This window comes from Pseudomonas sp. SR18 (genome assembly GCF_023701505.1).
Classification (GTDB): domain Bacteria; phylum Pseudomonadota; class Gammaproteobacteria; order Pseudomonadales; family Pseudomonadaceae; genus Aquipseudomonas; species Aquipseudomonas cyclaminis.
Genome location: NZ_JAMQAU010000011.1, coordinates 57672 through 113090, shown reverse-complemented (window position 1 = coordinate 113090; position 55419 = coordinate 57672). Strand labels below are relative to the sequence as shown.

At 62.3% G+C, this 55419-nt stretch carries 56 protein-coding genes and 2 pseudogenes (2 of these 58 running past the window's edge); 25 read left to right on the top strand and 33 right to left on the bottom strand.

What is annotated here, in order from left to right; genetic code table 11:
* The 4 genes from NDJ82_RS17405 to NDJ82_RS17390 form a co-directional block, all read right to left on the bottom strand.
* A protein-coding gene (locus NDJ82_RS17405) for an ABC transporter substrate-binding protein (protein ID WP_250925946.1) crosses the window boundary here: on the bottom strand, window positions 1–414 show its start. It extends 1197 nt beyond the left edge of the window; 414 of the gene's 1611 nt are visible here — the first part of the coding sequence; it begins with the start codon at window positions 412–414; the stop codon falls past the left edge of the window.
* A 39-nt stretch (window positions 415–453) separates the two neighbouring features.
* Window positions 454–1467, bottom strand: coding sequence for an ABC transporter permease (locus tag NDJ82_RS17400; RefSeq protein ID WP_371929521.1), 1014 nt, complete (start codon window positions 1465–1467; stop codon window positions 454–456).
* Window positions 1468–1512: 45 nt separating this feature from the next.
* Window positions 1513–3123 carry an ABC transporter substrate-binding protein gene (locus NDJ82_RS17395; RefSeq protein ID WP_099584515.1) on the bottom strand — a complete coding sequence of 537 codons (1611 nt, stop codon included), beginning with the start codon at window positions 3121–3123 and terminating at the stop codon, window positions 1513–1515.
* Between the two features lie 72 nt (window positions 3124–3195).
* Window positions 3196–4350, bottom strand: coding sequence for a mandelate racemase family protein (locus NDJ82_RS17390; RefSeq protein ID WP_099584514.1), 1155 nt, complete (start codon window positions 4348–4350; stop codon window positions 3196–3198).
* A 360-nt stretch (window positions 4351–4710) separates the two neighbouring features.
* Between NDJ82_RS17390 and NDJ82_RS17385 the strand changes: the two genes are divergently transcribed.
* Window positions 4711–5436 (top strand): oligogalacturonate-specific porin KdgM family protein, encoded by a 726-nt coding sequence (locus NDJ82_RS17385; RefSeq protein ID WP_099584513.1) that lies wholly within the window; start codon window positions 4711–4713, stop codon window positions 5434–5436.
* Window positions 5437–5522: 86 nt separating this feature from the next.
* The gene (locus NDJ82_RS17380) at window positions 5523–6356 is read left to right on the top strand and encodes an NAD-dependent epimerase/dehydratase family protein (protein ID WP_250925945.1); all 834 of its coding nucleotides are present in this window, start codon (window positions 5523–5525) and stop codon (window positions 6354–6356) included.
* Here the strand turns inward: NDJ82_RS17380 and NDJ82_RS17375 are convergent.
* From NDJ82_RS17375 to NDJ82_RS17365, 3 genes are read right to left on the bottom strand one after another with little or no spacing between them, the layout of a single operon-like run.
* Window positions 6296–7075 (bottom strand): FadR/GntR family transcriptional regulator, encoded by a 780-nt coding sequence (locus NDJ82_RS17375; RefSeq protein ID WP_158878851.1) that lies wholly within the window; start codon window positions 7073–7075, stop codon window positions 6296–6298. The genes NDJ82_RS17380 and NDJ82_RS17375 overlap by 61 nt on opposite strands.
* 36 nt (window positions 7076–7111) lie before the next feature.
* Window positions 7112–8113, bottom strand: a complete 1002-nt coding sequence (locus NDJ82_RS17370) for an NADP-dependent oxidoreductase (RefSeq protein WP_099584510.1) — start codon at window positions 8111–8113, stop codon at window positions 7112–7114.
* Window positions 8114–8158: 45 nt separating this feature from the next.
* Window positions 8159–8944, bottom strand: coding sequence for an SDR family NAD(P)-dependent oxidoreductase (locus NDJ82_RS17365; protein ID WP_099584509.1), 786 nt, complete (start codon window positions 8942–8944; stop codon window positions 8159–8161).
* A 145-nt stretch (window positions 8945–9089) separates the two neighbouring features.
* Here NDJ82_RS17365 and NDJ82_RS17360 point away from each other — a divergent pair, with 145 nt between their 5' ends.
* Window positions 9090–9656 (top strand): TetR/AcrR family transcriptional regulator, encoded by a 567-nt coding sequence (locus NDJ82_RS17360; RefSeq protein ID WP_191948201.1) that lies wholly within the window; start codon window positions 9090–9092, stop codon window positions 9654–9656.
* Here the strand turns inward: NDJ82_RS17360 and hpaR (NDJ82_RS17355) are convergent.
* Window positions 9646–10068 carry a homoprotocatechuate degradation operon regulator HpaR gene (hpaR, locus tag NDJ82_RS17355; protein ID WP_099584508.1) on the bottom strand — a complete coding sequence of 141 codons (423 nt, stop codon included), beginning with the start codon at window positions 10066–10068 and terminating at the stop codon, window positions 9646–9648. The genes NDJ82_RS17360 and hpaR (NDJ82_RS17355) overlap by 11 nt on opposite strands.
* 172 nt (window positions 10069–10240) lie before the next feature.
* A complete protein-coding gene (gene hpaA, locus NDJ82_RS17350) occupies window positions 10241–11146 on the bottom strand; it encodes a 4-hydroxyphenylacetate catabolism regulatory protein HpaA (RefSeq protein WP_112194664.1) in 906 nt (301 codons plus the stop codon).
* Between the two features lie 178 nt (window positions 11147–11324).
* Here hpaA and NDJ82_RS17345 point away from each other — a divergent pair, with 178 nt between their 5' ends.
* The 8 genes from NDJ82_RS17345 (at window position 11325) to hpaI (ending at window position 18596) form a co-directional block, all read left to right on the top strand.
* Window positions 11325–11984: a fumarylacetoacetate hydrolase family protein gene (locus tag NDJ82_RS17345; protein ID WP_158878853.1), complete on the top strand. Its 660-nt coding sequence runs from the start codon at window positions 11325–11327 to the stop codon at window positions 11982–11984.
* Window positions 11985–11996: 12 nt separating this feature from the next.
* Window positions 11997–12767, top strand: coding sequence for a fumarylacetoacetate hydrolase family protein (locus NDJ82_RS17340; RefSeq protein ID WP_112194660.1), 771 nt, complete (start codon window positions 11997–11999; stop codon window positions 12765–12767).
* A gap of 5 nt (window positions 12768–12772) precedes the next feature.
* Window positions 12773–14233 carry a 5-carboxymethyl-2-hydroxymuconate semialdehyde dehydrogenase gene (gene hpaE, locus NDJ82_RS17335; protein ID WP_112194658.1) on the top strand — a complete coding sequence of 487 codons (1461 nt, stop codon included), beginning with the start codon at window positions 12773–12775 and terminating at the stop codon, window positions 14231–14233.
* Between the two features lie 76 nt (window positions 14234–14309).
* Window positions 14310–15167 carry a 3,4-dihydroxyphenylacetate 2,3-dioxygenase gene (hpaD, locus tag NDJ82_RS17330; protein WP_112194656.1) on the top strand — a complete coding sequence of 286 codons (858 nt, stop codon included), beginning with the start codon at window positions 14310–14312 and terminating at the stop codon, window positions 15165–15167.
* A gap of 45 nt (window positions 15168–15212) precedes the next feature.
* Window positions 15213–15605, top strand: a complete 393-nt coding sequence (locus tag NDJ82_RS17325; protein ID WP_099584502.1) for a tautomerase family protein — start codon at window positions 15213–15215, stop codon at window positions 15603–15605.
* 52 nt (window positions 15606–15657) lie between these two features.
* The gene (locus NDJ82_RS17320) at window positions 15658–16962 is read left to right on the top strand and encodes an MFS transporter (RefSeq protein WP_112194654.1); all 1305 of its coding nucleotides are present in this window, start codon (window positions 15658–15660) and stop codon (window positions 16960–16962) included.
* A 12-nt stretch (window positions 16963–16974) separates the two neighbouring features.
* The gene (gene hpaH / locus NDJ82_RS17315; RefSeq protein WP_250925944.1) at window positions 16975–17778 is read left to right on the top strand and encodes a 2-oxo-hept-4-ene-1,7-dioate hydratase; all 804 of its coding nucleotides are present in this window, start codon (window positions 16975–16977) and stop codon (window positions 17776–17778) included.
* 14 nt (window positions 17779–17792) lie between these two features.
* Window positions 17793–18596, top strand: coding sequence for a 4-hydroxy-2-oxoheptanedioate aldolase (hpaI, locus tag NDJ82_RS17310; RefSeq protein WP_112194650.1), 804 nt, complete (start codon window positions 17793–17795; stop codon window positions 18594–18596).
* An 88-nt stretch (window positions 18597–18684) separates the two neighbouring features.
* Here hpaI and hpaR (NDJ82_RS17305) read toward each other — a convergent pair whose 3' ends face one another.
* Entirely contained in the window at window positions 18685–19107 is a 423-nt protein-coding gene (gene hpaR, locus NDJ82_RS17305) for a homoprotocatechuate degradation operon regulator HpaR (protein WP_250925943.1), read from the bottom strand.
* Window positions 19108–19345: 238 nt separating this feature from the next.
* On the opposite strand from hpaR (NDJ82_RS17305), the gene NDJ82_RS17300 reads away from it, so the two are divergent.
* The 6 genes from NDJ82_RS17300 to NDJ82_RS17275 all read left to right on the top strand — a co-directional run bounded on the left by NDJ82_RS17300 (window position 19346) and on the right by NDJ82_RS17275 (window position 24219).
* Window positions 19346–20644, top strand: a complete 1299-nt coding sequence (locus NDJ82_RS17300) for an NAD(P)/FAD-dependent oxidoreductase (protein ID WP_099584497.1) — start codon at window positions 19346–19348, stop codon at window positions 20642–20644.
* A 31-nt stretch (window positions 20645–20675) separates the two neighbouring features.
* Complete coding sequence (locus NDJ82_RS17295; protein ID WP_158878857.1) at window positions 20676–21041, top strand: cupin domain-containing protein; 366 nt, start codon at window positions 20676–20678, stop codon at window positions 21039–21041.
* 56 nt (window positions 21042–21097) lie between these two features.
* A complete protein-coding gene (locus tag NDJ82_RS17290) occupies window positions 21098–21757 on the top strand; it encodes a response regulator transcription factor (RefSeq protein WP_250925942.1) in 660 nt (219 codons plus the stop codon).
* Window positions 21758–21841: 84 nt separating this feature from the next.
* Window positions 21842–22663: a molybdenum cofactor biosynthesis F family protein gene (locus NDJ82_RS17285; protein ID WP_250925941.1), complete on the top strand. Its 822-nt coding sequence runs from the start codon at window positions 21842–21844 to the stop codon at window positions 22661–22663.
* Window positions 22656–23456 (top strand): SDR family NAD(P)-dependent oxidoreductase, encoded by an 801-nt coding sequence (locus NDJ82_RS17280; RefSeq protein ID WP_250925940.1) that lies wholly within the window; start codon window positions 22656–22658, stop codon window positions 23454–23456. Before NDJ82_RS17285 ends, NDJ82_RS17280 begins: the two co-directional genes overlap by 8 nt.
* Window positions 23449–24219 (top strand): SDR family oxidoreductase, encoded by a 771-nt coding sequence (locus NDJ82_RS17275; protein ID WP_191948207.1) that lies wholly within the window; start codon window positions 23449–23451, stop codon window positions 24217–24219. Before NDJ82_RS17280 ends, NDJ82_RS17275 begins: the two co-directional genes overlap by 8 nt.
* Window positions 24220–24271: 52 nt before the next feature.
* Here the strand turns inward: NDJ82_RS17275 and NDJ82_RS17270 are convergent, their stop codons facing one another.
* The 8 genes and pseudogenes from NDJ82_RS17270 to NDJ82_RS17235 all read right to left on the bottom strand — a co-directional run bounded on the left by NDJ82_RS17270 (window position 24272) and on the right by NDJ82_RS17235 (window position 31532).
* Complete coding sequence (locus NDJ82_RS17270; RefSeq protein ID WP_250925939.1) at window positions 24272–24889, bottom strand: TetR/AcrR family transcriptional regulator; 618 nt, start codon at window positions 24887–24889, stop codon at window positions 24272–24274.
* 15 nt (window positions 24890–24904) lie between these two features.
* Window positions 24905–25867: a transcriptional regulator FeaR gene (feaR, locus tag NDJ82_RS17265; protein ID WP_112194634.1), complete on the bottom strand. Its 963-nt coding sequence runs from the start codon at window positions 25865–25867 to the stop codon at window positions 24905–24907.
* Between the two features lie 118 nt (window positions 25868–25985).
* Window positions 25986–26570, bottom strand: a complete 585-nt coding sequence (locus NDJ82_RS17260) for a DUF3156 family protein (RefSeq protein ID WP_191959942.1) — start codon at window positions 26568–26570, stop codon at window positions 25986–25988.
* Window positions 26551–28050 carry an APC family permease gene (locus NDJ82_RS17255; protein ID WP_122308244.1) on the bottom strand — a complete coding sequence of 500 codons (1500 nt, stop codon included), beginning with the start codon at window positions 28048–28050 and terminating at the stop codon, window positions 26551–26553. Before NDJ82_RS17255 ends, NDJ82_RS17260 begins: the two co-directional genes overlap by 20 nt.
* Before the next feature lie 252 nt (window positions 28051–28302).
* Window positions 28303–28572, bottom strand: a pseudogene (locus tag NDJ82_RS27695) (methyl-accepting chemotaxis protein); the annotation flags it as partial.
* Window positions 28573–28599: 27 nt separating this feature from the next.
* Window positions 28600–28842: pseudogene (locus tag NDJ82_RS27690) on the bottom strand (PAS domain-containing protein); the annotation flags it as partial.
* Window positions 28843–29373: 531 nt separating this feature from the next.
* Window positions 29374–30306, bottom strand: a complete 933-nt coding sequence (locus NDJ82_RS17240; RefSeq protein WP_250925938.1) for a p-hydroxyphenylacetate 3-hydroxylase reductase component — start codon at window positions 30304–30306, stop codon at window positions 29374–29376.
* 56 nt (window positions 30307–30362) lie between these two features.
* Window positions 30363–31532: a p-hydroxyphenylacetate 3-hydroxylase oxygenase component gene (locus NDJ82_RS17235; protein ID WP_250925937.1), complete on the bottom strand. Its 1170-nt coding sequence runs from the start codon at window positions 31530–31532 to the stop codon at window positions 30363–30365.
* Between the two features lie 236 nt (window positions 31533–31768).
* Between NDJ82_RS17235 and NDJ82_RS17230 the strand changes: the two genes are divergently transcribed.
* From NDJ82_RS17230 to NDJ82_RS17220, 3 genes are all read left to right on the top strand, one after another.
* The gene (locus NDJ82_RS17230; protein WP_250925936.1) at window positions 31769–33256 is read left to right on the top strand and encodes an aldehyde dehydrogenase family protein; all 1488 of its coding nucleotides are present in this window, start codon (window positions 31769–31771) and stop codon (window positions 33254–33256) included.
* Window positions 33257–33494: 238 nt separating this feature from the next.
* Window positions 33495–34358, top strand: coding sequence for a sensor domain-containing diguanylate cyclase (locus tag NDJ82_RS17225; RefSeq protein ID WP_250925935.1), 864 nt, complete (start codon window positions 33495–33497; stop codon window positions 34356–34358).
* Between the two features lie 238 nt (window positions 34359–34596).
* Window positions 34597–35739, top strand: coding sequence for a pectate lyase family protein (locus NDJ82_RS17220; protein ID WP_191948213.1), 1143 nt, complete (start codon window positions 34597–34599; stop codon window positions 35737–35739).
* Window positions 35740–35801: 62 nt separating this feature from the next.
* Here NDJ82_RS17220 and gspF read toward each other — a convergent pair whose 3' ends face one another.
* The 7 genes from gspF to gspG are packed head-to-tail and all read right to left on the bottom strand — an operon-like array spanning window position 35802 to window position 43764.
* Window positions 35802–37007 (bottom strand): type II secretion system inner membrane protein GspF, encoded by a 1206-nt coding sequence (gene gspF / locus NDJ82_RS17215; RefSeq protein WP_112194621.1) that lies wholly within the window; start codon window positions 37005–37007, stop codon window positions 35802–35804.
* Complete coding sequence (gene gspE / locus NDJ82_RS17210) at window positions 37007–38425, bottom strand: type II secretion system ATPase GspE (protein WP_250925934.1); 1419 nt, start codon at window positions 38423–38425, stop codon at window positions 37007–37009. The genes gspF and gspE overlap by 1 nt, the downstream gene beginning before the upstream one ends.
* 46 nt (window positions 38426–38471) lie before the next feature.
* Window positions 38472–40754, bottom strand: a complete 2283-nt coding sequence (gspD, locus tag NDJ82_RS17205; RefSeq protein ID WP_250925933.1) for a type II secretion system secretin GspD — start codon at window positions 40752–40754, stop codon at window positions 38472–38474.
* Entirely contained in the window at window positions 40751–41260 is a 510-nt protein-coding gene (locus NDJ82_RS17200) for a type II secretion system protein M (RefSeq protein ID WP_250925932.1), read from the bottom strand. Before NDJ82_RS17200 ends, gspD begins: the two co-directional genes overlap by 4 nt.
* On the bottom strand, window positions 41253–42386 hold the full coding sequence (gene gspL, locus NDJ82_RS17195; protein WP_250925931.1) for a type II secretion system protein GspL: 1134 nt from the start codon (window positions 42384–42386) through the stop codon (window positions 41253–41255). The genes NDJ82_RS17200 and gspL overlap by 8 nt, the downstream gene beginning before the upstream one ends.
* The gene (gspK, locus tag NDJ82_RS17190; protein ID WP_191948217.1) at window positions 42383–43306 is read right to left on the bottom strand and encodes a type II secretion system minor pseudopilin GspK; all 924 of its coding nucleotides are present in this window, start codon (window positions 43304–43306) and stop codon (window positions 42383–42385) included. Before gspK ends, gspL begins: the two co-directional genes overlap by 4 nt.
* 8 nt (window positions 43307–43314) lie before the next feature.
* A complete protein-coding gene (gene gspG / locus NDJ82_RS17185; RefSeq protein WP_099585038.1) occupies window positions 43315–43764 on the bottom strand; it encodes a type II secretion system major pseudopilin GspG in 450 nt (149 codons plus the stop codon).
* A 137-nt stretch (window positions 43765–43901) separates the two neighbouring features.
* On the opposite strand from gspG, the gene gspI reads away from it, so the two are divergent.
* The gene (gene gspI / locus NDJ82_RS17180; RefSeq protein ID WP_112194608.1) at window positions 43902–44288 is read left to right on the top strand and encodes a type II secretion system minor pseudopilin GspI; all 387 of its coding nucleotides are present in this window, start codon (window positions 43902–43904) and stop codon (window positions 44286–44288) included.
* 6 nt (window positions 44289–44294) lie between these two features.
* On the opposite strand, the gene NDJ82_RS17175 is transcribed toward gspI, so the two are convergent.
* Complete coding sequence (locus NDJ82_RS17175) at window positions 44295–44726, bottom strand: general secretion pathway protein GspC (protein ID WP_250925930.1); 432 nt, start codon at window positions 44724–44726, stop codon at window positions 44295–44297.
* 68 nt (window positions 44727–44794) lie between these two features.
* Here NDJ82_RS17175 and gspH point away from each other — a divergent pair, with 68 nt between their 5' ends.
* Both gspH and NDJ82_RS17165 read left to right on the top strand, forming a co-directional pair.
* Window positions 44795–45256 (top strand): type II secretion system minor pseudopilin GspH, encoded by a 462-nt coding sequence (gene gspH, locus NDJ82_RS17170; RefSeq protein WP_250925929.1) that lies wholly within the window; start codon window positions 44795–44797, stop codon window positions 45254–45256.
* On the top strand, window positions 45253–45858 hold the full coding sequence (locus NDJ82_RS17165; protein ID WP_250925928.1) for a type II secretion system protein GspJ: 606 nt from the start codon (window positions 45253–45255) through the stop codon (window positions 45856–45858). Before gspH ends, NDJ82_RS17165 begins: the two co-directional genes overlap by 4 nt.
* Window positions 45859–45860: 2 nt before the next feature.
* Here the strand turns inward: NDJ82_RS17165 and NDJ82_RS17160 are convergent, their stop codons facing one another.
* The 4 genes from NDJ82_RS17160 to NDJ82_RS17145 all read right to left on the bottom strand — a co-directional run bounded on the left by NDJ82_RS17160 (window position 45861) and on the right by NDJ82_RS17145 (window position 50592).
* Entirely contained in the window at window positions 45861–47339 is a 1479-nt protein-coding gene (locus NDJ82_RS17160) for an amidase (protein WP_250925927.1), read from the bottom strand.
* Window positions 47340–47355: 16 nt separating this feature from the next.
* Window positions 47356–48588 carry an MFS transporter gene (locus NDJ82_RS17155; RefSeq protein WP_250925926.1) on the bottom strand — a complete coding sequence of 411 codons (1233 nt, stop codon included), beginning with the start codon at window positions 48586–48588 and terminating at the stop codon, window positions 47356–47358.
* A 10-nt stretch (window positions 48589–48598) separates the two neighbouring features.
* Window positions 48599–49531, bottom strand: coding sequence for a SphA family protein (locus NDJ82_RS17150; RefSeq protein WP_502941241.1), 933 nt, complete (start codon window positions 49529–49531; stop codon window positions 48599–48601).
* 68 nt (window positions 49532–49599) lie between these two features.
* Entirely contained in the window at window positions 49600–50592 is a 993-nt protein-coding gene (locus tag NDJ82_RS17145; protein WP_191948225.1) for a helix-turn-helix domain-containing protein, read from the bottom strand.
* Window positions 50593–50858: 266 nt separating this feature from the next.
* Here NDJ82_RS17145 and NDJ82_RS17140 point away from each other — a divergent pair, with 266 nt between their 5' ends.
* A complete protein-coding gene (locus tag NDJ82_RS17140; protein ID WP_112194595.1) occupies window positions 50859–51899 on the top strand; it encodes a Rieske 2Fe-2S domain-containing protein in 1041 nt (346 codons plus the stop codon).
* Window positions 51896–52846 carry a PDR/VanB family oxidoreductase gene (locus NDJ82_RS17135; RefSeq protein ID WP_099585048.1) on the top strand — a complete coding sequence of 317 codons (951 nt, stop codon included), beginning with the start codon at window positions 51896–51898 and terminating at the stop codon, window positions 52844–52846. Before NDJ82_RS17140 ends, NDJ82_RS17135 begins: the two co-directional genes overlap by 4 nt.
* 6 nt (window positions 52847–52852) lie before the next feature.
* Here the strand turns inward: NDJ82_RS17135 and NDJ82_RS17130 are convergent, their stop codons facing one another.
* The 3 genes in view from NDJ82_RS17130 to NDJ82_RS17120 are tightly spaced (at most 55 nt apart) and all read right to left on the bottom strand, a layout consistent with a single transcriptional unit that may run on beyond the window.
* The gene (locus tag NDJ82_RS17130) at window positions 52853–53566 is read right to left on the bottom strand and encodes a GntR family transcriptional regulator (protein ID WP_112194593.1); all 714 of its coding nucleotides are present in this window, start codon (window positions 53564–53566) and stop codon (window positions 52853–52855) included.
* 55 nt (window positions 53567–53621) lie between these two features.
* Complete coding sequence (locus NDJ82_RS17125; RefSeq protein WP_250925925.1) at window positions 53622–55322, bottom strand: acyl-CoA dehydrogenase; 1701 nt, start codon at window positions 55320–55322, stop codon at window positions 53622–53624.
* Between the two features lie 31 nt (window positions 55323–55353).
* On the bottom strand, window positions 55354–55419 hold the end of the coding sequence (locus tag NDJ82_RS17120; protein ID WP_250925924.1) for a thiolase family protein. 1176 nt of this gene lie beyond the right edge of the window; the window shows 66 of its 1242 coding nt (coding positions 1177–1242); its start codon lies off the right edge, out of view; its stop codon occupies window positions 55354–55356.

The following is a 55419-nucleotide window of genomic DNA, read 5'->3' as shown; positions in this document are numbered from 1 at the left end:
GCCGTAGGCTTTCCAGGTGGTCGCCAGGCCGAAGTTGAGCTTCATCACGCGGTACAGCGACCACGCCACATCTTCGGCGGTCAGCGGGTTGCCCGAATGGAATTTCACGTCCTGGCGCAGATGAAACGTCACCTGCTTGCCGTCCTCGCTGATGTCCCAGCGTTCGGCCAGTTGCGGCAGGTGTTTTTCCGGGTTGCCCTGGTCACGCTTGATCAGCGTGTCGTAAAGGTTGGCATTGACGCCGGACGCATCCAGGCCGGGCGCGTTGGCCGGGTCGATGGAGAACAGGTTGACCATGCTCATGCCGACGATCAGTTGATCGGCCGGGGTCTTGGCGCTGGCCAGGGTCATCGGGCCGAGGGCGAGGATGGCGGTCAGCAGGCCGAGGTGCAGTTTCGAAAATACAGTCGTCATTAAAGAATCCTTCTTTTTATAGTTTTTTTGCGTAGCGCCTTAACGAGTGCGCGGATCGAACACCTTGTACAAGGCATCGCTGATCAGGTTGAGCGCGACGAAAATCAGGCCGATCACTAGCACGCAGCCCATCACCGCGTTCATGTCACCGAGCATCAGGCTGCTGGTGAGGTATTGGCCGAACCCCGGCCAGGCGAACACGGTTTCGATCAGCACCGCACCTTCGAGCAGCGAGCCGTAGGCCAGCGCAACCACGGTGAGCAACTGCACGAGGATGTTGCGAAATGCATGCCCCCACACCACTTGGCGCCGGGACAAACCCTTGACCCGTGCCGTGATGATGTACTCCTGGGACAACTGCTCCAGCATGAAACTGCGGGTCATGCGGCTGATGTACGCCACCGAGTTCAGGCCCAGGATCAGCGCCGGTAACACGATATGCCGCAGAGCGCTGGCGAAGGCATCCCAGTCGCGGGCGAGTGAGGTGTCGATCAGCAACAGGCCGGTAACCTCGGGCACCATGCCGTCGTAGGCCAGGTCGATGCGCCCCGCGCCGCCAGCCCAGCCGAGCCAGGCGTAGAACACCAGCAGGCCCATCATGCCCAGCCAGAAAATCGGCGTGGAATAACCGAACAGGGTGATCACCCGCGCCACGTGGTCACCGAGCCGACCTTGATTGCTCGCCGCACACACGCCCAGCGGCAAGCCGATCAGCACGCCGAACAGGATCGCCAACGTGGCCAGTTCGATGGTCGCCGGGAACACGCGCAGGATGTCATCCAGCACTGGGTGGCCGGTGAGCAGCGCATTGCCGAAATCACCGTGGAGCAGGTCATTGAGGTAAAGGCCGAACTGGGTCCAGATCGGCTTGTCGAGGCCCATCGACCGGTACACCTGGTCGTAGGTGGAGCTGTCGGCGTCCGGCCCGACTACCGCCAGCACGGGGTCAAGCGGCATGACCCGGCCGATGATAAAGGTCAGCGCCAACAGGCCGAGCAGCGTCACCAACACGGTGCTGGCGCGCCGTAGGGTATTGGAAGCGCGAGCGCCCATGACAGAGGCAGTCATAACAAACATAGTGAGCTCCTGGTAAATCGATCAGCGCTTTTTGTAGACGTCTTTGTAGCGCGTGGTCGCAGCGGTATGGCCCTGGAAGTCGGCCACGTCGGTGTACACCACCACGGTGTCGGTCATCTGCGAGACCGGCAAAATGGCCCCGACCTGCTGATCGACCTGCGCCTGGATCTCGCGGTACTGCGTCAGCTGTTTGTCGGCATCCGGTTCAACTTCTGCATGCTCAATCAACTGGTTCAGTTCAGGGCTGTAGAACGAGGTGCGCCAGCCCTGGAAGTTGGTCAGTTTGGCTTCGTCGCGGTTATCCGGGTTGTACACCAGGGTGCGCAGGCTGGAATGGGGATGACGCTCCGCCCCGCCACCGCCGCGACCGACGATGATGTCGAAGGTGCGCTCGCGCATGGCGCCGTAGATCTGGTTACCGGTGCCGGTAATGATGCTGGCTTCGATACCGGCCTGGGCCAGGGTCGATTGCAGGTTGGAGGCAATGTTGATGAAGGGCGGTTCGGCCAGCACGCGAATGGTGGTCTTGAAGCCGTTCGGGTAACCGGCTTCAGCCAGCCAGGCCTTGGCCTGCTCGACGTTGAGTTTGTAGCCGGGATCCGGCAGGCGCGCCGCCAGACCCAACGGCATCGGCCGCTGGTTGATCACGCCGTAATGAGGCATGACCGTCTGGTTGATGCCCTGGTAATCGATCAGCGAACGCACGGCCTTGCGCACACGCGCATCGGCGAACATCGGCTGCTTCACACTCAGGGCCACGTAATACAAGGTGCCACGTTGCAGGGTCTGGGTGCGCACCTTGTCACTTTTTTGCAGGGCTTCGATGTCCGGCGCCGACATACCTTTGGCAATGTCCAGGTCGCCGCGCTCGATCATCAGGCGCAACGACTGCGACTCGGTCATGTTGCGCATCACGATGCGCTTGAGCTTGGCCGGGCCGCCCCAGTAACCGTCGAAGCGGGTCATCAGGATGACATCGTTGGCGCGCCAGTCATTGAGCACAAATGCACCGCTGCCGGCCGCGTGGGTCACCAGCCAGGCGGCGCCCATGTCGCTGCCTTTCTGGTGTTCGAGGACTTTTTTGCGGTCGAGGATGAACGCACTCGGCGAGGTCGCCAGGGTGTTGAGCACCAGCAGCGGATCGGTCGGCCGTGGCAGTTCGATCACGAACGTATTGGCATCCGTGGCGCGCATGTAGCGCTCGACGTTTTCGGCGGTGAACCCGTAGGCCTTCCAGGTGGAGGCCAGCGCGAGGTTGAGCTTGAGCACCCGGTGCAGCGACCAGGCGACGTCTTCGGCGCTCAAGTCATTGCCGGACTGGAACTTCACCCCACTGCGCAGGTTGAAGGTCAGGGTCTTGCGGTCTTCACTGACCTGCCAGCGCTCGGCCAGCGCTGGTACCAGGCGATCTGGCTGGGCGACGTCCTGCACCAGCAACATGTCATACAGGTTGGCGTTGATTTCCGACACGTCCAGGCCGGTGGCGGCCGCCGGGTCGAGGGACAGCAGATTGATCATGCTCATGCCGACGATCAGTTGATCGGCCGGGGTTTTGGCAAAGCTTGCAGGTACGGCGGTAACGGCCAGGGCGGCAACGAATACCCGCGCCCACAGCGAAGGGAATATGTTCATAGCGAGAGTGCCTTTTTTATATTTATAGGGCTCTCGGCCAGCTCAACGTATGCCGAACTGACCGTTTACACGTCAGAAGCTCTTGAGCGTATTGGTCTCGATGTAGTTGAAATTGATGTCTTCGCCCAGGCCCGGCGCGTCGGACAGGTGCACAAACCCATCGTTGTCCATCGGGTCCACCAGGCGATTGAGGTAGGCCGGTACTTCGTCGTAGTCCAGGTACGGGTGCAACAGGCCACGCTCATACCAGGTGCAGTTCTTGATCGCGCCGACCACCGCCAGGTTGGCAGCGCCGTTGCCGTGAATTTCGCAATCCATGCCAAACGATTCGGCCAGGTGCGCGACCTTCAGGCACGGCGCAATGCCGCCGACGCCCGCAACACCGGCACGCAAGATATCGCACACATCGTGCTTCACCCAACTGGCGCGGGCCAGGTGTTTGCCGGACAGGGTTTCCGGGCCAAGCACCGGAATATCCAGCTGCCCTGCGAGCCAGGCATAGGACTCGGCGGACTCTTCCATCATCGGTTCTTCGAACCAGGCGAAGTCGAGTTTCTCCAGCTCGCGACCGATGTACAGCGCCTCGGTGCGGCTGTACCAGTGGTAACCGTCGAGCATCAGCGCGATGTCCGGGCCAACCGCTTCACGCACGGCCGCGCAGGCTTTGACGTCGATGCGCGGGCTCGGCGCGAAGGACACCGGCGGCATCCAGGTGTGCAGCTTGATGGCCTTGTAGCCGCGCTGCACCAGGGTCTCGGCGAAGCGCCCGTAATCTTCGGGGGTAGCGAGGCCGCCCGGCAGCTCGTCGCCACACATGGTCGAGCCGTAGGCCGGCACCTTGTCGCGGAAACCACCAATCAACTTGTGCACCGGCACGCCGAGTTTGCGCCCTGCCCAATCCCACAGCGCCTGCTCAACCAGAGCCAAGGCGCGGTCGGTCAGTTGGCTGGCACTGCCACGCTGCCAATGGGCGAGGTCCTGCCAGATCTTTTCGCGATCAAAGGCGTTCTGCCCCACCAGCACTTTGCGCACGAACCCATCCAGCACATACGGGCGGATCAATTCAGGGGCGCCGAACGCAAAACCTTCCTGGCCGTCTTCAGTCTGGATGCGCAGCAAAGCCATCTGCGCCTGGGTGACATCACCGGGGTGGGCATGGCCGGCGCTGTCGACTGCGCGGCGGGTCGGGTAGGAAAACACCTGGACGTTGACTGCTGTGATTCTCATGGACGTCTTAAGCCTTCTTATTGGATTTGAGACAGGAATGTCGTCTGTTGCGACCGATCATAGGTCATCGTACAACACTTGAAAAGACCCAATAACCTGCCCCACCTCAACGTGAATTTCCCGCAAAACACCGTAAAACCCCTATTTTTAAAGACAACCAAGGAATAACAGCGGTTGCTGTAAAGACCTATTCATAGGGCACATATGTTTCAAAGTGTTTCAAAACGACCGATAACCGCTAGACGAGTCATCTTGTCGTACGATAACGTATATCGGCACCTTAGATGAGAGCCACACGCAACAACGCATCGCCGTAGCAACCGTCAAACGACCCTAACAAAAACAAAAAAAGAAGACCGTATGAACACCACCCTACGCACGCTCGTTACTGCCCTGGCCCTCGGCCTGCCGCTGTATGTCAGCGCTGACTCTGCCAGCATCAACTACCGCCACCAGTTCACTGAGGAAGACAGCGCCCACGCTGACCGAATCAAGCTCAACTACCGCCTGGACAGTGGCCTGGGTTTTGAAGCGGAAATGAAATACCGCACGGCCGGGGACCGTGAAGATGTGGCCTACGACAACATGGTCAACAACGGGCATGAGTTCACTGTGAGCTACAACTACAAGCTCAGCCCGCAATCGACGTTGACCCCGGCGTTCCAGATGGACAGCTCGAAGGACTCGACCACCTACAAGCTGGGTCTCAAGTACAACTACAAGATCAACGATGCCTTCTACGCCGCCACGCGCTATCGCCTGGACACCAAGAAACTGGACCGCGACCAGGTCAATGAAGACCTGCCTGACCACATCAAGGATGACCAGACCACCCATCGTTTCGAAGGCTGGCTCGGCTACACGCCGGCCAGTAAGTGGGCGTACGAATATCAGTTCATCTACTTCAAGACTGACTACATCCGCTACGACAACAAGAAGAGCGACTACGAACAGAACCTGATCGTCAAATACAAGCTCACCAAGGAATGGGCCCCATTCATGGAGATTGGTGATGTGAAGGTCAATTCCACCACTGAGGACCGCCAGGCGCGGTGGCGCCTGGGCATCCAATACAACTTCATGTAACGCCCCCTCCCCGCGACTTGCCTGGCGAACGCGCATCGCTCGCCAGGCAACGCCTATGCCTTCAGCGCTCAAAGGAAGACCTGACCATGACCACACAGCCCAAACCCTTCACCCGCATTCTGCTCACCGGCGCCGCCGGCGGCCTGGGGCAGATCCTGCGCGAAACCCTGCAGGCCCACGCCCACATCGTGCGCGCCTCGGACATCAGCGCCATGGCGCCCAGCGCGGGCGCACACGACGAAGTGATCCAGTGCAACCTGGCCGACAAGGCTGCCGTGGCGGCGCTGGTCGATGGCGTTGACGCGATCGTGCACCTGGGCGGGATTTCAGTGGAGCGGCCGTTCGAGGAGATTCTCGACGCCAATATTCGCGGCACCTTCCATATTTACGAGGCGGCGCGGCAACAGGGGGTCAAGCGGATTGTGTTCGCCAGCTCCAACCACGTCACCGGTTTTTACCCCCAGGACGTGGAACTGGATGTGCACGCACAGCGCCGCCCGGATGGTTACTACGCGCTCTCCAAGGCTTACGGCGAAGACCTGGCGGCGTTCTATTTCCATCGCTACGGGATTGAAACCGTGAGCTTGCGCATCGGCTCGTCGTTCCCCGAACCGCGTAACCGACGGATGCTGCACACCTGGCTGAGCTATGCGGACCTCGATCATCTGGTAGCGCGCGCCCTGCTGGCCAAGGACGTAGGGCACAGTGTGGTATATGGCGTTTCAGACAATAAGGAGCGCTGGTGGAGCAATCGGCATGCCGAGCACCTGGGCTTTGCGCCGCAGGACAGCTCGGAGCAGTTTCGCGCCAAGGTCGAGCAGCAACCGCAACCGGCGGCGGATGAACCCGGCGCCGGGCTTCAAGGCGGCGCGTTCACCGCAGCGGGGCCGTTCGACAATTCGGCGGCCGCCGCTTCATAGGCCCGGCGCATACGTTCGCGACTGTTGGACAGATGCAGGCGCATAGCGGCGCGAGCGGCGTCTGCGTCGCGGCGCAAAATGGCTTTGTAGATGTCCTCGTGCTCGCGGCTCAGACGCTCCAGGTAGGGCTCTTTATTGGCGTTGGCCAAGCGCTTTGAGTGCAAGCGTGTACGCGGCAGGATGTTGACCCCGAGGTGCAACATGATGTCGGTGAAATAGCGATTGCCGGTGGCCAACGCGATCTGCTGGTGAAACTGGAAGTCTGCCGTCACCGCGTAATCGGCACTCACCGCCCGCGAATTCAGCGCATCCAGTGAGTCGCGCATCACCTGCAATTGCTGGTCGGTGCGGCCCACACAGGCCAGGCCGGCCGCCTCCACTTCCAGGCAGATGCGCAGCTCCAGCACCGCCAGCACGTCCTGCAGGGTGACGATGGTGTCCGGGTCGATCCGAAACCCGCTGGGGCTGGGAATATCCTTCACAAACGTGCCGACGCCGTGCCGGGTTTCCACCAGGCCAGAAGCTTGCAGACGCGAGATGGCCTCACGCACCACGGTGCGACTCACGCCGTGTTCGGCCATCACTTCGGATTCGGTAGGCAGTTTGGTTGCGCGCGCAAGTTCCCCGGTGCAGATGCGCCGGGAAAGCTCGGTGACCAGTTCTTCAGCCAGGCTGCGGTGCCGGCGGCGAACGGTGGGCTGGACGTTCGGGTTGTCCATCAAGAACGGGTATCTCGGTTGGCGAATGAATGCCCATCATAGCGCATTCAGTTGTACGACAACCTTCCCTTTAGCCCGCCCCGTCTCCACATAGGCCAACGCCTCTGCTGTCGACTCAAACGCGAAGGTGCGGTCCACCACCGGCTTGATCGCACCCGACTCCACCAGTGCGGTGATCTCACGCAGTTGCTCGCCATTGGCCCGCATGAACACGAATGAGTAGCTGACCCCGCATTGACGCGCTTTGCGTCGAATGCCGTAGCTCAATAGACCCATGACGCGCTTCAAGACCCAGGACAAGCCTTGCTCCTGGGCAAACTGTGGTGTCGGCGGGCCAGCGATGGAAATGAGCCGTCCGCCGGGCTTGAGGACTTTGAGCGATTTCGCCAGTACGTCTGCGCCCAGGCTGTTGAGGACCACGTCATAGCCTTGCAGGACACTATCGAATGCCTGCTTCTGGTAATCGATGACCAGGTCCGCCCCCAAAGCCTTGACCCATTCGACATTGCGCGTACTGGTGGTCGTCGCCACAAACGCGCCCAAGTGCTTGGCTAGTTGAATCGCGATCGTGCCCACACCGCCCGAGCCTGCATGAATCAGCACCTTCTGGCCTTTTTTGAGCTGGGCGGTTTCCACCAGCACCTGCCACGCGGTCAAGCTGACCAGCGGCAGCGCTGCCGCCTGCGTCATGTCGAGGTTGCCGGGCTTGAATGCCAACGCATCTTCCCTCACGCAGACCCGCTCGGCGAAGGTGCCGATGCGCTCGTCATGAGGCCGCGCATAGACCTCGTCGCCCGGCTTGAAGCGCTTGACCTTGGCCCCTGTCCGCACGACCACACCCGCCAAGTCATTGCCCAGCACCAGCGGGAACCGATACGGCAGGATCAGCTTGAACTCGCCCTTTCTGATCTTGGCATCCAACAGGTTGATGCTGGCGGCATGCACCTGCACCAGCACCTCGTTATCCCGCACTTCAGGCTCGGGCAACTGGCCGATCCGACCAGGGTCTTTGTAGCGTTCGATGAAAAATGCCTTCATGGGATCAGCTCTGTACGGAGTAAGTCGGCGGTACGCGATTGCACATTATTGAGGACGATAGCGCTCGGCGGCGTGGGCCTGACGCAGTTCCGACAGCAACCCCTGACGCGCAGACTGGAGGCTGTCCCAGCGCGCCGCGTCATGCAGCGGCGGTATGGTCACGAGTTCGCGGCGGTCGAAGCCGATCAGTGCGGCATCCACCAGCTCGCCCACCTCCATGACCTCCGGCAGCGTGTTGATGTCGATGCCCGAGCGTTCCCAGATTTCCGTGCGAGTGGCTGCCGGCAGTACTGCCTGTACATAAACGCCCTTGCCGGAAAGTTCCAGGCTCATGCCCTGGGACAGGAATTGCACGAACGCCTTGGTCGCGCCATACAGCGTCATTCCCAACTCCGGTGCCAGGCCGACCACCGAGCCGATATTCACGATGGCGCCTTCGCCGGCCTCTGCCAATCTCGGGGCAATTGCCCGGGCGAGCCGCGTCAGCGAGGTGACGTTCAGCGCGATCAGTTGCTCGATGCTTTCGCCTGTCTGTGCCATGAAGTCTCCCGTTTGGGCGGCGCCTGCGTTGTTTATCAGCACGCCGATGCGCGTGTCATCGCGCAGGCGTGCTTCAACAACAGCCAGGTCCGCTTGCTGAGTGAGATCGGCCTGCAGCACATCCACCGCCACGCCATGTTCCTGACGCAAGCGCGCAGCCAGGGTGTCCAGCCGCGCCTTGTCGCGGGCAACCAGCACCAGGTCGTGGCCGCGCTGGGCAAAGCGCTCGGCGTAGGTGGCGCCAATACCGCTGGACGCGCCGGTGATCAGGATAGAAGAAGCGTTCGTCATGGCTGTGCTCTCTAGGTTAACAACGATTAGGTGGGACGGCCTTTATGATGTCGATCATAATCTTATTCGTCAATGGTTTTGATGCTGATCGACATCAATGTATAGTAAGGCGCAGAAAACAGTGGTCAGCAGCGAGGGTCAGGGTATGAGGGTCAGCAAGGCACAAGTGCAGTTAAACCGGGCGCACATCGTCGAAACGGCCTCCCGGTTATTCCGCGAGCGCGGTTATGACGGCGTCGGCGTGGCCGACCTGATGGCCGAAGCCGGATTCACCCATGGCGGGTTCTACAAGCACTTCGGGTCAAAGGCCGACTTGATGGCTGAAGCTGCCGCCAGCGGGCTGTGCCAATCGCTGACCGACAGCGCGGGGCTTGGCGCCGATGAGTTCTTCAATCGTTACGTGTCCAGGGAGCACCGGGATGCGCCCGGCCAGGGTTGCACGATGTCGGCCCTGTGCGGGGATGCCGCGCGCCAGTCAGAAACGGTCAAGGCGACGTTCGCCGAAGGCATCGACAACGCGCTGGCCGCCCTTCAACAGGACGCTGGCGGGCAGGATGAGGACGTTCGGGCACAGATGATCAACCGGTTCGCCCATGCCATCGGCGCCATTGTGTTATCCCGCGCCTGCCCTGACGACTCGCCATTGGCGGATGAAATCCTGGAGGTTTGCCGCAGGGCGTTGCTCGCTGACGAATCAACCCTCAAGGCTTGATATTTTTCAGCTCATTGAGCAAGCCCAGCAATTGCTCCATTTTCTCCGCGCCAAACTGCGCCTCGATTTTCTGGTAGTTGCTTTCCATGCCCGCACTCATGGAGACGAAGCACTGCTGGCCACGTTCGGTCAGGTCGACGAACACGCGGCGCTGGTCCTGGCTGGACTTCTGCCGACGCACCAGGCCATCACGCTCCAGGCGGCTGAGCACGCCGGTCATGCTCGGCTTGAGAATGCACGCCTGCTGGGCCAGTTGATGGCTTTCGAGTTCACCCTGCTGGTGCAGTATGCGAATGACTCGCCACTGTTGTTCGGTCAGTTCGTGCTGGTTCAGCGCTGGTCGGAAAAAAGCCATTGCGGCTTCACGCGCTTGCAGCAGGGTCAGGGTCAGCGACGGACGGGGGTTGGCCATATCGGCACCAGTTGGAGGGGCGAGTCGGCAGCTTAGTGTCGCGGGCCAGCAGGTGCAAGCCTGTGAAAAGTGCAATCGGTTCCGTGTAAAAGCCATTCTGTCCCACCGCTGAGCTGGTCATGCTGATCCGTACAAGATCAACAAGACCAAGGCGCACTCCCCCATGCCTGGCTCAACGCAAACCCAATTGCCGCTGGCGGTACTCCCCCGGAGTGAGCTCTGCGTAGCGCTGGAAAAACCGACTGAAATAGGCCGGGTCCTTGAAGCCGAGCTGGTAGCAGATTTCATTGGCGGAGCTGCCCGTGAACATCAGCAGCCGCTTGGCCTCCTGCATGAGCCGCTCCAGGATCAGGCGCTTGGACGGCAGGTCGGCGATACGCCGGCACACATCGTTGAGCCGTGCCTCGGTCACCCCGATGCCTTGCGCATACCGCGACAACGGCCAGTGCTGCTGGTAGTGCGCTTCAATCAACTCGTTGAAACGGTGGAAAATCCTCAAGTCTTCATGCCGCGCCGGCGTGGCTTTGAGCGAGTGGGAGCACAACCGCAACAGGCTGATCATGATCAAGCGCGTCAGGCTGTCCAGGGCCGCACTGTGCCCTGGACGCGGGGCCTCGACCTCTTCGCTGAGTGCCTCGAACAAAAAATCCAGGCGGCGGATTTCACTCGTGTAGTGCGGCCCCAACTGCGCCAGCGCCACACACGCGGCCGGCAGTTGCGCGCCCGCTGGCGCGAGGCTGGGGTCGGCATCAATCAGTTGCCAGACCAGTTGCTGACGCACCGTCAACACATGCCCGTCGCTGTCGGCCTCAGTCACAAAGGCGTGCGGCACGGTAGGCGGCGTGAGAAAGAACATCGGCCCCGACTCGACGTACTGCTGGTCATCCAGATAGACGCGCACCGTGCCGCTTTTCACGTAGTGCACCTGGAAGAACCGGTCGTGGCGGTGGACCGGCATATTGCGCCCGAAAAACCCCGCCAGGTTGGCCAGCCGGTCGTAATGGACCTGCGCGTCGCTGTAGCGCTGGTCGTACACCTGGCCAATGTTGATGTTCGGGATGGGTTGCCGATCGGTCATCGCACGCTACTCGTTTTTATTCTGATTGGCGGGGTGCTGCCACGCTCATCCTGCATCGATTCGGGCCGCACAACCACCGCATCGAGAGTGTGCCACGCTTGACGATAGTTAACATCTTAATTATAACTGTTAACACATTAACGAAATACAGGGCCCCATGGCTCTGCCAGGAGAACGCATGAGCCGCGCCTTGCATGACGTCGCGACGGGCACCCTTTTTGGGGTCGCGCTGAACTACCAGGGGTTGCTGAAACAGCACCTCGCCGAATTCGAACAACCGCCGTACCAGAAGCCTCCGGTCAAGCCGGTGCTGTTTATCAAGACGCCCAATACGCGCAACCAGCACGGCGCCAACGTTGTGCACCCAGGCCAGGGCGAACGCTTGCAACCCGGCCCGGCCTTGGGGGTGGTGATGGCCAAGAGTGCCAGCCGCGTCAGCCAGGCCGACGCGCTCGATTACGTCGCCGGATTTACCATCATCAATGAATTCAGCCTGCCGGAAGACAGCTACTACCGCCCCGCCGTCAAAGCCAAATGCCGGGATGGTTTCTGCGCCATCGGGCCAGAGTTGGTACCCACCGCCCAGGTCGCCGACCCGCACAGCCTGGCAATCACGCTGTACGTCAACGGCGAGATTCGCCAGCACAACACCACGGCCAACTTCGTGCGCAGCATTGCGTTGCTGATCGCCGAAATCAGCGAGTTCATGACCCTGCACGCCGGCGACGTGCTGATCACCGGCACACCGGAAGGTCGCGTCGATGTGCAGCCGGGTGACACCGTCGAAGTCGAAATCAGCGGTTTGGGCCGCCTCGTCAACCACGTCGTGGCCGAGTAAACAGGAGCTTCCATGAAACACGCCCGTATCCAGTTTGAAGGCCAGATCCACCTCGCCCACGTCGAAGACCACAACGCCGTGCGCCTGGCCGATGGTCGCCTGCTGGCCGAAGATCAAGTGCAATGGCTGCCACCGGCCACCGGCAGCATGTTTGCCCTGGGCTTGAACTACGCCGATCACGCCGCCGAGTTGGCGTTCAAGCCACCGACCGAGCCGCTGGCTTTCATCAAGTCGCCAGGCACCTACACCGGCCACAACCAGGTGACCTGGCGCCCGGACAACGTCGCCTACATGCACTACGAGTGCGAACTGGTGGCCGTCATCGGCAAACCGGCACGCAACGTCAAACGCGCAGACGCGCTGGACTACGTGGCGGGCTACACGGTGTGCAACGACTACGCGATCCGCGACTACCTGGAAAACTACTACCGCCCCAACCTGCGCGTGAAAAACCGCGACGCCACCACGCCGGTCGGTCCGTGGATCGTCGACGTGGCCGACGTGCCAGACCCGAGCAACCTGACCCTGCGCACCTGGATCAACGGTGAACTGCGCCAGGAAGGCAGCACCAAGGACATGATTTTCGACATCCCTTACCTGATCGAATACCTGTCCAGCTTCATGACCTTGCAGCCCGGCGACATGATCGCCACCGGCACGCCGGAAGGCCTGGCAGACGTGGTGCCCGGTGATGAAGTGGTGGTGGAAGTCGAAGGCGTCGGCCGCCTGGTCAATCGAATTGTCAGCGAAGCGGCGTTCTTCAGCGCCCGTAAAGAGGCTTGAGCAGCATGATCAAACACTGGATCAACGGCCGTGAGGTCGAAAGCAAAGACGTGTTCGTCAACTACAACCCGGCCACCGGCGACGCCATCGGTGAAGTCGCCAGCGGCGGCGCCGAAGAAGTGGCCCAGGCCGTAGCCGCCGCCAAGGAAGCCTTTCCGAAGTGGGCAGGCACGCCGGCCAAAGAACGTGCGCGCCTGATGCGCAAGCTGGGTGAACTGATCGAACAGAACGTGCCGCACCTGGCCGAGCTGGAAACCCTCGACACCGGCCTGCCAATCCACCAGACCAAAAACGTGTTGATCCCCCGCGCTTCGCACAACTTCGATTTCTTCGCCGAAGTCTGCACGCGCATGGACGGCCACAGCTACCCGGTCGACGACCAGATGCTCAACTACACCCTGTACCAACCGGTGGGTGTCTGCGCGCTGGTGTCGCCGTGGAATGTGCCGTTCATGACGGCCACCTGGAAGACCGCGCCATGCCTGGCGCTGGGCAATACCGCCGTGCTGAAAATGTCCGAACTGTCGCCATTGACCGCCAACGAACTGGGGCGCCTGGCTGTGGAAGCCGGCATTCCCAACGGCGTGTTGAACGTGATCCAGGGCTACGGCGCCACGGCCGGTGATGCGTTGGTGCGTCACCCGGATGTGCGTGCTATTTCCTTCACCGGCGGCACCGCCACCGGCAAGAAGATCATGCAGACCGCCGGCCTGAAAAAGTACTCCATGGAACTGGGCGGCAAGTCGCCGGTGCTGATCTTTGAAGACGCCGACCTGGAACGCGCACTCGACGCGGCACTGTTCACGATCTTCTCGCTCAATGGCGAACGCTGCACCGCCGGCAGCCGGATTTTTATCCAGGAAAGCGTGTACCCGCAGTTCGTCGCCGAGTTTGCCGCCCGCGCCAAACGCTTGATCGTCGGCGACCCGCAAGACCCGAAAACCCAAGTCGGCTCGATGATCACCCAAGCCCACTACGACAAGGTCACCGGCTACATCAAGATCGGCCTTGAAGAAGGCGCCACCCTCCTCGCCGGCGGCCTGGAACGCCCGGCCAACTTGCCGGCGCACTTGAGCAAAGGCCAGTTTATCCAGCCGACGGTGTTCGCTGACGTGAGCAACAGCATGCGCATTGCCCAGGAAGAAATCTTCGGCCCGGTGGTGTGCCTGATTCCCTTCAAGGACGAAGCCGAAGCCCTCAAGCTGGCCAACGAAACCGAGTATGGCCTGGCGTCGTACATCTGGACCCAGGACATCGGCAAGGCGCATCGTCTGGCCTACGGCATCGAAGCCGGCATGGTGTTCATCAACAGCCAGAACGTACGCGACCTGCGCCAGCCGTTCGGTGGCGTGAAAGGCTCCGGCACCGGCCGTGAAGGCGGCCAATACAGCTTCGAGGTGTTCGCCGAGATCAAGAACGTGTGCATCTCGATGGGCAGCCATCACATTCCACGCTGGGGCGTCTGATTTAGACCGGCGAGGGAGCTTGCTCCCTCATCACCCGAAGCCCCCAAGACAAGAATAATTATTCAGGAGAATCATCATGGGCGAAGTCGTCCTGGCTGCGAAAATCTGCCACGTACCCTCGATGTATTTGTCGGAGCTGCCCGGCAAGCACCACGGCTGCCGTGAAGCGGCGATTGCCGGCCACAAGGAAATCGGGCGCCGCGCCCGCGAACTGGGCGCCGATACCGCCGTGGTGTTCGATGTGCACTGGCTGGTCAATAGCGCCTATCACGTCAACAGCGGCGAGCACTTCAAGGGCACCTACACCAGCAACGAGCTGCCGCACTTCATCAAAAACATGGACTACGAATACCCAGGCTGCCCGGAGCTGGGCGAACTGATCGCCGCCGAAGCCAACGCCGCCGACGTGCGCACCCTGGCCCACAACATCCCCAGCCTGGAGCTGGAATACGGCACGCTGGTGCCGATGCGCTACATGCACATGGGCGTGCCTGAAGATCAGAAATTCAATGTCGTGTCGATCGCCGCCTGGTGCGCCTGGCATCGCCTGCAAGACAGCTTCACCTTTGGCGCCGCCGTGCGCCGGGCCATCGAAAAGAGCGACCGCAAAGTCGTGGTGCTAGCCTCGGGTTCTCTGTCGCACCGGTTCTCCGACGACCGCAATGCCGAAGCCAATATCCATAACTGGACGCGGGAATTCGACAAACAGGTCGACCTGCATGTGGTGGAACTCTGGCGCCAGGGCCGCTGGAAAGAGTTCTGCGCCATGCTGCCGGACTATGCCGAACACTGCTTTGGCGAAGGCAAGATGCACGACACCGCAATGCTCCTCGGGCTGCTTGGCGGGCCGGATTATGACAAGCCTGCCGAGATCATCACCGCGCCGTTTGGCAGCTCGGGCACCGGGCAGATCAACGCTGTTTTCCCTGTTTGACCGTATGGCCGCACGGTGTCGCCGTGTGGCCTGAAGGAGCCGTTCATGCCCCATTTCATCGCTGAATACACCGACAACATCGAACAGCAGGCGGACTTGCCCGGCCTGTTTGAAAAAGTCCACGCCACCCTGGGCGACAGCGGCGTATTCCCGCTGGGCGGCATCCGCAGCCGTGGCGTGCGTCTGGACACCTGGCGCATGGCCGATGGCAAGCACGACTACGCCTTCGTGCACATGACTCTCAAAGTCGGCCACGGTCGCGACCTGGCAACCCGGCAGAAGGTCGCCGAACAGCTCTTCGAGGTGATCACCGGGCACTTTGCCGCGCTTCAGGCCCAACGCCTGCTGGCCTTGTCGTTTGAAATGATCGAACTGCACGAGCAGCTCAACTTCAAGCAGAACAACGTGCACGCCTTCCTCAAGGCGCAGGTGGGCTAGCACGCCCCGCCTGCTCACGCCATCGGCCTTCTCAGACAAAAAGTATAAAACCATGAGCACAGCCAATACCGCCGACAGCCTCGGCAGCGTCGCCCGCGACCGCACCCACGGCACCATCACCTGGCGGCTGATGCCGCTGTTGCTGATCTGCTACCTCTTCGCCCACCTCGACCGCATCAATATCGGCTTTGCCAAGATGCAAATGAGCGCCGACCTGAATTTCAGCGACACGGTCTACGGCTTCGGCGCCGGTCTGTTTTTCGTCGCCTACGCGCTGTTCGGCGTGCCGAGCAACATGGCCTTGGACCGTGTCGGCCCGAGGCGTTGGATCGCCACACTGATGGTGGTGTGGGGCGCATTGTCGACCTGCATGTTCATGGTCGACAGCGCCACGGGCTTCTATGTGCTGCGCTTCTTGCTCGGGGTGGCCGAGGCAGGTTTCTTCCCTGGCATTCTGGTGTTCTTGAACCGCTGGTATCCCGCCGGTCGACGTGCGCAAGTCACCGCGCTGTTTGCGATTGCCGTGCCCATGGCCGGGGTGGTTGGCGGGCCGCTGTCGGGCGGCATCCTTGAGCATTTTCATGACCTGGGCGGCCTGCGCGGCTGGCAGTGGATGTTTGTCATCGAGGGCGCGCCGGTCATCCTGCTCGGGCTGGTGGTACTCAAGTGCCTGCCGGACAGTTTCGAAACCGTCACCTGGCTGACGCCTGGGCAAAAACAACAATTGCGCGAGCAACTGCACACCGAGGAACAGCGCAAATCCATCACCTCGTTTTCCGCGATTCTGCGCAACCCGCAAGTGTGGCTGCTGGTGGCGGTGTATTTCGCGGTGATGTTGGCGGTCAACACCCTGGCGTTCTGGATGCCGACGCTGATCCACGGCGCCGGCGTCGGCAGCGACGGCAAGGTCGGGCTGCTCAGCGCGGTGCCCTACCTGGCGGGCTGCTTTTTCATGATCGGTTGCGGGCGTTCGTCGGATCGCCAGCGTGAACGCCGCTGGCACCTGTGCGTGCCCTTGCTGATGGCGGCCGCCGGCATTGCCATCGCCGGGCTCGCCCCCGCCAATCCGGTCCTGGTGCTGGGCGGCCTGATCCTCGCCGGCATGGGCGCCAGCGCGGCGTTGCCGATGTTCTGGCAGTTGCCGCCGGCGTTCCTGTCCAACACCACCCAGGCCGCCGGCATTGCCTTGATCAGCTCCTTCGGCAGCATCGCGTCCTTTTTCGCGCCCTACCTGATCGGCTGGATGCGCGACACCACCCACAGCGCCAGCCTGGCCCTTTACGCCCTGGCGCTGCTGATTGCACTCGGTGGTTTGCTGGTGCTGCGCACCCAGGCCGCCATCGTCAACCCTCACTGAGAGACCCTTGTCATGCTTGATCAACAGCTTATCCAGCTAGCCGCCGCCCGCCTCGACCAGGCCGAACGGTCACGGGAACAGGTGCGCCAGTTTTCCCTGGAGCACCCGGCGATCACCATCGAAGACGCCTACGCGATCCAGCGCGCCTGGGTCGCCCAGAAGATCAAGGACGGGCGCAAGCTGGTCGGCCACAAGATCGGCCTGACTTCCCGCGCCATGCAGGTGTCATCCAACATCACCGAGCCGGATTACGGCGCGCTGCTCGATGACATGTTCTTCGATGAGGGCACCGATATTCCCTTCGAGCGTTTTATCGTGCCGCGGGTCGAAGTGGAATTGGCGTTCATCCTGGGCAAACCGCTCAAAGGGCCGAACGTGACGGTGTTTGATGTACTGGACGCCACCGAGTGGGTGATCCCGGCGCTGGAAATCATCGACGCCCGCATCCAGCAGATCGACCCGCATACCAATGCCACGCGCAAGGTGTTCGACACCATCTCCGACAACGCTGCCAACGCTGGCGTGGTCATGGGCGGACGCGCCGTGCGCCCCACCGAAATCGACCTGCGCAAAGTGCCCGCAGTGCTCTACCGCAATGGCGTGATCGAAGAGTCCGGCGTGTCGGCCGCTGTGCTCAATCACCCCGCCAAAGGCGTGGCCTGGCTCGCCAATAAACTCGCCGCCTATGACGTGACTCTGCAACCTGGGCAAATCATCCTCGGTGGCTCCTTCACCCGGCCGGTGGCGGCCAACCCTGGCGATACCTTCCATGTCGACTACGACATGCTGGGCTCGATCGCCTGCCGTTTCGTTTAACCGGAGATTGCTCGATGGATATGCCTATCAACACCTTCAAGCAACGCCTGCACAGCGGCGAACCGCAGATTGGCCTGTGGCTGGGATTGTCCGATGCCTACTGCGCGGAACTGGCCGCCAACGCCGGCTTCGACTGGCTGTTGATCGACGGCGAACACGCCCCCAACGACCTGCGCGGCATGCTCGGTCAGCTCCAGGCCGTGGCGCCCTACCCCAGCCATCCGGTGATTCGCCCGGTCATCGGCGACACCGCGCTGATCAAGCAAGTGCTCGACATCGGCGTACAGACGTTGCTGGTGCCGATGGTGGAAAGCGCCACGCAAGCCCGGGAACTGGTCAAAGCGATCCACTACCCGCCCAACGGCGTGCGCGGCGTCGGCAGCGCGCTGGCACGGGCGTCGCGCTGGAACAGCATTGCCGGTTACCTCGACAAAGCCGACGAGCAGATGTGCCTGCTGGTGCAGATCGAAAGCCGCGAAGGCCTGGCCAATCTGGATGCGATTGCGGCGGTAGAGGGCGTGGATGGGGTGTTTATTGGCCCTGCTGACCTCAGCGCCTCAATGGGTTATCGCGGCAACCCCGGTCACCCTGAAGTGCAGGCGGCGATTGAAGACGCCATCGCGCGCATCCGCCAAGCGGGGAAAGCCGCCGGTATTCTCAGCGCCGATCAGGCATTGGCCCGGCGTTACATCGAACTGGGTGCCGCGTTTGTGGCGGTAGGCGTGGACACTACGGTGCTGATGCGTGGACTGCAAAGCCTGGCGGCGGCGTTCAAAGATGCACCGGCGCCCGCAAGCACCGCCGGTGCTATCTATTGACGATGCGAAGGTCACCGAGGCCTTAGAGCCGAATATCAGTCCAAATGTGGGAGGGGGCTTGCACCCTCCCACATAGGGAGATCGGTTATCAGCGCTTCAGGGTTTTGAGCTCATTGAGCAACGTCAGCAGCGCCTGCAACTTCTCCTCGCCGAACCCGGCCTGCAAACGCTGATAATTGGCCTCCATACATTGGCTCATCGAAGCGAAACAGGCCTGCCCCTTCTCGGCCAACCGCACCAGCACCCGCCGCTGATCCTGCTGCGCTTTGCGCCGCTCAACCATCCCTGCCGCCTCCATGCGCACCAGCACACCCGTCATGCTTGGTTTGAGGATGCACGCCAGCTCTGCCAGACGATTGATCTCCAGCTCATCGTGCTGGCTCAGGATGCGAATGACCCGCCATTGCTGCTCGGTCAACCCGTGCTGGTTAAGGGACGGACGAAAAAAACCCATGGCGGCTTCACGCGCATGGAGCAAAGTAAGGGTCAAGGATTGGCGCGGTTTGGGCATGGGCACTGGCGTCGCAATTAGTTAACAGATTAACAACATTCTAGCATTGGCCATCAGTCGCCGTGTGCAGCTTTACCGCCGTGCGGGATCCATGGGTGACATTGGCAGCCACGGTCAAGACCGGCGGCACACAGAATCAAGACACCTACCGCTCGGAAGGCAGTTAATACACCCCAACAGGCACAGAGCTGTTTATCGGCTCTGCAGTGAGTTTCCCTTCACTTTTCCAGGCTGCGCCATGATCAATATCGAAACGCCGACCTACTACTCGGCCACCAAGAAATACAACCTCAGCTTCCCGACCCTTGAACAGGACGTGGAAGCCGACGTGGTAGTGATTGGTGGCGGTTTCTCCGGCATCAACACCGCCCTGGAACTTGCTGAAAAAGGCATCACCAACATTGTGGTGCTCGAAGCGCGCTACCTGGGCTTTGGCGGCACGGGCCGCAACGGCGGGCAGATCATGGCGGGGATCGGCCATGACCTGGAAAAGATCAAGCAACAAGTGGGCGACGAAGGCCTGCGCCAGATCTTTGAAATCAGCGAGCTGGGCGCCGGCATCATCAAGGACCGCATCGCCAAATACGCGATCGACGCCGACTTCTGCCACGGCTACGGCTACATGGGCTTCAACGCCCGCCAGGAAAAAACCCTGCGCGCCTGGGAGAAAGACTTCAAGTCGATCAATACCCAGGATGAAATCCGCTTTCTGGGCGGCTCCGAGGTCAAGCAGATCATTGGTTCCGACGCCTATACCAGCGCGTTGCTGCACATGGGCGGCGGGCATGTGCACTCGCTCAACCTGCTGCTGGGCGAAGCCAAGGCGCTGGCCGGCCATGGCGTGCGCATCTATGAGCACAGCCCGGCGCTGGAAGTGAGTTATGGCGAGCGCATCACCGTGCGCACCGGGCGCGGCTCGGTCAAGGCGTCCAAATTGCTGTGGGCCTGTGACAGTTTCCTCAACAAACTCGAACCCGAGCTGCACAAGACCACCGTCAACACCTACGCCTTCCAGTTGATGACCGAACCGCTGTCGGACGAGATGATCCAGCGCATCAGCCCGATACGCGGCGCCTACAGCGACATTCGCCCGGTGATCGACTACTACCGCGTCACCAACGAAAACCGCCTGCTGTTTGGCGCCGCCACGCCGTTTGTCGAGCACATCCCGCTGGACCTCAAGGCCTGGAACCGCAACCTGATGCTGAAGATTTTCCCGTACCTCAAGGACGTGAAGATCGACCTGGCCTGGGGCGGCCCGATGGCGACCGGGGCCAACCTGTTTCCGCAGATCGGCACCCTCAGCGGCCGCCCGAATGCCTTTTACGTGCAGGGTTACGCCGGCTTTGGCGTCACGCCCAGCCACATCATCTGCAAGGTCCTGGCCGAAGGCATGAGCGAGGGCTCATCGCGCTACGACCTGATCAGCTCGGTCAAGCATGCGCAGATCCTGGGCAAGGACCATATCCGCCCACTGCTGCTGACCGCCGGCAAAAGCCTTCATCAACTGTCGGGTTACTTCAACGGTCGTCGTTGATGCCCACCGTTTCATTCTCAGGAGAACTGCCATGCCCATTACCACGCTCAAGAAAGACATCCAATTATCCGACCTCGATGCCTGGGGCACTGTTGCCGACCTCGGTTCCGAAATCCTTGAAGGCGAAGTCAACGCCTTTGGCAAAATGACCTTTGGCGCACCGACCGACGCGGTCAGCAGTGCCTATTTCGGCACCACCCAAGGCAAGTTCCGCATGGTCTACCCATTCGCGGAACAGGCCACCGTGGTCACCGGCGAAGTGGTGTTGACCGATGAAAGCACCGGCCAGAGCACCCGCTACAAGGCCGGCGACAGCTGGTTCGTGACCAAGGGCACGGCGGTGCTGTGGGAGGTTGTGAGCGAGAGTTTTGTGAAGCATTATTTCGCAGTTGTCTGATGGTTCTGGCTGCCGGCTTCGGTCGGCAGCGTTTTCTCCGGCGCAGGTGACCGACCATGCACGCCATCCCCGCTCAGGAAGTCGCCGGCCATTGCCTGCAGGCGTTCACCCAGCTCGTGCCCGCCAGCCAGGCGGCGTTCTATTGTGTCGACCGCCAGCTTCAAGCCCGCGACTTCCGGCTGCACGGCATGAGTGGCGAGATGCACCGCGACTACCTGGACAACTACCGACAGTTCGACCCGTTGCAACCGCGCAATTGCCTGTCCACCGGGCTGGCCGTGGTCCCGCTGGGTCTGGCCATGGCCCGGCAACCCCTGCGTGACAGCCGCCGCTATCGGGACTTTCTGGCGCGTTACGGAGTGGTCGACGTGGTGGAAATTGTCGCCCATCGCGCCGACCAGCCCCAGGCCGCCATCTCGTTACTGCGCACCGCCGCACAAGGCGCCTTTACCCTCGACCAATTGGCGCAACTCAATGCCTTGCAGGCCTTGCTGCAAATGGCGGTGGTCAACATGCAGCCCTGTGACGATGCATTGGCTGCCTTCACCCCCAAAGAACGCCAGATCGCGTGGTTGTTGCGGCAAGGCGCAAGCAACAAGCAACTGGCGCTGGAGCTGAACATCGGCCTGCCCACCATAAAGACCCACCTGATCCATCTGTTCCGCAAGGCGGGCGTGAGCAACCGCACCGAACTGGTGACGGCACTGTTTCTATAGCGGGCTCAACCATTCGGTTGATAGGCGGGCGCGCGGCTCCAGCCCATGCTCCGGGTTGTCCATCCAACTCACCGGAGCCATGCTATGACCACCCCATCCGACTGGATCACCGTAGGCGCCCTCGCCGACGGTTTCGCGCCTGACGCGTTCATCCTGCCCAACCTCGCCGACCTCAACGGCAAGACCTTCACCCTGCACTTCGCCAATGGCTGGCAGATCGAGCACCGCTTCGAGACCGAAGCGCTGCACTGGCATGCCGCCGATGGACATTCCAGCGGTTCGGCTGCCTACCGCGCCACGTCGGTGCGGCCGGGGCTGTATCTGGTCGACTTCATCAAGCACGAAGCCGGCCAGGCGTGGTCGATCAGCCTGGTGCTGGACACCGCCACAGCGTCGTTCACCGCCGTGATCGGCCGCATGCCGCGCCGCGAGCAGACTGAAGAAGGCCTCTACAGCCGCGCCCTGACCGGCAAGGCATTGACCTCGGTTGAGGTGGACTTCCTGCACGGCAGCCTGGATCAACCCTGGCAGCCCGGGATTTGCCCTCACGCGCCAACCCAGGAACTGACCGGTTTGCGCAATCTGTATCGCTACAGCCCCAGCGAAGTATACGAGCACATCTACTTGAACGATCAGTTCTACGCCTGGCAATGCATCAAGGGCGTTGAGCAAGGCCTGTGCGATACCGACCGCTGCCACTACTACAAAATCGCCGAGGAGCTGTACCTGTTTGTCTGGCGCGAAAAAATCATCCCGACCTTGGGCCTGGTCTTGATCGACCTGCAACAGCACCGCAGCGACGGCAAGATTTTCGGCTATGCCGATGCGTCCTTCGCTGAGCTGTCGAACTTTCCGGTCAGTTCCTATTGCCAAGTGCTCAACCGCACGGAGTATCCCGATGCCTGACCCACGCACCGTCGTTATCACCGGCGCAGGTACCGGCATTGGCGCCGCCTGCGCCCGGTTGTACGCCGCCGAGGGGGCCAACCTGGTCCTGATCGGCCGGCGCCGCGAGCCGTTGGAACAGGTGGCCGGGGAAACCGGAGGCCTGGTCCTGGTCGGCGATGCGGCCTGCCCCGATACCTGGGAAGGGTTTATCGCGCACATTCGCACGCGCTATGGCCGACTTGACGTGCTGCTGGCGTGTGCCGGTGGGCACGGCGTCGGCAGCGCCAGTCAAACCAGCCCGTCCACCTGGGAAGCCGCCATGCACAGCAACCTGGACAGCGCGTTCTACAGCGCCCGCGCCTGCCTGCCGCTGCTGATCGAAAACGCCGGCAATATCGTGCTGCTCGGCTCCATCGCCGCCCTGGCCGCCGGGCCTGAAGTCTGCGGCTACACCACCGCCAAGCATGCGCTGCTCGGGCTTAACCGCTCGTTGGCACGGGACTATGGGCCGCGTGGAGTCAGGGTGAACGCAGTGTGCCCAGGCTGGGTGACCACGCCGATGGCCGATCAGGAGATGCTGCCGTTGATGGACTTTTACGGTGACACCTTGCCGCAAGCCTATGCCCGCGTCTGCGCCGACGTGCCGTTGCGCCGCCCCGCCAGCGCCGATGAAATCGCCAAGGTGTGCCGCTTCCTCGCCAGCCCCGATGCCTCGATCATCACCGGCGCAAGCGTGGTCGCCGACGGCGGTTCGAGCATCGTCGACGTACCGACGCTGGCCTATGCCCATCTGGAGACCGCCCATGGCTGAAGACTTGAATTTCAGCGGCAAAACCGTGCTGGTCACCGGCGGCGCCCAAGGCATCGGCCAGGCTATCGTCGAGGCATTCGCATGGCGCGGCGCGCGCGTGATGATCGCCGACCTGCGCCTGGCGCAAGCCCAGGCACTGGCCGAAGACTTGTGCGTGCGGGGCTGCCGGGTCGAAGCCATGGCACTTGATCTGGCGAATACCACCGCCGTGTTCGACGCCGTCAAGGCCATAGACCAGGACTGGGGCCGCCTGGATATCCTGGTGCACAACGCCGGCTACTTCCCCTTGACCCCCTTCGCCCAGATCACCCCCGCCGTGCTGGAACGCACACTCGCGGTCAACCTCTCGGCGCTGTTCTGGCTGACCCAGGCCGCCTTGCCGATGTTCCAGCGTCAAGGCGGCGGCTGCGTGCTGGTCACCTCATCGGTCACCGGGCCACGGGTGGCCTATCCGGGCCTCAGTCACTACGCGGCGTCAAAGGCTGGGGTCAACGGGTTTATCCGCAGCGCAGCGCTGGAACTGGCCGGCGATGGGGTACGAGTCAACGGCGTGGAACCTGGGATGATTGCCACACCGGCCATGGGCAACCTGGGCGATGGGCAAGTCAACGCCGACATCGCCAGCCGCGTGCCACTCGGAAGGCTCGGCGCGCCGGAGGATATTGCCGGGGCGATGCTGTTCCTGGCATCCGACCTGGCGGCTTACATCACCGGGCAGACTATTGTGGTAGATGGCGGGTCGACGTTGCCTGAGGTGAAATAACCGCTGCCGGGTCAACTGCGGGAGGGGGGGCTTGCTCCCTCCTACATTTTGATCAGGGTGTGTTCGTGGAATAACGCCCGGCCCTTTCCAGCATTGACAGTGAATCACCGAACACCCGCGACAACGCCGCCAACCGCTTTACGTAACCCTGTGGCGTCGAATAGATCAACTCCACATGCAAGCTGTCGACGATGCCCAGGTAGGCATCGCAAAACACCTGCAGCGCCGCGGGCTCTACCCTGCTGTACCGACCTCGTGCTGCACGCTGGAAGTCTTCACGGATGCAGCCCAGATACCCCTCGAATCCTGCGGTAATCACACCGCGAATCTGCGCTGGCGGAAAGTACGCCGTGCGCAGCAGAAAGCGCAGGTGCGCCGAGCCTTCATAGCGGCCAATCAAGCGCTCAAGGTGCAAGTGCCCTGGCATCCCCGTGCCCCCGGACTCGTCCTGGAAGCACCCCGCGATGTAGTGATGTTCGTGGTCCAGGGCAATCTGAAAGACCGTCTGAAACAGCGCATCCTTGCTCACAAAATGCGCGTACAGCGACGCCTTGCGCATGCCCGCACCGGTCGCGATGTCGTTCAGCGACGAGGCGTCGTATCCATGATCGGCAAAGTGGTCGACCGCCACCGCACAAATCTTACTGGCCGACAGGCTGAGCGCTTTCATTGATCGACCGATAACCTATGCTGCGCCGACCGCTTGTTGCAGGTGGGTCGACCGAAAGTCCTTGGGCGACAGCTCGAATTGCTTCTTGAACGAGCGGCTGAAGTGCGCCGAATCGGTGAAGCCCCACTTATAGGCAATCGAGGTGATCGATTCGCTCTTGAGGAATGGATTGGTCAAGTCATCCGCGCTGCGCTTGAGCCGCGCCCGCTGGATGTAGCGGCAGACGCTGTCGTCCTGCTCTTCAAACAGGCGGTACAAGTGTCGCACCGAGATGTTCAGCCGATTGGCCAGGCCCACGGGGCTCAAGCCCGGTTGAGTCAAGGACTCATCGATGACTTTCTGCACATAGCTGCGCAGGTTGCTGCCTTGCAATGAAGCGGCGCTGTCACCCTGGGTGTTATCCACGTCAAACGCCGAACCCAGCAAGGACACAAACGCCGCCTGCAAGGCCTGGGCCTCTTCCATCGAATCCTGACCCTGCAGCCCTTCCCGGCACAGTTGGTCCATCAGCACATGGAGCATCCGCCCACAGGCCTTGCTCGATGAGATCTTGCCGAAGGTTTTCGAGGCGTTGCCCAGTTGCTTGCAGACTTCGTTGCGCGAGAGGGACAGCGACGCGTGTTCGATCAGGCCAAACGGGCTGATCTCGATTGAGCCGGTGGAATCCATCAGCAGCATGTCACCTGGCGCCAACTGGATAACCTCGTCGTTCTGGGTGATCTGGCAATAGCCGCTGCGCTGGCTGACGAGGAAGCAATGCTGGTCGTTGTCGTGATCGGGGTTGGCCCGTACGCGCTTGATCAGGCCGGCATTGGTACGCAGGGAAGCCAGTGACAGGCAGCCCCGTGAGAGCGTCGACACCTCGCCGATGAACAGCGAACGGTTGAAGGCCAGTTCAGTGTCGAAATGGCCGCAGGCCGCTCGCAAATCCTGAGTCCAGGTGTCCAATCCAGGGTGCGCAGATTGATAGGTGCTCATGGCAACTCCACAGTGGCTTCTTGTTTTTGTCGGCCAATAGTTAACATGTTATCTATATAGGCGCAACAACTACGTAATGCCGTGTGTAGAAGCAGTAATGATGCCAAGTAACCAAAAATCAGAACGCGCCCAGCGCCCGCTTCAATCCCGTCAGGACATCGAACAAAGCCTCTCGCTGCGCACCGCTCAAGGCGATATAGCGACGAAACGCAGGCATGCGGTTGACCACCTCGCTGCCTCCCATGTGTTCAAGCCGTACCTGCCACTGCTGAGCGTCCAGTTCGATGCGCAGGCGCTTGAAATCCAGCACCATCAACGCGTGATGCAGTGCCTGATCCTGCTTCAACGCAACTTCCAGCCTGGGCAGCAAAGTCGGCGCACCCGCCCGCTGCCGAAACCCCAGCCCCGTGCGCCGAATCGACCCGCGGTGGTGCAGCTCAAAGCGTGCATTGCCCTGCTCTGAGGCGGGCACCTTGATCACGAATTCAGTCATGACCAGGTGCATCAGCAACTGCGATTCAGTGCGCTCGCCAACCGCCACTTGCAGGCCACTATCACCCAGGCCGAATACCGCGCCTGTCGGTCCCGTCGAGGTGAAACCCGCCAGGCCAAGGTTGCGGCGCAGGTACTCAAGCGTGACGCCGGGGCGGTAGCCGGCCGGGGCGCGTTGGGCACTGAACAGCTCAGACAGCTTTTGCAGCATGCTCGATATACCCGTGGTGAGGGTTGCCAGGCTCATGGGAAAACTCCTTGGCCAGCACGTCTTCTACCGACGCCGGCTTGAATGGATTGACCTTCTGCACCACCAATGTCCAGAACAGCGCATAGGTCGCGGTGATCCCGAGCATCACGCCAAACGGCACATAGATGTCAGCGGGATTCATGCCCGGTGGGGTGATGAACCACATGCCCAGCAAGATGCCGACGCTGGACAGGATCTGCGGCAACGGGAAGAACGGCGAACGATAGGCCCGTGGCAGATCAGGACGACGAATGCGCAGGATCACCACCGACAGCGTCACCAGCAGGTAAGAGAAACTCCACGCACACACCGCCGCCAGCACCAGGTGCATGATGTTGTCGGTATTGCCGCCCAGCCACAGCGCATACAGGCACGGGATCAGCATCGCCACCAGGATGCACACCAGCGGTGTCTTGAAGCGCGGGTGCAGGTAGGTGAACACCTTGGGCAATGCACCGTCCACGGCCATGCCGTAGAGAATCCGCGGTACACCGGCCATCAGCGTGTTGATAGTGGCGGCACCGGCAAACAGAAAACCGATCCCCAGCCACAGCGGCCCGACCTGCCCCATGACCTGCTCGGCAAACCGGGGGATCGCCATCGGCGTGTCGAGCAGGTGCACGCCCGAGGCGGCGTCCAGCAACACGTTTTCGACTTGGCGCTTCATCGCCGCGCCATAGATGAACATGCAGGTGGCCACGCTCAGCAAGCCCAGAATCATCGCCTTGGGCATGACCTTGGCCGAGTTGCGCAAGTCCGGGGCCAGCGGCGTGACAAACTCACAGCCGACAAACATGAACATCGCCATGCCCACCAGCGACAGAATGGTGATCAGGTCAGTGCCCACCAGCGACACGCCGAACCAGCCCTCCAGTTGCACCGCCGGTGCCGCAATCAGGCCCATCACGCCAAACACCATCAGCGTGGTCCACATGCCGAAGGTCAGGATGATCTCGGCCCGGCCAAAGGCGCTGACCCCGAAGGCATTGAGGATGCCGAACACCACGACGAACCCGACCCCCAGCAACCAGGAACCGCCGGCCGATTCCGCGAGGGTATTGAGGTGCTCGAAGTTCACCAGGGCCATGACGCCGGACAGAATGGTCTCGGCGGTGCCGGCGAACACATGCACGATCAAGTAGGCCGACAAGGTGCCGGTGATCGCAAAGAAACGCCCCATGCCGCAATTGATGTAGTCGTAGACCGAACCCGTGGTCGGCAGGATCGAGGCGGCTTCGGCAAAGGTGGTCGCCTGGGCCAGCATCATCACCACCGCGATCAACATCGCCACCGCAAAGGCGCTGCCGCCGATCCCGAACCCCATGGTCGCGGTAAGAATCACCGGGCTGGCCATGATCAGGCCAATGGTGCTGGCCAGCGCGGTCGGAAAGCCGACGCTGCCTCGTTTCAAATGCTGTGTGAGCCGGTCATTGATCGACATGGTGCGGATCCTCGAAAGCGGATTTCTTAGTGGATGCATCGAGCCGTACAAGGAGCCGGCGATAACGCCCTCCCCAGCCAGTCCCTGATCGAAACGGCATCGAGCCAAATCACTGTGCGCCCAGGACATACCGAGCGTCTTGCCCATGTCTGCCGCCGCTTTTGTTGCTGCCTGCCAACGCCTGCGGCTGGGCTGCCTCAAGGCGACCACGTTGGAAAGCCTCACGGTCGTGCCCGCTTTCTAGTGTTTGTGCTGATGCAACATCGTCTGAATCTGATGGGTCGCCTGGCGGGTGTTTTCCGCCAGCTTGCGTACCTCATCGGCCACCACTGAAAACCCACGGCCGACCTCACCCGCCCGTGCCGCTTCAATGGCAGCGTTCAAGGCCAACAGGTTGGTCTGGTCGGCGATGCCCTTGATCACACTCACCACGGTGGCGATCTGGCCGTAGGTTGCCTGATTGTGCTCCAGCAACTGCTGATGGGTGGTCTTGGCCGACTGTTCATCACTGATGTCGCGCACCGCGCCGATTACCCGCGTCAACTGCCGCTGGGCATCACGCACTGCCCGCCCGCGCTCGCGACACCAGATGTAGCCACGGCTCTTGTGGCGCATCCGGTATTCGAATACATACTCGCCGCTGCCATGGGACGCGAGGATTTCCCGGTCGAAGATCGCCATGATCTTGGGTAAATCATCGGGATGGGTGACGCTCACCTGAGCATCCCAGCCATCGGGCAGCTCATGGGGAGCATAGCCCAGCAGCAGGCGAAACTGATTGAAAATCCGCATCTGGCTGCCGGGGTTCTGCACGTCGCCGTTGACCACGGTGATGTCCCAGCAGCCTTCAGTCATGGTGGAGAGCAGCAGCTCCCAGATCTGCGTTTCGTGTTGATGCTGATCGCAAAGCCGCCGGTATTGGTGCACCTCGGCGTCCAGTGCCCCCTCACGCTGGCGGGCCTGCTCCAGTTGTTGTCGAAGGGTTTGAAGCGCCTGTTCGCTGATTGCCTGCTGGGTAGCCTGGTCCCTGGCGGCGGCCTCGGCGAGCAGCCGTTGGTGGTCTGCCTGTGCAAGCTGTTGAGCGAGCTGTTGCCTGAGAGACTCCGCGAGGTCCTGCATCGGCTTTTTTTTCTTGAAGAACATCGGTCTGTCCTTTGCGCATCGAGTCTAAACCCCGGATCTGATCGCAAACCGACCGTGATTGCTTGTACGAGCCTGCAAGGGACTTGCGCCTGGCTGCCACACACGATGTGGGAGGGGGCTTGCCCTCTCCCACATTTGACCGGCTGTGTCTGCAGGACCGGTGAACTGCTCACCCGCTCATCAGCACTGGCTGATCAACTGCTTGAGCACCGTCTTGAAGGTTTCGATCTGGTCCTGGCTGAACTCGGCAAACACCTTCTCCTGCTGCTCCCGCGCAATCGCCCACAGGTCTTCGGTCTGCTCGACGCCGGCAGAGGTGAGGCGTACGCCGTGTTCATCGTCGTCCACCAGGCCCTTGCGCTTGAGATTCGCCACCGCATCCTCGATTTCCCGCACTGGCATCGCCACTTCCCGCAACAGCTCGCTGGGGCTTAGCCGGGCATCATTCTCCAGCACCATCAGCATCCGCGCCTCGTTGGTGCGCAGGCCGGTGGACAGTTGCCGGGGCTGGTAGCTGGATTGGTAGGCGCGTACCGCCTGGGTCATCAGGTAGTACAGGTTGTGGCGCAGTCGCCCTTGGAAATGGCTGCTCGGCGGTTGGCTTTCATCACGTTTGGTCATGCGCGTATGGGGCAGGACCATGGAGTACGCGCCCTGATGGTAGAGCAGCGGCGCGCGGCCGAAATCGTCGAAGGCCACCACCTTGCCGATCATGATCCAGTGGTCGCCGCCATCCACTTGCTGGTAGTTCTCGCAATGAAACCGCGCCGAACAATCGGCGAACACCGGTGCACCCCCCGCCCCGGGTTCGTACGCGATCTCGGCGAAACGGTCGTCCTTGGGCCGCGCAAAATTGTTCGACAGGTCAATCTGGTCTGCCGCCAGCACGTTGACCGCAAAATGGCTGGCCTGCTCGAACACCTCATGGCTGTTGGAGCGTTTGTCGAGGCTCCACAGCACCAGCGGCGGGTCGAGAGACACCGAGTTGAAACTGTTGGCGGTAACACCCACCTGGCGGCCGGTAGAGTCGGCGGCGGTGACCACGGTGACGCCCGTGGCGAAGTTGCCCAGGGCGCGGCGAAAGGCCCGTGGGTCGAAGGTCGATTCAGACATGCAAGACTCCCGGGCTGCGTCAGGCGCAGCCCTGATTGTTGTTTTCAAAAGCAGCTTCAGATCATGCTTGGATCGGGCTCCAGGCCCATCAGCTCGCGGCCGAGGATCTGCGCGCAGACGTCGTAGTCGGTGTAGGCATGGGCGCCGGTCATGTGCGAATCGCGGAACAGGCGCTGCATCTCGTTGTGTTCGAACCAGGCATTGCCGCCGGCGGCTTCGAACAGGCGATCCACCGCCTGGATGCACATCTTGGTGGCATACGCCTGGTTGGTGCGCCAGAACGCCAGGGTTTCGCGGCTGGGGTAGCGTTGCTGTTCACTGTGCTCGGCATGTTCGGCCCAGGTCTTTTCCAGAAACGCCCGCGCGGCGCCGACCTGGTGCGTCGACTCGGCCAGCCGCATTAACGCCGGAGTCGCCGCACCGACCGCAGCGCCGGTGTAGGCACGCACCCGCGTCCTGGTCTTTTCGCGGAACACCTCCAGCATCCGCTCGGCGACGCCCAGGCTCACCGTGGAAAAACCGCTGGCGAAATACGGACGGTAAGGCGAGTAAAACACCTTGCTGTCCGGGTACAAGCCGAAGCCTGCAGACTTGCCCTCCATCATGTCCTTGGCCTTCTGGATGCGATGCTCCGGTACGAAGGCCTTGTCGATGATCAGGGTCTTGGTGCCGCTGCCTTTCATGCCCGCCGCAAACCAGTCGTCGCGGATCTGATAGTCGCTGCGCGGCAGCACCGCAAAGCAGTAATCCTGAGTGCCCTCGGCAGTGGGCCGACGGAAACCGACAATCGCCCATTCAGCGTGGTCGCAACCGCTGCTCCAGCCCATTTCACCGCTGAACAGCACACCGCCCTCGACCGCCTCGGTGCGCCCGAACGGCGCGATGCTGCTGCTGGCCGTGGCATTCGGGTCATCGCCCCAGACTTCCTGCTGCAACCGGGCCGAAAACAGGGCCAATTGATGACTGTGGGTACACAGCAAGCTCATGGCCCAAGCCGTGCTGGCGCAGGCTCCGGCGAGCAACGCAATACAGTCGGCAAATTGTGGCAGCGACAACTCCATGCCACCGAACGCCTTGGGCTGGAATGCACGGTGCAGGCCGATGCCTTTGAGCAGCGCAATGTTCTCGGCAGGCACCTTGCGGTCCTGCTCGGCCTGGAAGGCATTGGCGGCGATGGTCGGCAACACGGACTTGAGGTCTTCGAGGAGCGGGTTTGGCTTTTTCATGGATGGCCCTGCTTATTATTGGATGTCCGGGCAACCCCATGAAGCGAGGCGTGGCGCCGGATGCAGGGCCAGTATGGAGCGCGGCTTCCCGGCCGAACATGCACCTTCCAGAGTCAAGATTGTACTTTTCACAGGGCTGGCAGCCACAGACATAGCGCTCGGCAGGCACAGTCAAGCCGGGCACTCCCGTGAGGATTAACCTCGGGGCTTTCTTTGTTCGCGATCAGGAAAACCCCATGAGCGATATTTCACTGCTGCCTCAGGTCGACGCCTTCCTCGCTCGACACCACGCGCTGTTTATCGACGGTGGCTCTGTGCAAAGCCACTCCAGCCGCACGCTGGACGTGATCAACCCGGCCACCGGCCAGGTCATCGCCCAGGTCGCCGATGCCGACCCGGCCGATGTCGATGCGGCTGTAGCGTCGGCACGGCGTGGCTTCAAGCAGTGGTCCCAGGTGGCACCGGCCGTGCGCGGCAATGTGCTGCTTAAACTGGCCGACCTGCTGGAGCAACACCGCGAAGAACTGGCGCAGATCGAAACCTGCCAATCGGGCAAGATCATCCAGATTTCCCGCGCATTCGAAGTCGATCAGGCCGCGCACTTTTTGCGTTATTACGCCGGCTGGGCCACCAAGATCAGCGGCCAGACCATCACCCCGTCGCTGCCCTCCTTCGCTGGTGAACGCTACACCGCGTTCACCCTGCGTGAGCCGGTCGGGGTGGTGGTCGGCATCGTGCCGTGGAATTTTTCGACCATGATCGCCATCTGGAAGCTCGCCTCGGCGCTGGTGACCGGTTGCAGCATCATCATCAAGCCCAGCGAGTTCACGCCGTTGACCATCCTGCGCATTGCCGAACTGGCGATTGACGCCGGCCTGCCTGCCGGTGTGCTGAACGTACTGACCGGTGGCGGCCTGGTGGGCAAAGCCCTGATCGAACACCCCGGCACCAACAAAGTGTCATTCACCGGCTCGGTGCCGACCGGGATCGCCGTGGGCCAGAGCGCCATGGGCGCCGGACTGACCCGCACTACCCTGGAACTGGGCGGCAAAAACTCGGCCGGATTCCTGCGCGATGTGGATCTGGACAAGGCCGTCAACGGCATCATAGAGGCGGGTTTCCTGCATTCCGGGCAGATCTGCGCCGCCGCCGAGCGCTTCTTTGTGCATCGTTCACAGATCGAAGCGGTCATGGACTCACTGGCCAAACGCCTGAGCAGCCTGAACATCGGTTCGCCCCTGGATGAGCGCACCGAATTCGGTCCAGTAACCAACCGCCAACATCAACTCAAACTCGGTGAGTTCTTTGCCAAGGCCCGCGCCGAAAACAACACCATCATTCACGGCGGCCACCTGATCGACCGTCCGGGCTGCTACGTCGAGCCGACGATCATCCTCGCCAACACCGTCAACGACACCTTGCTCAACGAGGAGACCTTCGGCCCGATCGCCACATTCTTCCCCTACGACACTGAAGAGGAGCTGCTGGCCTTGATGAACAACACGCCCTGCGGCTTGAGCGCCAGCCTCTGGACCAATGACCTGGGCAAGGCCCTGCGCATGGTGCCCGCCATCGAAGCCGGCACGGTGTGGGTAAACATGCACACCATGCTGGACCCGGCGGTGCCGTTTGGCGGCAATAAATCCTCGGGGATAGGCCGGGAGTTCGGCAGCGCATTCATTGAGGATTACACCGAGCTGAAATCGGTGATGATTCGCTACTGAACCCAACCGCGAGATTTTTCGGTTTCCTTGTGACGGCCTTTACGGTTCTGGCTATCAAACAACGCGCGCCTGGAAAAAAGCATACAAGGTGTCCCATGGGACAGAGTCAAGCATGTCCGGGCCTGACTCCACCTGCCTCGACCGCTGCACCGGCCATCAAAAATGTGCAGAATTGCTCGTCGCGCCCCGCCATGATCGGGCTATGATCGGCCGATATGAACCGGATGCTCGATGCCCCATGCCCGTAGACCTGCAAGCGCTGTACCCCAAACTGATCCACCTGATGCTGGATACGGTGTTTGTCGTCGACAGTGATAACCAGATTGTCTTCGTGAGCGACGCCTGCGAAGCCCTGCTCGGCTACCGTGCCGAAGAGCTGACGGGCACGCTGATCACCCGGTACATGCACCCGGAAGACCTGGCACGTACGCGGGCCTCGATTGTCCGGGTCATGAATGGCAAACCCCATGTCGACTTTCGCAACCGCTATATCCGCAAGGATGGCAGTGTCGTGCACATCCTGTGGGCGGCGTTCTGGTCCCAGGAAGTCGGCGCGAGGATCGGGGTCGCACGGGACGTGACGGCGCTTACCCAGGCCGAAGAAGAATTACGCTTCCTTGCCCATCATGATCCGCTGACCGCGCTGACCAACCGGTCGCTGTTCAATGATCGACTGGACGGCGCCCTGCTCGCTGCACGGTCTCACAACAGTTCCCTGGCACTGCTGTTTCTGGACATCAATGACTTCAAGGGCATCAATGACGTGCATGGCCATGCCATGGGCGACCACGTGCTGTGTGTGATTGCCCGGCGGTTGGAACGCTGCGTGCGCGAGAGCGACCTGGTGGCCCGGATGGGCGGGGATGAATTCACCGTGCTGTTGGCGGATGCGCCGTCGCGGGACGCGATTGGCGCAAAGGTGGCGCAGATCCTCGCGGTCATGGCCGAGCCGCTGGGCGCTGAGTTTGGTGGGGTAAAGATGCCGTCCTGCAGTATCGGCGTGGCGATCTATCCGGCGGACGGAGAAGACGCCGATACCCTGCTCAGCCATGCCGACGGTGATATGTACCGGATCAAAAGACACCGGTCTGCCGCTGAGTGACGAGGGGCATTGAGGCGGCTGGGCCTTGTAAACGACCCATCGCCAACCACACCTCGCCATTTGCGAAAGAAAGCACATCATTACGCAATCAGTGGTACGACAACATTCAAATCACATGATAGTATTTCTCATGCAGCGGACGTTCGATTCGCTGCACCAGTGGCAAGGACGTCCGCTCGAGAAACGCGCATGCCTGTGCGCGTTCAACTACTCAAGTTAATCAAGGATCTGATTACTCATGACAAAACCCTCAACTTTCACTGCCTGCAAACTGGCCAGCGCTGTTGTCGGCGCCCTGCTGTTTTCCAGCGTTCCAGCCCATGCAGCGGACATTTGGCTGGATTCGGCCACGACTGGCTGGGCCACTCAGAACGGCGGGACCAAGGGTGGTTCCCGTGCAGCAGCGAATAACATCTACACGGCAAAAAACGCCGCCGAACTGAAAACCGCACTGAAGGCTTCGGTCGGCGCCAACGGCCGCATCATCAAAATCACCGGCATCATCGACATCAGCGAAGGCAAAGCTTATACGACGACTGCCGATATGAAAGTACGTGGTCGCCTGGATATTCCCGGTAAAACCACCATCGTCGGCACCACCAGCAATGCCGAAATCCGCGAGGGTTTCTTCTATGCCAAGGAAAACGACGTCATCATCCGCAACATCACCATCGAAAACCCTTGGGACCCTGAGCCGATCTGGGACAAGGACGATGGCAGCGCGGGCAACTGGAACTCCGAGTACGACGGCCTGACCATCGAAGGCGCCAACAACGTGTGGGTCGATCACGTGACCTTCACCGACGGCCGCCGCACCGATGACCAGAACGGCAGCGCCAATGGCCGTCCGAAGCAGCATCACGACGGTGCGCTGGACGTCAAGAACGGCGCCAACTACGTGACCATTTCGTATTCGGCGTTCAAGTCCCACGAGAAGAACAACCTGATCGGTTCCAGCGATTCACGCACCACCGATGACGGCAAGCTCAAGGTCACCATCCACAACACGCTGTTCGAAAACATCTCGGCCCGTGCGCCACGCGTGCGTTTCGGCCAGGTGCATCTGTACAACAACTACCACGTGGGCAGCACCAGCCATAAGGTCTACCCGTTCTCGTACGCCCATGGCGTGGGCAAGAACTCGAAGATCTTCTCCGAGCGTAACGCCTTCGAGATCAGTGGTATCAGCGGTTGCGACAAGATCGCCGGCGACTACGGTGGCAGTGTCTACCGCGACAGCGGCTCGACCCTCAACGGCAGTGCCCTGAGCTGCTCATGGAGTTCGAGCATCGGCTGGACCCCGCCTTACAGCTACACCCCACTGGCTGCCGACAAGGTCGCCGCCGACGTCAAGGCCAAGGCCGGCGCCGGTAAGCTCTAAGTGACGGTGCAACATCAGTGAAAGGAAAGCCCTCGGTGACGAGGGCTTTTTTGTGCGCGCGCCTACTGCACCAATTGGTTGATCTCGATGATCGGCAACAACACCGCCAGCACGATCACCAGCACCACCGCGCCCATCACCACGATCATCAGGGGTTCAAGCAGTGCGGTCATACCCATCGCCCGGCGCTCGATATCGCGGGACAGCGTTTGCGCTGCACGATCCAGCATCGGCGGCAGCGAGCCGGTTTTTTCGCCGCTGGCGATCAGGTGGATCAGCAATGGCGGGAACACTTTCTCCACCGCCAGCGCCGTGGCCAGGCTGACGCCTTCACGCACTTTGGCAGTGGCTTCGTTGACACTTTGGCTCAGGCAATCGTTGGACAGGGTCTGGCGCGCAGCTTCCAACGCACGCAGCAACGGCACCCCGGCGCCGCCGAGAATCGCCAGGGTCGACGCAAACCGCGCGGTATTGAGCCCCAGCACAAAGCGCCCGATCAACGGCAGGCGCAATACCCGACGATGCCAGCGCAAACGCGCCACGGAGTTGCGCAGGTACACCCGCCAGCCCCATAACCCTGCCACCAGCGCGCTGAAACACAGCCACCCCCACCCACGAATGAAATCACTGGCGTTGAGCATGGCCAAGGTCAATCCGGGCAAGTCCTGGCGCGCCTGGGAGAACGCACTGACCACCTGCGGCACCACGTAGCTGAGCAGGAAGATCACGATAGCAATCGACACCAGCCCGACGACTCCCGGATAGATGAACGCGGTGAGGATTTTACTGCGCAGGTTGTTACGCTCTTCGATGTAATCGGCCAGCCGCTCCATGACCTGGGCGAGGTCACCGGACTCTTCCCCGGCCGCAATCAGCGCCCGGTAAATCTCTGGAAAATCCCGTGGCCGTGCGGCCAAGGCATCGGCCAGGCGCATGCCACCGCGCACATCGGCACGCACCGCAGTCAGGGCCTGGACGATGTGCTTGCGCTCGGCCTGTTCCACCGTGGCACTCAACGCTGCCTCCAACGGCAGGCTGGCGCTGAGCAGGCTGGCCAACTGTCGGGTGGCCCAGGCCAGGTCGTTGTCGGACAGCTTGGCGCTGAACATCCCCCCGCGCCCAGGCTCACTGTTCTCAAGCTGTACTTGCAAAGCGGTCAAACCGCGCCGGTGCAAAAGGCTGAATGCTTCGCGCTGGCTGTCGGCTTCCAGGTGCCCGGTCTCAACCTTGCCCGTGGCGTCGGCGGCCTCAAAACGGTAGCGGTTCATCAGGCGTCCCGTGTCACGCGAAGCACTTCTTCAGGCGCGGTCACGCCACTGCTGACCCAACGCTCGCCGTCTTCACGCATGCTGAACATGCCGGCGTTGCGCGCTGCGGCTTTAAGCGCCTGTTCGCCGGCGCCCTGATGGATCAGCGTGCGAATGTCATCGTCGATGCAGAACAACTCATGAATGCCGGTGCGGCCGCTGTAACCCGTGTGATTACATGCAACACACCCCAGCGGGCGCCAGGTGCCTGGACTGGCGGAATCTTCTTCCTTGCAGTGCGGACATAGCCGGCGTACCAGGCGCTGCGCCAGAACGCCGAGCATTGACGACGCCAGCAAGAACGGCTCGACGCCCATATCGATCAAGCGATTGACCGCCGACACCGCGTCGTTGGTGTGCAAGGTGGCCAGCACCAAGTGCCCGGTAAGCGAGGCCTGCACGGCGATCTGCGCGGTTTCCAGGTCGCGGATTTCACCGATCATGATGATGTCCGGGTCCTGGCGCAGGATCGCCCGCAATGCCAGCGCGAAGGTCATGTCGATCTTGGCGTTGACCTGGATCTGGCTGATGCCCGGCAAGTCATATTCCACCGGGTCTTCCACGGTGAGGATATTGCTGGTGCTCGCATCCAACCGCGCCAACGCCGCGTAGAGGCTGGTGGTCTTGCCGCTGCCGGTCGGCCCGGTGACCAGCACGATGCCGTGAGGCTGGCGGATCAACGTATCGAGGCGCGCCAGCAACTGCGCTTGCATGCCCAGTGTTTCCAACTGCAAACGCCCGGCCTGCTTGTCGAGCAGGCGCATCACCACCCGCTCGCCATGCCCGGTGGGCACCGTCGACACCCGAATATCAATCGGCCGCCCGGCCACCCGCAAGGCGATCCGCCCATCCTGGGGCAGGCGTTTTTCGGCGATATCGAGCTGGGCCATGATCTTGATCCGCGACACCAACGCACCGTGCAGCGCTTTGCGCGGCGACACCACATCGCGCAGCGTGCCGTCGACGCGATAGCGCACCACGGAATGGGTTTCGTAGGGTTCGATGTGGATATCACTGGCCTCATCGCGGGCCGCCTGGGTGAGCAAGGCGTTGATCATGCGGATCACCGGCGCACCGTCCTGGGTGTCGAGCAGATCGGTGATTTCGGGCATGTCCTGCATCAGACGGTCGAGGTCCACCTCATTCTCGGCAGCACCGACCACAGCGGCGGCACTGCCCGTGTCGGCATAAGCGCTGGCGAGCAGGCCCTCGAGTTCGTCGTCGCGCACCTGCTCAATCGGCGACTCGCCAAACTGGCGCTGGACTTCACTGATGGACCAGCCGGGGGTTGAAGGGCAGACGGTGAGGAGCATGCCTTCGTCGCCGGGCCGCAACAGGATGCGCTGGGATTTGGCCCAGGCGTAGGGCAGCAGGCTCATACCCCTCTCCCACTGGAGTACACATTTAGTTCTGTGTACAGCAGGCTCATGGCCGTGTCCCTGCCGGAATCGCCTTCTCCACCGAAGGCAACTGCGGCGCCTGCACATCCGGCATCGCCCAACTATGCTCCGGCTGCAGCCCACCTTGAGCCCGGCGCATATAGTCATAGCGATTCAACGTAATCGCCCGCCCCGCCCCACTGTCACGGATGATGTAAGGCCGCAAAAAGACCATCAGATTGGTCTTGTTCACCGCCCGCCGCTCATTGCGAAACAACGCCCCCAGCCCCGGAATGCTCGACAGCCACGGCACCGCTTCATTGCTCTGGCTGTACCCATCCTGCAACAAGCCACCCAGGACCATGATCTGCCCATCGTCGAGCAGAATACTGGTGTCGATAGCGCGCTTATTGGTGACGATACCCGCCGAGGCCGCGCTGCTGGAGGCGCGTTCATCGATGCTGCTGACTTCCTGGTAGATATCCAGCTTCACCGTGCCGCCCTCGGATATCTGCGGCCGCACATTCAGCTTCAAACCGACCTCTTCGCGGGTGACGGTCTGGAACGGGTTGTTGCTGGTACCGCCGCCGCCCGTCACGTAGCTGCCACTCACGAATGGAATGGTCTGGCCCACAAAAATACTCGCGGCCTCGTTATCCAGCGTCAGCAAGTTGGGCGTCGACAGCACGTTGGTGCCGCCTTTGCTTTTGAGCGCCCGGGCCAACACCTTGAGGTCCATGACCTTGCCAATGCCGGGTACATCCACCGTGCCATTGATAAAGCCCAGGCTAAGCCCGCCGGGCAGCACGTCAACGCTGGTCTTGCCATTGAGGTTAAACCCCGTGCCGCCCAGGTTGGCGCCACCGATCACGCCTTTGCCGGCCAGGTCGCCGCTTTGCCACTGCACGCCGAACTCATTGGCGTCGTCCTCACCCACCTCAACGATGAGGCTTTCGATCACCACCTGGGCGCGGCGCTGGTCGAGCATGTCGATGACTTCGCGCAGGTTGCGGTACAACGGTTCCGGGGCGGAAATCAGCAGGGTGTTGGTGGTCGAGTCAGCCTGGAGGGTGACGCCACCGGCACTGAACGCAACGTTTTGCTCGGGCTGTTGCGCACCGGCCTGGCTGGTCGAGTTGCTGGTTGTCTGCGCCGGTTCACTGGTGCTGGTGGTACTTTGGCTGCTGCTCTGCCCGGTCTGGCTGCCCGTGGTACTGGCGCCCATCGTGCTGAGTACCGACCGCGCATTATCACCACTGCCGCTGTCGCTCTCGCCGGTCAGCAAACCGCGCAGGGTCTGCGCCAGTTTTGCCGCCTGGGCATTGCGCAGGTACACCACGTGCAAATTACTCGGATTGGCCTGGGCGTTATCCAGCTTGTAGATCAGATTACGCGCCAGCTCGGTCCGCTCGGGGCTGCCGGCGCGGATCACGATGGCGTTGGAACGGGGATCGCCCACCACTGTGATTTTCTGCGTCGGGTCGCCGCCGGCCTGCTCCAGCAGTTGCGCAACCATCTCGGCGATGTCCACGGCGATGCCGTTCTGAACCTGCACCACATCGGTATCGATAGCGCTCGGCGTGTCGATGCCTTCGATCAACTGCGCCACCCGCGTGAGGTTCTCGGCGTAGTCGGTGACCACGATGGTGTTGTTGCCCGGATAGGCGTTGATCGGGTTGTTCGGCGAAACAATCGGGCGCAGCACCGGGATCAGGTTCACCGCGTTTTCGTAGTGCAGGCGGAACGTGCGCGTGAGCATGCCATTGCCGCCAGGTTTGTCGGCACTGTAGATCGGCCCGCCCAGTAGCTTGGCATCAGCTTCGGGCACCACTTGCGCGACACCCCCCACGTCCACCACGCTGAACCCCTGCATGCGCAGCGCCGCCAGCAGCATGTCGTACGCCTGATGCGCCGGCACCTGCCCTTCGGAAACCAGCGTAAGGCTGCCCTTCACACGTGGATCCACCAGGAACTGCTGTCCGGTGGCGCGGGACAATGCCCGCACCACGGCCTGAATGTCGGCCTCGACGAAATTCAGCGTGACCGGCTGAGCACCCAACGGTGTGCTCGATACCGTGCCGTTACGACCCGCGCCGCTGCTGCGCGCAGGGCTGGCGACCTTATGCAGCGGCCGCACCTGCCGTTCGATTTGCACCTGCGCACGTTGCCTGTCCACCAGCGCGTCACCGCTGCGCTGGGTGACGGCCAGGGGCACGCCGAGTTCACTGTCCAACGGCGAATCAACGCTGGGATGCACGCTGCAGGCGCCCAACGCCAGCAACATAAACGGCGCCGCCGTCCTTACATAATGGGAACCTGACCACTTCATGAAGCTTCCTTAGCGACCTGCATCTGATCCATGCGGACGGTTCCTGAGAGAGTGCCTGCCGTGTTGTCGGGCGTGGCTTCGCCTGCACGCTGCAAATACGCCTCGACCACGTCCAGGGAAAATTGGTTTGGGTAACTCAATAACCAGCCGATCACCGCATCGGCGGGCGCAGCGTCCAGTGTCAGTTGCCAGCCCCCATCCTGGGCCTGCAAGCGGTAGTGCCCAGCCAATCCGCCGCTATCCAGGGATTGCGCCAAGGCGTGCGCACGGTTCAGCCCGGCAGGCGGGGCTACCTCGCGCAGCAACAGTTCCAGCGCCTGACTCTGGGAACGCAGTTTCGGGGTTTCGACCTGCCAGTAGTCGAGCTGCCTGAGGGGGGGTTGGATCAATGAGGCCCAGACCAGCAGGCTGGCGAGAAACACCGTCGCGCCACTGAGCATGATTTTTTCGCGGGGGGCCAATGCGTTCCAACGCCCTCGCAACGCCACCAGCCTCTGGCTATTCATCGCTGTCTTCCTGGCTGGCATCAGGCTCAGCGGGCTCGGCCAGCGCGGTGAGCGTCCATACGCGCCCCTCGCGGCTGGCAGAGAGTCCTACCGGGCTCAATGCGGCGTGCACCGTGCTGTCTGCAGCGGGAGGCGCCTCGGCCGTCATCTGCACCTGCAACTGGCGCTGGCCGAACGTCAACGCCTGGACGCTGCCGACCATGGACGGCAACGCACTGGCGGCGTGTTTTACCAGGTACGCAAAATCATGATGGGCCTGCGCTGCCCCGCCCCCTTGCCGGGCCGCCAATTGCTGACGGGCCTGTTGCAGGGGATTGAGGATCACCGGCAGCTCTGGAAATGCTTGCTTCATGCGCTGGTTCATCTGCTGTTTGAGCTGTTGCCCCTGGGCGATTTCACGGGCGGCGTAAAGGTTCAGCCCGGCGACCCAGACGCCGACGGCCAGCGCACAACACGCCGCTGCCCTGCCCCAGCCGGCTGCCGGTGCAGCGCCCTTGCCGATGCCTGCGTGCAAACTCCAACCCGGCGTGGCGCCGCTCCAGCACTGCTGATCCACGGGCCACAGCAGCGTTTCCCCGGCAGCCGCCAGCGCCTGCAGACGGTCCTCGGCCAACGGTTCCACCGCCGCATGGGCCTGGGTGAAACGCAGCAGTAACTGGCCGTCCACCACGCACGTACTGACCTGCCCTTGCGGCGGCACAGGCAACCGGTAAGGTGCCGGGTACAGGCCGCGAAGCTTCAGTTGATGCAGGCCGAGCAACTGGCCGACCCGATCCAGGGCGGCCTTGGGCAGCCAGCCCAAATGCACCTGCCCAGCGCTGTCCCGAGTGCTGTGTGCCACATGCATCTGCTCGCTGCGCCCCAGAATCAGCGCCTGCGCAGCACAGGTGACAGCCGCAGCGGTGCGTGCCGCAGAAAGAGGTGGCAAGTCAATACGGGTGAGGATGCTGTCGGTGGGGTGAAGGAAACACTCGACGGTGTGAGCCTTGAAGGTTTGCCCGAGGCGTTCGAGGGTGCTGCTGGCGATGTGGCGGATGCTGCCGTTGCGGTCCAGTTGCGCGAACTCAAGCTCGCTGTGTGACGTCAAGCCATCCAATGGCGGCAAGGCAATGCGCAGGCGCGTCATACGCCGAGCCTCGACCAGATGACCCTGGGCATCGCGTCTTCCGGGCGATACAGCAGCGCGTCCAACTGAACACGGCGCTGGTTGCGACGGGCCTGCCCGTGGAGCAGGAACCACTCACTGGTGATCCCCACATCAAGCTCATCCACGTTGAGTTTGGGCAATTGCACGCGGTTGACGAAATCGCCGCGATTGATAAACCACTGGCCTCTGTCGCGCCCCGCCACCAACTGGCTGGCCTGGGCCAGGGACAACCCCGGCACGACGGCCGCGAGGACCTCGGCGCTGGCCGTGTTGCTGTTGACCCAGGTAGTCACCGGAATAATGCTGACGTATTGCTCCAACCGGGCCAACAGCGGCTCGTCGAGGCCTTCGATACCGCGCAATTGGTCAAGGCTGCGCAGCATCGGCTGGGTGGCGGGTAACGCTGGCCCCGGCAGGCCTGATGCCGACGCAACCGGCTTGCGTGGATAGCCCGCGATGACACGTTGGCTGATGCGCTGGGCCAGACGCGCATCGACACCGATCATTGCGCATAGCCGCTCGAAACTGCGCATCTGCCCGAGATCCACCTGCTCGCGGACGACCAAATTGCGCAGATTGAACTTGCCTTGCAGGTCTTCAAGACGGCCTTCGAATTCGCCGTCCTGCGCGGTACGGATCGGGCGCGCCCAGGGCTGGTCGAGCCGGGTCAGCACATCCTGCGCGCGGGCGTCCCGGAGCAATTGCCGGCTGACTTCCAGGCCACCGAGCAGCAAGGCGCTGCCCTGCACACGGGCCTGCTCGGCCTCAAGTGAACGGGTAAACACACTCTGGCGTGTGAGCATGCCAGCGGCGATCACCGCAACCACGGCCGTGATCAGCAAAGCGCTGATAATCGCCATGCCACGCTGTTTCGCCACGGTGGGCGACGGCGGTTTCATGGCGGCGCTTAGAGCTGCCAGGATCCGATATCGGCATTCACACCGTCGCCGTCAGGCTGGCCATCGGCGCCGAGGGAGAAGATATCGACTTCGCCGTTCGCGCCAGGATTCAGGTAATGGTAAGGACGGCCCCACGGGTCGTTGGGCAGGCGCTCCAGATAGGAGCGCCAGTTGGTATTTTTGGCATCTGCGGGGCGCTCGACCAGCACCTTGAGGCCCTGGTTCATGCTGGGATAGGTGCCGTGGTCGAGGCGATACAGCTTGAGTGCCTGCATCAGGCCAGCGACATCTTGCTTCGCCGCAATCGCCCTGGCCTGGTCTGGGCGGTCAAGCACTTTAGGCACGACAATCGCGGCCAGAATGCCGAGGATGACCACCACCACCATGATCTCGATCAGGGTGAAACCTTGCTGGGCGCGGCGGGCGCGAGGCCCACCCTTGCTGCGTGCGAAATCCATATCCACCATCCTTGGCTTGATCCTAATTCGGCGCGCAGTGTAACAAAACTAACTATCTGGATAGCAAAAATAATTGGCCACTGCCGACGGCTCCGCGAGTGCTATTCTGCGGCGTGTTTTTACACCACGAGTGACCCATGGAGCTGTCGCGCAAGGAGCAAGGTTTTACGTTGATCGAGGTGCTCGTCGCCTTGGCGATCATTGCCGTGGCGATGGCGGCGGCGGTGCGCGTGGCGGGCTTGATGACCCAAAGCAATGGGTTGCTGCGCGACCGTTCGATGGCGCTGCTGTCGGCACAGAGCAGGCTCGCCGAACTGCGCCTGGAGGCGCGACTGCCCACCGGACGCAAGGCGTTCGAGTGTGACCAGGGAGCGTTGCAGTTGCGCTGCGAACAACGCATCACTCCCAGCGCCGAAGGACGCCTGATGCGCGTCACCGTGCTGGTGTCGCAGCGCAAGGGCGAGGCACCGCCGTTGGCGCGCCTGGAAACGCTGCTCAACCCACCATCAGGCACACACGAATGAGCCTGCTCAGGGTTGGGTCAATCGCGGCAGCACCACCGCGTCCGGCAACGTGCTGACCTTGATGCGCTGGGGCTGCGCACCACGCTCGATCACCACGGCATCGCCTTCGATCGCGGCCAGGCGCACACCTTGGGCCAACGACTCACCCACCAGAAAACTGCGTGGTGGGCCATCGTTCAGGCTCAGAATAGCGACCGCACCCCGCGCCCCGACCATCAACCCGGAGACCTTGATATCCACCGCCGCCGGCTGGCTGGAAAACCACTGCAATGCCGACGTATCAGGGCGTGCGGCCAACACCTGTGGCGCGACCTGCGGCACCTGGGACTCGGCCGGTGTCAGCAACACCGAAGACCAGACCAGCACACCGGCGAGCGCCGTGACCAACGCCACGGCCTGCAACAGGCGCGGTGCCGATAAAGCAAAGAAAGTAACCAAGATACAACCTCCTTGTTGTCCAGCCGGGCAGTCTACAGGAGAGCGTCACAACGAAGGAGCGTTGCGTGATGAGCAAGCACAACCAACACGGCTTCACCCTGATCGAACTGATGGTGGTGCTGGTGATCGTCGGCATTGCCAGCGCGGCGATCAGCCTGAGCATCAAACCCGACCCGTTGCAGATGCTGCGCAAGGACGCCAACCGCCTGGTCCAGACCCTGCAAATCGCCCAGGCCGAGGCCCGCGCCGATGGCCGTCCCATCACCTGGCGCGCAGACGCCAAGGGCTTTCGCTTGAGCCGTCGCAACGACACCGGCCCAGGCCTGGATCACTTCATGAACGACCCGCAACTGCGTCCCCGCCCCTGGGAAACACCGTCCATGACGGTACGTGTCATGCCCAGACAACCGGTGGTGCTGAATGCCGAATGGTTCGCCACGCCCTTGCAGTTGCAACTCTCGGACGGCCAGCACCGCCTCACCGTGCAACGCACGGCCACCGGCCAACTACGGGTGGCGAGTGAACCATGAAAACCGACCAGCGCGGCTTCACCCTGATCGAAGTGATGGTGGCGATCATGCTGATGGCCATTGTCAGCCTGATTGCCTGGCGCGGCCTCGACAGCGTGAGCCGTGCCGACAGCCATCTGCAGGCCAGCACCGAACAGACCGAGGCGCTGTTACGCACCTTGAACCAGTTGGACCGCGACCTGGCCCTGCGCGCCAGCGTGGAACTGAGAACCCCAGCCCTGACCCCTGACGAGCAGCCCGAAGGCCCCGCCGCCATCAGCCTTCGTAGCGCCGACAATCAGGACTTCCAGTTGAACATCATCCGCAGCGCAGCGTCACCCGAGATCGGTTTGCAGCGCGTGCGCTGGTGGTTGGACGGCGACACGCTGTACCGCGCCACCTCCGTGACCAGGGATCGATACCCGTTGCCGGCGCCGAAAAAAGCGGTAGCGGTGCTGTCCTCCGTCAGCGACCTGCAAGTGCGTATCTGGGAGCCGGGCCAAGGCTGGCGCCAACTCGCCGGCAACCGCAAGGAAGATCCCATCGGCCTGGAGATCAACCTGACTCGCAGGACATTGCAGGGCGAGGAACGCTACCGGCTCGTCGTGGGGCCACTCCAGTAACCTCAGCTGCGTGTTGAGTACGCCGCCAAAGCAGGCACGCCGCAGGCATTGACCGGCGGTATCCGCCCGCGCCAGGGCTGGGCACGTTCCAACTGCGCGGCCAGGGCAAAGAGCGTGGCTTCCTCACCAAAACGCCCGGCGAAGTGGGCGCCCATCGGCAGGCCGGCGGCGCTCCAATACAACGGCACGGACATTGCCGGTTGCCCGCTGGCATTGAACAGCGCAGTGAAAGGCGAGTAGCTGTGGAACCGCTCGATCAGTTCATCGAGGCTCAAGCGGTCGTCCTGCAGATCCAACTCACCAATCGGTGCCGGCGCGCGGGCCAGGGTCGGCGTGAGGATCACGTCGTAATCCTGCATGAACACCGCCAACTGCCGTCCCAGCGCGTGTATCCACTCCACGGCACCGGCATATTCGGCACCGCTGACATCGCCCTTGCTGCGCAAGATGATCCGGGTGCGTGCTTCAAGCTCCTCGGGCTGCACCGCAACACCGCGCATCTGGCCCAGCACGTCGAGATAGTGACGTGTACTGGCGCCGATGATGGTGAAGACCTGATCGAGAAATTCCGGCAGTGCCACCGGCAATGTCACCGGTTCAACCCGATGGCCCAGGGATTGGCACAGCCTGGCCGCCTCCTGCACCGATGCCAGCGCTTCGCTGGAGGTCGGCCAAGGTCCGAGCTGCTCCACCAGCGCGATGCGCAGCGGTCGCGGGTCACGTTGCAACGCCAAGACATAGGGCTGCGCCTGCACCGGTGCCGCATAGGGCGCACCGAGGTCGATCCCGGCCGTTGCATCCAGCAAGGCGGCGCTGTCACGCACCGACAGGGTGATCCCATGGGGCGTGCCCATGCCGGCCCAGCCTTCGCCGACCATCGGCCCTGACGGCAATAATCCGCGACTCGGCTTGAGGCCGAACACCCCACAGCAGGACGCCGGTACACGCAAGGAACCGCCGCCATCGTTGCCGTGGGCGAACGGGACCACACGCGCCGCCACCAGCGCGGCCGCGCCACCGCTGGAACCGCCTGCGCTGTGGTCGGTGTTCCAGGGGTTGCGAGTGGCGCCGAAGCGGGTGGACTCGGTGGAGTACGACGTGCCGAATTCGGGCGAAGTACTGGTCCCGGCGATCACACAACCGGCCCGGCGCAAACGCGTCACGATTTCCCCTTCAAAGTCGGCGCGAAACCCGCCCAGCGCCACGGAACCATTGGTCATCGCCGCGCCGTTGACCGGCGAAAACAGGTCCTTGATCAAGGTCGGCACGCCAGCGAACACGCCTTGGCCGGGCTGCGCAGTGCGTGCAGCTTCCCGCGCAGAATCGTACAGACGCTCGGCCACCGCGTTGAGCTGCGGCTCCACCCGCTCAATACGATCAATCACGGCTTCAAGCAGCTCGCTGGGTTGCACCTCACCACGGCGGACCCACTCCGCCAGCCCGGTGGCGTCTTCGGTGTCCAACAAATTCTGGATGTGCATGTTCCTCTCCTCTTGATTACGAATGACTTGGCCCGATGGCACCGGGGACCGCTTTGCGTCGCGCATAAAAGCCTGCCAGTGCCCAGACCGATGCCGCGGCAAAACTAGCCAATGCCAGCCACTGGATGGAGGCGCGCAGGTCGCCGGCGTAGACACTCAGCAGCGCCACCACCAACGGGCTGACAAATTGGCCGAAATACAGGCAAGACGTGAACCCGCCCAGGCCGCGTCCACGTGTCCGGGCGCTCAGGGCATTCATCACCGGCGCCATTACGTTGGGCACCAGCAGCCCGGCGCCCAGGCCGTGAATCAACACCGCCACCAGCACCGCGTTGTAGCTTTGCCCGCGCATCAGCAGCCACAGCCCTGACCCCAGCAAGGTCAGCAACAGCGCGTTGCAACCGGCGATCCCGATGCGTCGACGCAACAGTGGCCAGGCCAGCGAGCCGCCCAGGGTCGCCAGCAGGCCCAACCCCGCCGACAGCCCGATCAGCGTGCTCGACGTCACGCCCAGGCCGACCAGCAGAATCGGCGCCTGGATCGGCACGATAAAACTCAGGACCATACCGCTGAGAATCAACAGGTAACCGAGCACCAGGGGCACCACGGCAACCCTGCCCTCCTCCAGCACGTCGAGAGACTGCTGGCGGGTTTGAGGCTCCCACAGCACCTTCATCATCAACGGCACCAGCAGCAATGGCAGCAGGTACAACAGGAACGGCAGGCGCCAGGAATGCTCGCCCAGCGCGCCGCCCAGCACAAAGAACAGCGAGCCCACCAGGCCGATGGTCACCACTTGCCGGTTGATGTAGCGCAGCCGTTCCTCACCGTGCCAATAGTCGGCAATCAAGGTGGCGCAACAGGTCATCACCGCCGCTTCGGCGCAGCCGAACAACAGGCGCACACCGACGATGGCCTGCAAGTTGTCCAGCAGTGCCGGCAAGGCGCCGAGCACGGCATACAACAAGGTCGCAATGACCAGCAATGCCTTGCGCCCGACCCGGTCGGCCAGCCACCCGGCCAACGGCGCGCACAGCGCAATCGCCAGCGCCGGGCCGGTGACCGCCAGCGGCACCAGCACGTCGGCGCGGGGTTCCAGCGGGCCAAACGTGGCCCCCAGCTTGGGCAGGATCGGCGCAACCATGACCGCGCCCATGACGGTCAGGCTGCTGCCGAGCATCAGCACCAGCCCTTCGCGGCGACCGCTGGCCTGCCGGGGTGCTGCACACTCAGAACGTGATGGATTCATGACCAGCCCCTTAGAAACTCTGAGAAATACGCAGCGCCACGGTGTAACCCTCGGCACGGTTGCGTGCGTCGGTTTCCTTGTAGGCATGCAGCCAGATCGGAGGCAGGCCCGGCGAGAAGTAACTCACCGCCGGCCCGACCGCCAGCACCCGCGCCCGGTTGCCCGATTGCAGCCCTGGCGCATCGTCATCGCTGAACTGGCGGTAGTAGTAACCGCCCACCCCCACCGTCCACGGCCCGAGATGCTGGCCCACGGCAAACTCGTGGCGGTACTCGACACCGTTTTTGTAATCGGTTGCGGGGTTGCGCGTGTTGACGTCGACTTCAAAGCTTGAGGAAACCTCGAAGCCACTGTCGCTGAGGTAGGTGGCGTTGACGATCGGCGAGAACGTCCAGTGATTGAGACCGGGCGAAATCAGCCGGTTCTTGTCGTAGTCACCGGTCGGCGCCTGGATCTGCAATTGCGTGTTGATGAACAGATTCGGCGAAAGATTCCATTGCAGGATCACCGGCAAGAATTGCACATCAGCCAAGCGAAACGGGTCGGCTTCCAGGCTCAAGGGCCCCATCGGCGTCGGCACCTTGACCGAAGCGTCCATCTTGAAAAACGGCACCACCACGCCAAACCCATAATTGGCACCCAGGATGGTGTGATCGGTCATGCGCATGTAGGCGACGCCAATCGACAAGACGTCCAGCGAGAAATGGTTGTCGACAGAACGGCCGTTGCGGTCCTTCTGCACATTGGCCGAGTAGAACGCCGTGCGCAGGCCCAGGGTGCCGAACGGCGTGGCGGGCGGCATCATCCCCGCGCCAAAGTCATACACCCCGACCGCCGTAGTTGGCGCGCCGTTCTCGGTGGCCTGCACGCCGGCGCAGCAGCCGAGCAGCCCCACGGTGAACAGCATCTTGCCTGCGGTGCGTGCGTTATTGTTATTGCTCATCGAATGCCCCTCCCATCAAGTGGTGTGGGTCATCCTAGGCAGCAGCGCGGTGGGCGGGTTATCCGTTTTCAGCAGAGTTGCGTGCGACGCAGGGTCTGTGACGGGCTTTCGCCAAACATGGCGCGGTAATCACCGGAGAACCGGCTCAAATGCCAGAAACCCCAGCGTGCGGCTACGTCCTGTACGCCCTGGGATTGCGTGCTCATTCGCAGTTCGCGACGCACTGCATTGAGGCGCAGCGCACGCAAATACGCCACCGGATTGATCCCCAGGGTTTCCTGGAAACAGTATTGAAGTTTGCGCCGGCTGGCACCGATGTGGTTGCACAGGTCGAGGATCGACAACGGCTCGTCGAGGTGACTCAGGGCATATTCGCGAGCACGATCAACCATCCGTTTGCGGGCCGTGGGGGTGAGCGTCGGCGCCTCGTCCGGCGCAATCAATTCGAGCAAGTGCAGCATGACCGCATCGCGCAGGCCACGGCGGATCGAGTCGTGACCCAGCAACGCCTCACGCCGCTGGTCACTGCCCGACAGGTCGTCGAACCACGCCGCGAGTTCACCTTGCACAGACGACTGGCCCAAGCGGTAACACTTGGGAAGATCGGTAATTCGAAAATGGCTGCCCTGGCGTTGCAAGACATGCTCCAGCGCCTGCTCTTCAATCGCCACGCTGAGCAGATCCAGGTGCTGGGGGGTGTGCAGTTCAGGAAGATTATCGCCACGGGCAACCAACAGGCTGGACTCATAAATCGGATGCCCCGAGCAATACACCGGGCCGTGGGCACTCAAGGGAATGCTGAAGGTGATCGCGCCGTTCCAGGCCGCACCGCTCTTGATCAAGGCCTGATTAGAGCGGTCGCGCACCAGTTGCATCCAGCCCGAGCGGAACTCGATCAGTTCGCCTTCAAAGGCTCCCGGCGAGACTTGGTCGTAGCTGACGTGCCAACCCCCCAGGTTGCGCGCATGTTCATCGATGTCACGGGTCAGGAAACGCTGGAGAGGTAATGCCGATCCAACACCCAGTACGGGCACAGGCATCTGCCCATTTTTATTATTCATTGACCCCACCTTTCTCGGTTGCACGGTTTACGGTCGGGAATCACGCAAGTTCTATTCCGCATTGAAGCTGTGCGGCGTATTTGTGCCGAAAACGGATAGCCGGCGCTCGCGGCGCCTCGAACGTTGAACGCGAATTACTGGATCCACAAATAAAGAAAACGACCGATAATCGCCCAACAAAACAGCGGATATGGCTTGACTCTTCAACCAGCGAACAATTTAATGGATCCATTAAATAAAAATAACGCTCAGCCTGGAGAGTCACCATGTACCCCAAGAACACGTGGTATGTCGCCTGCACCCCCGATGAAATTGCGCACAAACCCCTGGGTCGACAGATCTGTGGCGAAAAGATGGTGTTTTATCGTGGTCAGGAAGGCGCCGTGGTCGCGGTCGAGGACTTCTGCCCCCACCGTGGCGCGCCGCTTTCGCTGGGCTATGTCGAAAACGGCAACCTGGTCTGCGGTTACCACGGGCTGGTGATGGGCGGCGACGGCAAGACCGTCGACATGCCCGGCCAGCGGGTGCGTGGCTTTCCCTGCAACAAGACCTTTGCCGTGGTGGAACGCTACGGCTTCATCTGGGTCTGGCCCGGCGATCAGGCCCAGGCCGACCCCGCACTGATCCATCATCTGGAATGGGCCGAGAGTGACCAGTGGGCCTACGGCGGCGGCTTGTTTGATATTCAGTGTGACTACCGCCTGATGATCGACAACCTGATGGACCTGACCCACGAAACCTACGTGCATGCTTCCAGCATCGGCCAGAAGGAAATCGACGAGGCGCCGCCCGTGACCACGGTGAACGGTGACGAAGTGGTGACCGCCCGGCACATGGAAAACATCATGGCCCCGCCGTTCTGGCGCATGGCCCTGCGCGGCAACAACCTGGCCGATGATGTGCCGGTGGACCGCTGGCAGATCTGCCGCTTTACCCCACCCAGCCACGTGCTGATCGAAGTCGGCGTGGCCCATGCCGGCAAGGGCGGCTACGACGCCGCGCCCGAGCACAAGGCCGCGAGCATCGTGGTGGACTTCATCACCCCGCAAACCGACACCTCGATCTGGTACTTCTGGGGCATGGCGCGCAACTTCAACCCCAAGGATGAGGCGCTGACCGCGAGCATCCGCGAAGGCCAGGGCAAGATTTTCAGCGAAGACCTGGAGATGCTCGAACGCCAGCAACAGAACCTGCTGGCCCACCCGACGCGCAACCTGCTCAAGCTGAATATCGACGCCGGCGGTGTGCAGTCGCGCAAGATCCTGGAGCGACTGATCGCTCGCGAACGCGCCGGAGAGCCAACATGATCGAGGTCGTGGTGACGTCCCGGCGCACTGAAGCCCAGGACATCTGCAGCTATGAGCTGGCCCGCGTCGACGGCGCGCCGCTGCCCCCTTTCAGTGCCGGCGCGCACATCGATGTGCACCTGCCGGATGGGCTGATCCGCCAATATTCCCTGTGCAATCACCCTGAGGAACGTCATCGCTACCTGATCGGCGTGCTCAACGATCCTGCCTCCAGGGGCGGTTCACTCAGCCTGCATCAACAGATCCACGAAGGCAGCCGCCTGACCATCAGCGAACCGCGCAACCTGTTCCCCCTGGCCCACGACGCCCGGCGCAGCCTGCTGTTTGCCGGTGGCATCGGCATCACCCCGATCCTGTGCATGGCCGAGCGGCTGGCCCATACAGGCGCCGATTTCGAACTGCATTACTGCGCCCGCGCCAGTGAGCGTGCGGCGTTTGTCCAACGCCTCAAGGCGTCGCCGTTTGCCGAGCGGGTGTTCCTGCATTTTGATGAGCAGCCTGATACGGCGCTCGATGCCGCCCAGGTATTGGCGGCCCCCGAGGCCACTGTGCACCTGTACGTCTGCGGCCCCGGCGGCTTTATGCAGCATATCCTCGACAGTGCCCGCGCCCAGGGCTGGCAGGAAGACTGCCTGCACCGTGAATACTTCTCGGCGGCGCCGGTGGACAGCAGCGCTGACGGGTGTTTTTCGGTGAAGGTCGCCAGCAGTGGCCAGGTCTTCGAGATACCCGCCGACAAAAGCGTGGTACAGGTCCTGGAAAGCCACGGCATCGAGATTGCCGTGTCCTGCGAACAAGGGATTTGTGGCACCTGCCTGACCCGCGTGCTGGAAGGCATACCGGAGCACCGTGACCTGTTTCTCACCGAGCAGGAGCAAGCCGTGAATGACCAGTTCACGCCCTGCTGCTCGCGGGCGAAAACGCCGTTGCTGGTGCTGGATATCTGAACCGCGTCACGACGCGGGCAGGATCACCTTCATGCGCGCGTCGGCGGTGGCTGAGCTGAAAATCTCGGCATAGCGCAGGGTCGCGTTGGCATGTTCGCGCATGATGGCTTCGGCTCGCGCGCCCTGGCGGTTGACCAGCGCGTCGAAGACCGAATGGTGTTGCATATGGGCATAGTTGAAGCGCCGGTATTCGCGAACCATGTCTTCGCGGTCCACCGCCAGCGCGGTCACCGAGGCGAATGGCAGATGGTCATTGCGCGCCAGGGCGTCGGCAATGGCGGGGTTGTGGCTGCCTTCGACAATGACTTGGTGAAAACGCATGTTCAGGTCGTGATAGACCTCAAGATCGTCCTCGGTCACATAGCCTTTTTCGAACAGTTGATCGCCCTCGACCAGGCAGCGCTCCAGCGCGGCGCGTGCCTCGCTGGATAATCCCAGCTCGGCGGTTTGACGTGCAGCCAGGCCTTCGAGCACGCCGCGCACTTCAACCGCGCCGGCGATGTCGCTGGGGCTGACCGAGCGCACCTGATACCCGCGCCCGCCAAACGGCACCAGCAGCCCTTCCTGTTCAAGGGTGCGGAACGCCATGCGCACCGGCATGCGCGACACATCGAAACGTTGCGCCGTGGGGATCTCCATCAGGCGCTCGCCTGCGGCCAACTCCCCGCTGGCGATCATCTTGCGCAGTGCAACCAGCACCAATTGACCGGGCTTGCTCATCCAGGCAACTTCCAGAACTCGTGGGCCGCCATAGTACCGCAAGCGCCTGCCGCCGTCAGACGAACGCCAGCGCGGCCCGCGCGCCGTCTATCGCGCCCAGGTGCTGAGCCAGCCGCGATGGCAGGTAATCAAAAAAGAACCCTGCGCTTTGCAGTTTGGCGCCGCGCACCGGATCTCCTTCGGGCAATGCCCTGGACACCCGTGCGGCCCGCGCCCAGGCAAACGCCAGCAGCGCAACGCCACACAACTGGAGGAAGTCCGGCGCGGCGCGATAAGGGTATTCGCTGTCTTCCTGGGCTTGCTCACGGATGGCACTCACCACCGCATCCAAAGCGTCGCTCAGGCTGCCCAGTGCCAGGCAGAACGCCGCGCATTCGACATGCTCGCCGCCCAGCGCGGCCTCGGCCCGCAACTCGTCCAGCAGCAGGCCGAACGAGCGACCTTCATCCCCCAGCACCTTGCGCAGCAACAGGTCATTGGCCTGGATCTCATTGCTGCCCTCGTAGATCATCGCGATACGGCTGTCGCGCAGGGTTTGCTCAATGCCGAACTCGGCGACGTAGCCGTAACCGCCGAAAACCTGCAAGGCATTGCTGGCCTGGCGAAAACCCTGCTCGGTGAAAAACGCCTTGATGACCGGGGTCAGCAACTGCGCCAATGGGTCGGCCTGATCCAGCAGGTGCGCCGCCCAATACCCAATGGCGCGCATGCCCTCGCTGGTGGTGCGCAGCTCCAGCAACACGCGGCGCATGGCCGGGTGATAACGGATCGGGTCGGCCGCCTGGGCTGCCACTTCTTCTGGCCTGGACGGTGCGCGCATCTGCACGCGCTCAATGGCGTACTGCCGGGCGTTCTGCCACGCCGCTTCGGCATGTCCCAGGCCTTGCAGGCCCACGTGCAGGCGCGCCGAATTCATCATCACAAACATCGCCGCGAGGCCGCGGTTGGCATCACCGATCAGCCAGCCCTGCGCGCCCTCGAACACCAGGGAACAAGTGGCGCTGCCCTTGATGCCCATCTTGTGTTCAAGGCCGTCGCAACGCACGCCATTGGCCTGGCCATCGTCCAACCGCTTGGGCACCAGGAACAGTGAAATCCCGCGACTGCCCGGCGGCGCATCCGGCAGGCGCGCCAACACCAGGTGCAGGATATCGGGCGTGAAGTCATGCTCGCCGCCAGAAATAAACAGCTTGCTGCCGTTCAGGCGGTAACTGCCATCCGCCTGGGGTTCGGCGCGACAACGCAGCAAACCGACGTCGCTGCCGGCCTGGGGCTCGGTCAGGCACATGGTGGGCAAGGCCTGGCCGCTGACAATCTGCGGCAAGTAGCGCGCCTGCAACCAGGGTTCGGCGTGGGTCTTGAGGCACAGGTAGGCGCCGTGGGCGATACCGGTGTACATGGCCCAGGCGTGGTTGCTGGCATAGAGCATTTCTTGCAAGGCCGCGTCCAGCAGCTGCGGCAAGCCCTGCCCGCCTGCTGCCTCGGCGCACGCCAGCCCTGGCCAGCCACCGTCGACGTAAGCCTGATACGCCTCGGCAAACCCGTCCGGGGTGCTGACCTGGCCCGCGTGCCAGCGGCAGCCCTGACGGTCCCCGCTGCTGTTCAGCGGCGCCAGCACGCCCTGGCTGAAGCGGGCGGCCTCCTCCAGCACTTGCATGGCCAGGGGCAGGTCCAGGGTTGCCCACGCAGCGGGCGCCTGCAGCCAATGTTCGAGGACAAACTGCATATCGCGCAGGGGCGCCTCATAGCTCCACATCGGGACACCTCATCGAATTAAAGTCGTGTGTTCAAGCGCGCCAGGCGGGGTTCTCGATCAGCATCGCCATGCCCTGCCCGCCGCCTACGCACGCGGC

What these genes read in the sequence shown, in the direction of transcription:
- NDJ82_RS17400 (WP_371929521.1), bottom strand. Translation starts at nt 1,467, where the DNA reads ATGGGCGCTCGCGCTTCCAATACCCTACGGCGCGCCAGCACCGTGTTG.
- NDJ82_RS17395 (WP_099584515.1), bottom strand. Translation starts at nt 3,123, where the DNA reads ATGAACATATTCCCTTCGCTGTGGGCGCGGGTATTCGTTGCCGCCCTG.
- NDJ82_RS17390 (WP_099584514.1), bottom strand. Translation starts at nt 4,350, where the DNA reads ATGAGAATCACAGCAGTCAACGTCCAGGTGTTTTCCTACCCGACCCGC.
- NDJ82_RS17385 (WP_099584513.1), top strand. Translation starts at nt 4,711, where the DNA reads ATGAACACCACCCTACGCACGCTCGTTACTGCCCTGGCCCTCGGCCTG.
- NDJ82_RS17380 (WP_250925945.1), top strand. Translation starts at nt 5,523, where the DNA reads ATGACCACACAGCCCAAACCCTTCACCCGCATTCTGCTCACCGGCGCC.
- NDJ82_RS17375 (WP_158878851.1), bottom strand. Translation starts at nt 7,075, where the DNA reads ATGGACAACCCGAACGTCCAGCCCACCGTTCGCCGCCGGCACCGCAGC.
- NDJ82_RS17370 (WP_099584510.1), bottom strand. Translation starts at nt 8,113, where the DNA reads ATGAAGGCATTTTTCATCGAACGCTACAAAGACCCTGGTCGGATCGGC.
- NDJ82_RS17365 (WP_099584509.1), bottom strand. Translation starts at nt 8,944, where the DNA reads ATGACGAACGCTTCTTCTATCCTGATCACCGGCGCGTCCAGCGGTATT.
- NDJ82_RS17360 (WP_191948201.1), top strand. Translation starts at nt 9,090, where the DNA reads ATGAGGGTCAGCAAGGCACAAGTGCAGTTAAACCGGGCGCACATCGTC.
- hpaR (WP_099584508.1), bottom strand. Translation starts at nt 10,068, where the DNA reads ATGGCCAACCCCCGTCCGTCGCTGACCCTGACCCTGCTGCAAGCGCGT.
- hpaA (WP_112194664.1), bottom strand. Translation starts at nt 11,146, where the DNA reads ATGACCGATCGGCAACCCATCCCGAACATCAACATTGGCCAGGTGTAC.
- NDJ82_RS17345 (WP_158878853.1), top strand. Translation starts at nt 11,325, where the DNA reads ATGAGCCGCGCCTTGCATGACGTCGCGACGGGCACCCTTTTTGGGGTC.
- NDJ82_RS17340 (WP_112194660.1), top strand. Translation starts at nt 11,997, where the DNA reads ATGAAACACGCCCGTATCCAGTTTGAAGGCCAGATCCACCTCGCCCAC.
- hpaE (WP_112194658.1), top strand. Translation starts at nt 12,773, where the DNA reads ATGATCAAACACTGGATCAACGGCCGTGAGGTCGAAAGCAAAGACGTG.
- hpaD (WP_112194656.1), top strand. Translation starts at nt 14,310, where the DNA reads ATGGGCGAAGTCGTCCTGGCTGCGAAAATCTGCCACGTACCCTCGATG.
- NDJ82_RS17325 (WP_099584502.1), top strand. Translation starts at nt 15,213, where the DNA reads ATGCCCCATTTCATCGCTGAATACACCGACAACATCGAACAGCAGGCG.
- NDJ82_RS17320 (WP_112194654.1), top strand. Translation starts at nt 15,658, where the DNA reads ATGAGCACAGCCAATACCGCCGACAGCCTCGGCAGCGTCGCCCGCGAC.
- hpaH (WP_250925944.1), top strand. Translation starts at nt 16,975, where the DNA reads ATGCTTGATCAACAGCTTATCCAGCTAGCCGCCGCCCGCCTCGACCAG.
- hpaI (WP_112194650.1), top strand. Translation starts at nt 17,793, where the DNA reads ATGGATATGCCTATCAACACCTTCAAGCAACGCCTGCACAGCGGCGAA.
- hpaR (WP_250925943.1), bottom strand. Translation starts at nt 19,107, where the DNA reads ATGCCCAAACCGCGCCAATCCTTGACCCTTACTTTGCTCCATGCGCGT.
- NDJ82_RS17300 (WP_099584497.1), top strand. Translation starts at nt 19,346, where the DNA reads ATGATCAATATCGAAACGCCGACCTACTACTCGGCCACCAAGAAATAC.
- NDJ82_RS17295 (WP_158878857.1), top strand. Translation starts at nt 20,676, where the DNA reads ATGCCCATTACCACGCTCAAGAAAGACATCCAATTATCCGACCTCGAT.
- NDJ82_RS17290 (WP_250925942.1), top strand. Translation starts at nt 21,098, where the DNA reads ATGCACGCCATCCCCGCTCAGGAAGTCGCCGGCCATTGCCTGCAGGCG.
- NDJ82_RS17285 (WP_250925941.1), top strand. Translation starts at nt 21,842, where the DNA reads ATGACCACCCCATCCGACTGGATCACCGTAGGCGCCCTCGCCGACGGT.
- NDJ82_RS17280 (WP_250925940.1), top strand. Translation starts at nt 22,656, where the DNA reads ATGCCTGACCCACGCACCGTCGTTATCACCGGCGCAGGTACCGGCATT.
- NDJ82_RS17275 (WP_191948207.1), top strand. Translation starts at nt 23,449, where the DNA reads ATGGCTGAAGACTTGAATTTCAGCGGCAAAACCGTGCTGGTCACCGGC.
- NDJ82_RS17270 (WP_250925939.1), bottom strand. Translation starts at nt 24,889, where the DNA reads ATGAAAGCGCTCAGCCTGTCGGCCAGTAAGATTTGTGCGGTGGCGGTC.
- feaR (WP_112194634.1), bottom strand. Translation starts at nt 25,867, where the DNA reads ATGAGCACCTATCAATCTGCGCACCCTGGATTGGACACCTGGACTCAG.
- NDJ82_RS17260 (WP_191959942.1), bottom strand. Translation starts at nt 26,570, where the DNA reads ATGCTGCAAAAGCTGTCTGAGCTGTTCAGTGCCCAACGCGCCCCGGCC.
- NDJ82_RS17255 (WP_122308244.1), bottom strand. Translation starts at nt 28,050, where the DNA reads ATGTCGATCAATGACCGGCTCACACAGCATTTGAAACGAGGCAGCGTC.
- NDJ82_RS17240 (WP_250925938.1), bottom strand. Translation starts at nt 30,306, where the DNA reads ATGTCTGAATCGACCTTCGACCCACGGGCCTTTCGCCGCGCCCTGGGC.
- NDJ82_RS17235 (WP_250925937.1), bottom strand. Translation starts at nt 31,532, where the DNA reads ATGAAAAAGCCAAACCCGCTCCTCGAAGACCTCAAGTCCGTGTTGCCG.
- NDJ82_RS17230 (WP_250925936.1), top strand. Translation starts at nt 31,769, where the DNA reads ATGAGCGATATTTCACTGCTGCCTCAGGTCGACGCCTTCCTCGCTCGA.
- NDJ82_RS17225 (WP_250925935.1), top strand. Translation starts at nt 33,495, where the DNA reads ATGCCCGTAGACCTGCAAGCGCTGTACCCCAAACTGATCCACCTGATG.
- NDJ82_RS17220 (WP_191948213.1), top strand. Translation starts at nt 34,597, where the DNA reads ATGACAAAACCCTCAACTTTCACTGCCTGCAAACTGGCCAGCGCTGTT.
- gspF (WP_112194621.1), bottom strand. Translation starts at nt 37,007, where the DNA reads ATGAACCGCTACCGTTTTGAGGCCGCCGACGCCACGGGCAAGGTTGAG.
- gspE (WP_250925934.1), bottom strand. Translation starts at nt 38,425, where the DNA reads ATGAGCCTGCTGCCCTACGCCTGGGCCAAATCCCAGCGCATCCTGTTG.
- gspD (WP_250925933.1), bottom strand. Translation starts at nt 40,754, where the DNA reads ATGAAGTGGTCAGGTTCCCATTATGTAAGGACGGCGGCGCCGTTTATG.
- NDJ82_RS17200 (WP_250925932.1), bottom strand. Translation starts at nt 41,260, where the DNA reads ATGAATAGCCAGAGGCTGGTGGCGTTGCGAGGGCGTTGGAACGCATTG.
- gspL (WP_250925931.1), bottom strand. Translation starts at nt 42,386, where the DNA reads ATGACGCGCCTGCGCATTGCCTTGCCGCCATTGGATGGCTTGACGTCA.
- gspK (WP_191948217.1), bottom strand. Translation starts at nt 43,306, where the DNA reads ATGAAACCGCCGTCGCCCACCGTGGCGAAACAGCGTGGCATGGCGATT.
- gspG (WP_099585038.1), bottom strand. Translation starts at nt 43,764, where the DNA reads ATGGATTTCGCACGCAGCAAGGGTGGGCCTCGCGCCCGCCGCGCCCAG.
- gspI (WP_112194608.1), top strand. Translation starts at nt 43,902, where the DNA reads ATGGAGCTGTCGCGCAAGGAGCAAGGTTTTACGTTGATCGAGGTGCTC.
- gspH (WP_250925929.1), top strand. Translation starts at nt 44,795, where the DNA reads ATGAGCAAGCACAACCAACACGGCTTCACCCTGATCGAACTGATGGTG.
- NDJ82_RS17165 (WP_250925928.1), top strand. Translation starts at nt 45,253, where the DNA reads ATGAAAACCGACCAGCGCGGCTTCACCCTGATCGAAGTGATGGTGGCG.
- NDJ82_RS17160 (WP_250925927.1), bottom strand. Translation starts at nt 47,339, where the DNA reads ATGCACATCCAGAATTTGTTGGACACCGAAGACGCCACCGGGCTGGCG.
- NDJ82_RS17155 (WP_250925926.1), bottom strand. Translation starts at nt 48,588, where the DNA reads ATGAATCCATCACGTTCTGAGTGTGCAGCACCCCGGCAGGCCAGCGGT.
- NDJ82_RS17150 (WP_502941241.1), bottom strand. Translation starts at nt 49,531, where the DNA reads ATGAGCAATAACAATAACGCACGCACCGCAGGCAAGATGCTGTTCACC.
- NDJ82_RS17145 (WP_191948225.1), bottom strand. Translation starts at nt 50,592, where the DNA reads ATGAATAATAAAAATGGGCAGATGCCTGTGCCCGTACTGGGTGTTGGA.
- NDJ82_RS17140 (WP_112194595.1), top strand. Translation starts at nt 50,859, where the DNA reads ATGTACCCCAAGAACACGTGGTATGTCGCCTGCACCCCCGATGAAATT.
- NDJ82_RS17135 (WP_099585048.1), top strand. Translation starts at nt 51,896, where the DNA reads ATGATCGAGGTCGTGGTGACGTCCCGGCGCACTGAAGCCCAGGACATC.
- NDJ82_RS17130 (WP_112194593.1), bottom strand. Translation starts at nt 53,566, where the DNA reads ATGAGCAAGCCCGGTCAATTGGTGCTGGTTGCACTGCGCAAGATGATC.
- NDJ82_RS17125 (WP_250925925.1), bottom strand. Translation starts at nt 55,322, where the DNA reads ATGTGGAGCTATGAGGCGCCCCTGCGCGATATGCAGTTTGTCCTCGAA.